Origin of the sequence: Sulfitobacter pacificus (genome assembly GCF_030159975.1) — a bacterium.
Taxonomy (GTDB): Bacteria; Pseudomonadota; Alphaproteobacteria; order Rhodobacterales; family Rhodobacteraceae; genus Sulfitobacter; species Sulfitobacter pacificus.
In genome coordinates this window covers 2,710,097-2,766,362 of the sequence record NZ_BSNL01000001.1, presented here as the reverse complement: position 1 = coordinate 2,766,362, position 56,266 = coordinate 2,710,097, and the positions used below count along the sequence as shown (strand labels likewise).

Here is a 56,266-nt window from a genome sequence, read left to right as displayed (position 1 = left end):
ACAGGATACGGACGCAAACGCCATATGACCCGCGCAAGAATGCCAACATGAGCCAAAGCAACAATATCCCCCTTGGCATTGGTCTGATGATCGCCACCACATTCGTTTTTGCTGTGCAGGATGGGCTGTCACGCCATCTGGCAGGGGAGTACAATGTGCTGATGGTGGTGATGATCCGCTACTGGTTCTTTGCGGCTTTTGTTATCGCCCTTGCGCGGCGCAATGCGGGCAGCATTCGGGCGGCGGCGCAGACGTCGCAACCGATGTTACAGGCCCTTCGTGGCCTCCTGCTGGCGGCCGAGATTTGCGTGATGGTTGCGGCCTTTACCATTCTGGGGCTGGTTGAAAGTCACGCGGTCTTTACCTGCTACCCCCTGCTTGTGGCGGCCCTGTCAGGGCCGGTACTGGGTGAAAAAGTGGGCTGGCGGCGGTGGATGGCGATTGGTGTTGGTTTCATCGGCGTCCTTGTCATTCTACAGCCGGGGATAGGTGTGTTTGAACCGGCCGCAGCGATACCGCTGTTGGCGGCGGCAATGTTTGCGGTCTATGGGCTGCTTACTCGATTTGTCAGCCGGCAAGACACCACCGCCACCAGCTTTTTCTGGACCGGCACGGCGGGGGCGGTTGCGATGACGCTGGTGGGGCTATGGTTCTGGGAACCGATGAGCGGGACAGATTGGATCTATATGGCCTGTCTCTGTGTCACCGGTGTGACCGGTCACTGGTTGCTGATCCGTTGTTACGAGGTGGCTGAGGCCAGCGCGGTGCAGCCCTTCGCCTATTTCCAGCTGGCATTCGGGGCGATCATCGGCATCAGCATTTTCAGCGAAGTGATCCGCACCAATGTTGCCATCGGTGCGGCGATCATCATAGCGGCGGGGCTATTCACCTTCTGGCGCGAGCGGCTTCAAAGTCGCGCCGATTAACTCCTGAGAGAACGGTATGGGCAGCGGGTCTTTGCTCAGCCGCGCGCGATAAACCGGCAGGCTTTCCGTCACCCGCATGATGTAATTTTGCGTTTCGCGGAAGGGCACCATTTCCACCCAATCGACGATGTCGATGTCACCTTTACGCGGATCACCGTAATCGGCCATCCAGCGCGGGGGGCGTGCGGGACCGGCGTTATAGGCGGCTGATACCATTACCACATTGCCGTCAAACCGGGCGGCCATCTGTGACAGGTATTCCGCGCCCAGCCGCGCGTTATACACCGGATCGGCGGTCAGGCGGTCGGTTGTGTGTAAATCACTGACGCCCAGATCGCGGGCCACATCGCGGGCGGTGGCTGGCATGATCTGCATCAGACCGCGCGCGCCTACACCGGATTGCACCACAGGGTCGAATTCGCTTTCGCGTCGGGCAATCGCAAGGGTCATTTCCGGCACCATCGGCAGGTCCATCTGCGTCAACGGGTGCAGAGCGTAATAGGGCGCGGCAATCGTCAGCCCCCGGCGCGCGGCACGTTTGCCGATCATCACCGCCAGATGCGGCTGGCCCGCGTCAATCGCGGCCTGTCCCAGCAGGGCAAGGTCCTCGGGCACCAGCTGATCCGCAAGATGGGTCCAGAACCGTTCGGCAAGATTCAATTCGCCAGAGGCCTGTAGCAGCATGCCGGCCTCAAACAGGGGTGCCCCCGCCAGCGGGGAAGTACGCCAGTATTGCGCGGGTGCCTCTCCTGCCAGACGGGCATCAAAGGGCAGGCCAGCCCGCTCCGCCGCAAGCAGACCATAGAACGACGTCTGGTATTCTGCGCCCATCTCATAGGCCAGCTGCGCCTCTTCGCGTTTGCCCATCGCCTCCAATGCACGGCCCTGCCAATATCCGGCGCGGCCCTGTGAAATGGGGGATTGTACCACGCTGTCGTGGTTCAGAAAGTGCTGCAAGGCGGCTGTGGGATCCTTGAGGAACCGCAGGGCAATATAGCCGGACAACCATTCCAGATCGGCATAATGCGACCCGCCTTCCAGAAAATGTTGTGATGCCAGGGCATAGGCGCGTTTGGGATCACCCGAGCGCATTTCACCCCGCGCCAGCGCGCGCCGCCGGTTGGCCCATGCCTCGGGGCGGCCCAAAGCCTCCGCACTGGTTGATTGCGCCAGCAGCAATGCCTTGGCGCTGTCCACCAGCCCCTTGCGGATGCGCCATTCAAACCGGTCTGCCTGAAGCCCTGCATCGGCGGCCTGTGTGGCAGGCAGGGCATCAATCAGCTCGTTCACATTGCCGGCCCGCTTTTGCAGGGCAATGCGGGTCTCGGCCAGGGCGATGTCGTCTTTATCCACCAGATCAAATATCTGCCGCGCCTCGGCATGCTCTCTTTGCCAAAGCATCGCATCAAGACGCGCCTTGTGATGCGGTTTGAGCAACCCCTCATGTGCGGCCAGAAACAGGGCCTGTGATGTCGGGTTCATCGCCATGGTGCGCCAGGCAAGTACAAGATTCGCCTCTGCCTCGCCCTGCTGATCCGCACGGGCCAAGGCGGCGGCATGGGCCAATACGCCGCGCGGGGTCTGCGCCGGCATTGCAGCAAAGAACGACAGGATGGCGGGGTCGTCCTGTTCAATCACCACCTCTTCGGCCTGTTTGCGCAGATAGGCCTCGCCGGGCCAGTCGGGGCGGCGGTTCAAAAAGGTTGTGACCTCACCGTAGGTGCCGCGCCCTGCCCGCAGGCGCTGCCATTCAATGACATCTGCCGCAACCTGTCCGTCACGTGCCGCCAATTGGCCCGCAACCTGCCAATTGCCATTGCGCATGGCTTCCATTGCCCAACCCAAGGGGCGGGGGCGTTCGGCCGACACGCTAAAGGCAGTGAGGAAAACAAGCAGCACTGCGGTTAGAATCCGTGTCATCACTTGCATTTCCTGTGGGCAAAGGGCTAGAGCCTTGCATCATATCTAATAGGCCGGCGCAATCAAATCACAACGCCGGTATTGTCCCCGTCAGGCGAATGCCTGCCAGCACAACAAAAGGAGCGTGCACATGTTTAAAGGCTCACTGCCTGCCCTCGTCACGCCGTTTCGCAACGGCGCGCTGGATTTGGAGACACTGAAGAAACTCGTGGAATGGCATATCGGTGAAGGGTCGAACGGGTTGGTCCCTGTTGGCACCACCGGCGAATCGCCCACCCTGACACACCGTGAACATGAAACGGTTGTTGAAGAGGTGGTAAAAGCCGCCGCAGGCCGCATTCCGGTGATTGCCGGTGCAGGGTCCAACAACACGGTTGAATCGATCCGTCTGGCCCAACACGCCGAAAAAGTTGGTGCGGATGCGATTCTGGTTGTCACCCCCTATTACAACAAGCCGACGCAACGCGGGTTGATTGCGCATTTCACCGCGATCCATGATGCCTGCGCTCTGCCGATCATCATCTACAACATTCCGCCGCGTTCCGTCATCGACATGACGCCGGATACGATGGGGCAACTGGCCAAGCTGCCGCGCATTGTCGGGGTCAAGGACGCCACCGGCGATCTGGCGCGCGTCAGCATGCAGCGGATTACCTGCGGGGTGGATTTCTGCCAGCTGTCGGGTGAAGACCCTACCGCGCATGGGTTCAACGCACAGGGTGGTGTCGGCTGTATTTCGGTCACGGCCAATGTGGCACCACGGTTGTGCAGCCTGTTACAGGCGGCCTGTGCCAAAGGTGACTATGCTGCCGCGCTGGAAGTTCAGGACCGGTTGATGCCGCTGCACAAGGCGATCTTTACAGAGCCGGGTCTGGTCGGGGTGAAATACGCCATGTCGCAGCTGGATCTTTGTTCTGATGAGGTGCGCCTGCCGCTGACCAGCCTGTCGGATGAGACAAAGGCGCTGGTCGATGCAGCCTTGCGCCATGCGGGCTTGTTGAACTGACCCTCAAATGAAGTAAGGCGGGGATACCCCCGCCCTACATCACGATGCACTTTAGGGTGGGCTACTCCCGCCGCCCGTGCCTTATCGTTTGCCGTAATACAGACCGACCACATGTTCGGCCTGTGCAAAGAACAGCCAGCGGGCGGCCAGAACACCAGCGACATGGGCCAGCACGGCAAGTGCGGCCAAGAAGTGGTTGAACGGCAAAAGCAGCAGCAGAACCGGCAGGGCAGCCATCAGCACCAAGGCAATGATCCGCAGCTTCGTTGCATGTTTGCGCCCGATCACATGCACAAATTCACGCAGCAGATAATTGGTGCCGGTGTGGGGCGGTTCGAACGCGCGCACGCTACCGATCCCGCCAAGCTGGGTTGCCGATGCCATGTCGCTGCCGCTTTGCGCCAGACGTTTGTCACCGATCAGCCAGGTGGCAATCTGAATGCCCCCGGCGATTGCGATCAACAAGATTGCGCCCTGAACCTGTCCCGCCAGCAAGGCACCGCCTGCGACGGAGAGTGACAGAAAATTCAGCGGTGTCAGCGGCATATGCCAGCGCGGTACAGTTTTAAGCTGGGCATAGATCATTGAGGTGGTGAACACCGTTGCCATCGAAAAGAGCGCCCCCAAGATACCCAGAAGCGTCCAGCGGGCATCAAAGAACACCAATCCAAGCCCGTAAAACCCCATCAGGACAAGGGCCGCCACGGCGCACCATGCCTCGCGGCTAAGCCAGCTGGAGCGCCATTGCGTAAACGCCTTCAGCGCGCGTTCAGGATGGCCAAGGTGAAAGGTAGAGGAAATCAGCCCGCCAACCGCCAATAGATAAGCGATGGCGAAAAAGGCAAAAGCTGATCCGCCGGTCACCGCAGGAACACCAAGGCCAAGCCAGACCAGCAGGCCGAAACCAAGGCCGGAAAACACAGAGAAGAAGATGACAGAAGGTGCCGGATGCATCAGATTTTCTCCAGTGCTTTATCAAGCCAACCGAGGAAGCCTTTGGGCTCCGCAATCACGGGGTCGAGGAAAGGGGCCAGTACATCAAATTCCGGCAAGGCATCCTTGGGCCGGGGCGGCAGGTATTTGTTTACCGGCTTGGTGCCTTGTTCGGGCATCAGATCCACGCCACCGCGTTCCAGCACCAGCTGGCTGACATCGCTGTCGGGGTCACCCAGATCGCCAAAGTGGCGGGCACCGGCAGGGCAGGTGCGCACGCAGCTGGGCACACGGTCCACCTCTGGCAGGTTTTCGTTATAGATACGGTCGACGCAGAGGGTGCATTTCTTCATCACCTTCTCTTCCTGATCCATCTCGCGCGCACCGTATGGGCAGGCCCATGCGCATAGGCCGCAGCCGATACAGTCGCTTTCATTGACCAGAACGATGCCATCCTCGACACGTTTATAGCTGGCACCGGTGGGGCAGACAGTGACGCAGGGCGCGTCCTCGCAATGCAGGCAGGATTTGGGGAAGTGGATCAGCTGCGCGGCCCCCTGTTCCGGCTGCACCTCATAGGAATGCACGCGGTTCAGAAAGGTGCCGGAGGGGTCTGCGCCGTAAGGGTCCTGGTCCGATAGGGGGGCACCGTAGTTTTCAGTGTTCCAGCCTTTGCAGGAGATCACACAGGCATGACAGCCGACACAGGTGTCCAGATCGATGACAAGACCGAGCTTTTTGTCGGTGGATTGGGGCAGGGTCGTCATGGGTGGCGCTCCTTGCTGGTGTGGGGCCGGGGGCCAGCCCCCAAACTCCCGGAGGTTAATTTGCAAGATGAAGAGGTGCTCATTTGCCGACCTTCCATGCCAATGTGTCGGGGCCTTGGCCGACAGGGGATTTTATTGGTGGATATTCGGGGCGGGATTCTTTGGGTGCGACGGTTTTTTCGATCCGTACCTTGAGGTCGAACCAGGCCGCCTGTCCGGTGATCGGATCAGAATTGGCCCATCGCATGCCATCCGCCTTGGGTGGGAGCAATTCATGGATCAGATGGTTGAGCAGGAAGCCTTTGGTCGCTTCCGGTGCATCTTTGTCCAGCGCCCATGCGCCTTTGCGTTTGCCGATGGCATTCCACGTCCAGACGGTATTTTCGTTCAGCGCGGCCATCTCCATCACCGGCACAGTGATTTCGCCGTGCGGAGAGGAAACCCGCGCCCAGTCGCCATCTGTCAGGTCGTTCCGGCGCATCAGCTTGGTTGGCAGGTAGAGCGGGTTGTGCCCGTGCAATTGCCGCAGCCAAGCGTTTTGCGATCCCCATGAGTGGTACATCGCCATTGGGCGCTGGGTCAGCGCGTTGATGGTGAAACCCTCGTTGCCTTGCTGATCGGTTTCATACCAGATGGGCAGGGGCGACATGGTGTCTTTGATCCGCTGGCGCAGGTGTTCGGGGGGCTGTCTCTCGCCGTGGCCTTCGGCGGCGAGCTGGAACTTGCGCATTGGTTCGACGTAAAGCGAAAACAGATAGGGTTGTGGGCTGTCGAACAGCCCCATGCCCACGGCCCATGCCTGATAGTCCATGTTCCACGGCTTATAATAATTTGCACCATCGGGGATGTGCTCGACAAAGAAACCGCCGTTTTCAATGTAATTGTCGATCTGGCTGGCGTTCACGCCGCCGCGCCCGGATTGCAGGCCTTTCTCACCCATGCGCCAGCCGGCCAGGGGGCCGATGCCGGGGCGGCGTTCGTGGTTGGTGATGTAGTCCGCATAGTCGGCGTATTTCTGGCTGCCATCGTCGTTCACAAAACCGGGCAGGCCCAGTTTCGCCCCAAGATCACATAGCGCGGATTGGAAGCCTTTGACATTGCGGTCTGGTTCGACCACGGGCCAGCGGATGGCGTCGGCGGCGGCATCCGCTTCACAGATCGGACGGTCCAGCAGCGAGATGCAATCGTGCCGTTCAAGGTACGTCGTGTCGGGCAGGATCAGGTCGGAGTAGGCAACCATTTCCGAAGAATAGGCATCGGAGTAGATGATATGCGGGATGACGTAGTCGCCGTTCTCGTCCTTATCCGTCAGCATCTCCATCACGCCGCCGGTGTTCATCGAGGAGTTCCACGACATATTCGCCATATACATGAACAGCGTGTCGATCTTATAGGGATCGCCGGCATGGGCGTTGGAGATCACCATATGCATCAACCCGTGGCTGGACATCGGGTTTTCCCATGTGAACGCCTTGTCGATGCGGGCGGGCGTGCCATCTTCCTTGAGGGCCAGATCGTCAGGCCCGTGCACAAACCCAAGGTGTGGACCGTTCAGCGGCGCGCCGGGGGTCATGCCGATATGGGGCTTGGGATGCGCGGTTGCAGGTTTCGGATAGGGCGGTTTGAATCGGAAGCCGCCGGGCACCTCGACGGTGCCAAGGATGATCTGCAAGACATGCAGAGCGCGACAGGTCTGGAAACCATTGGCATGGGCCGAAATCCCGCGCATGGCGTGAAAGGACACCGGGCGGCCTGTCATCTTGGTGTGTTTCTCACCACGGAAATCGGTCCATGCGTGATCCAGCTCAAACGCCTCGTCAAAGGCGACACGGGCCAGTTCGGCGGCGATGGCGCGGATGCGGTTTGCGGGCAGACCGCAGCGTTCGGCAACCGCTTCGGGGGCGTATTCATCGCTGAGATACATATCAGCCATCTGGTGGAACACGGGGCGATGGGTCACCCCCTTGGCGCGGTGGGTGGCAGAGAGATCCGGTTTGACGCCGGGTTTGTCATAGGCAGCCAGCTTGCCCGTCACCCGGTCCACAACCAGCTGTTTGCCATTCTCGTCCCGCAGGTACAGACCGAATTCGGGTGATTTTTCATCGCCGTTCACAAGCACCGGCGCGTCAGTGTATTGTGCCAGATAATGCAGGTCGATCTTGCCTGCCTTCATCAGGCAATGGACCATCGACAGGATGAATAGCCCGTCGGTTCCAGGCGTGATCCCGACCCAGTCATCGGCCACTGCGTTATAACCGGTGCGGATCGGGTTGACGCCAATCACCCTTGCGCCGCGGCCCTTAATCTTGCCGATGCCCATTTTGATCGGGTTGCTGTCGTGATCCTCTGCCACACCGAACAACATGAACAGTTTGGTGTGGTCCCAATCAGGCTGGCCGAATTCCCAGAACGCACCGCCCATGGTGTAGATCCCGGCAGCGGCCATGTTCACCGAACAGAAACCACCATGGGCAGCATAGTTTGGCGTGCCAAAGGCCTGCGCCCAGAGTGAGGTGAATGATTGTGACTGGTCACGCCCTGTGAAGAATGCCAGCTTTTCAGGGTTATCCTTGCGGATCGGCTCAAGCCAGTCTGCGGCGATCTGATAGGCTTCGTCCCAGCTGATTTCCTCGAACTCGCCTGATCCACGCGGGCCGACCCGTTTCAACGGGGATTTTAGCCGCGAGGGCGCATTGTGCTGCATGATGCCTGCCGATCCTTTGGCGCATAGCACACCCTTGTTCACCGGATGGTCGCGGTTGCCTTCGATATAGGCAACTTTACCCTCTTTCAGATGCACATTGATGCCACAGCGGCAGGCGCACATGTAGCAGGTCGTCTTGCGAATTTCGTCTGATACCTTGGGACTCAGGTCGATGACAGGCTGGTTCATATGCGTTCCTTCAAATGGCGCTGCGCACAAGAGAGACGACGCCAAGGCCGATCAACAAGGTCAGGCAAACACTGCGATAGTAGGGTTGGAATTTCGGCGTGAAAAGCTTTTGTCCCAGAAAGACACCGATCAGGCAGGGGATGAGGAAAAATAGTCCGCGCGTGGCGGCGGTGGTGTTCATCGTGCCGTAGTAAAGATGCGTCAAAAGCGAGGTCAGCGAGCCAAACAGCAGGAAGGCGACTAAGGTGGCGCGCATCACCCGCGGTTCGGCGTCGCGGGCCAGAACATATAGGGCCACAACCATGCCTCCGACCCCGGCCAGCCCGGTCACAATGCCCGCGATGATGCCGGTTGTGGCGGTGCCGGTGGTGCTGTCCAAGGCACGGATGCGCACCTTGCTCAACTGCAAGGCCGCCAGGGCGATCAGGATCACCAATGCGATCTGTTTGGAGGCGGCGGGATCCAGTGCCACGGTCAGGCCAACCCCGGCAAATACACCAAGGGCGCTGCCGGCGGTCAGGATGGCGGCGGCGCGCAGGTCGGCCCCGTCCCAGCCGGCGCGGATCATCATCAGCGATGCGCCAATCTCCAACCACCACATAACAGGGATCAATTCAACCGGCGGCAGGATCAGGACAGCAAGGGCCAGACCAAAGGCCGAAAGTGCAAAGCCGGTAAAGCCGCGCACCAGCCCCGCCGCCACAAAGATTGCAGCCAAAGCAACCGCTTGGCCAGGTGTCAGGGAAAGGGTGTTCCAAAGGATGTCGATCATGCTGGCTGCCCTTTATGGGACTGAAGGACTGTCACCGCGATCATATTGGTTACATCCTCACTTGTGCAGCCACGGGACAGATCATTGGCCGGTTTGGCAAGCCCTTGCAGCACCGGACCGATTGCACTGCACCCGCCGATGCGTTGGGCAATTTTATAGCCGATGTTGCCAGCATCGAGATTGGGAAAGATCATGACATTGGCATGGCCCGCAACCGGTGATCCGGGAGCCTTGGTTGCGCCGATGTCAGGTGTAAAGGCCGCATCGAATTGTAACTCACCATCTGCATCAAGGGTTGGATGTTGTTCTTTCAGGATTGTAGCCGCCTCTGTCACCTTGGTCACATTGGGATGTTTTGCGCTGCCCATGGTGGAAAAGCTAAGTAAGGCAACCTTGGGCGGCTCGCCCAGCAATTGTTGGTGTGATGCCGCTGAGGCGACGGCGATCGCGGCGAGTTCTTCGGCATCGGGATCAATCACCAGCCCGCAATCCCCAAAGGTCATTGCGGTGCGGCCGGAGGGGTGATTTTCGGGCAGTGCCATCAGGAAAAAGCTGGATACCAGAGGCGCATCTTTGGCCTTTCCTATCACCTGCAACGCGGCGCGCACAGTATCGGAGGTGGTGGCAACCGCGCCCCCGACGGTGCCATCCGCATGGCCGTTGCGCACCATCATTGCGGCAAAGACCAGCGGGTCATGGAGCTGTTCGGCGGCGTAGTCCTGGCGGATGTTTTTGTGTTTGCGCAAGTCAAAGTAGCTTTGGACAAGGTCGCCGGTCAGATCAGATCTGGCCGGGTCCTGAATGACAATTTCATCGCTGTCGCTGGCCCCTGCCTTTGCCAAAAGTGCCCGAACTTCGGCCTGCGGACCGATCAGGGTCACCCGTGCAATACCGGCACGTGTTGCCTCAAGCGCGCCGGCCACGATCCGGGGATCGTGGCCTTCGCTGAGAACAATATGGGCAGGCTGGGATGCTGCGCGGATGCGAAGCTCTTGCAGCATTGTCATGGCCTGTCCTTTTGTCGTGTTTGCCTGTTCGGGCGTTGCTTAGGTATGCACCTGCGGGCGCATGTCGTCTTTGCTGATGCCTGCCACTGATACAGGCTTTCTCATCGCATCGCGGCGGAAGGGTTCGCCCAGTTCCTGATTGAGAACCACTTCGATGAAGGTGGTGACACCATCGTTCATCTGTTCCTTCACGGCAGTGTTCAGCGCAGTTGTCAGCTCTTCCATGCCGGTGACCTGCACACCCTTCAGGCCACAGCCATCGGCGATTTTGGCATAGTTCACATCAAGGTTCAGTTCAGTGCCAACGAAGTTGTCATCGAACCACAGGGTGGTGTTACGCTTTTCTGCGCCCCACTGGTAGTTGCGGAAGATTACCATGGTTATCGCAGGCCAGTCGCCGCGGCCACAGGCGGTCATTTCGTTCATGGAAATGCCGAATGCACCGTCACCGGCAAAGCCAATCACCGGCACATCAGGGCAACCGATTTTCGCGCCAAGGATCGCAGGCAGGCCGTAACCACAGGGGCCGAATAGGCCTGGGGCCAGATATTTGCGGCCCTTGTCAAAAGACGGGTAGGCGTTGCCGATGGCGCAGTTGTTGCCGATGTCAGAACTGATGATTGCATCCTTTGGCATTGCCGACATGATCGCACGCCATGCCTGACGGGGGGCCATATGGTCGGGCTGGCGGTTGCGGGCGCGTTCGTTCCAGTCGATGCCTTCGTCTGTGTCGTCCTCGTGATCCATTGAAGACAGTTCCTGCGCCCAACGGGATTTCGTCAGTGCAACCAGATCCCTACGCTCCTGACGGCCCTTGTCACCGGCCCCGGCCCCAAGGTTTTCCAGCAGCTGTTCGGCAACCCGTTTTGCATCGCCCTGAATTGCCACATCGACCTTTTTGGTCAGCCCGATACGGTCAGAGTTGATGTCGACCTGAATGACCTTCGCTTCCGTCGGCCAGTAGTTCATGCCGTAGCCGGGCAGGGTGGAAAACGGGTTCAAACGGTTGCCAAGGGCCAGAACAACATCGGCTTTCTGGATGATCTCCATTGCGGCCTTGGACCCGTTATAGCCCAGCGGACCAACCGCCAGCGGGTGGCTGCCGGGGAAGGCGTCGTTGTGCTGGTAGTTGCAGGCCACCGGCGCATCCAGCGCCTCGGCCAGTTTGGCGCTTGCGTCGATGCCGCCGGACAGGATCACACCGGCACCGTTCAGGATGACGGGGAATTCCGCTTCGGAGAGCAGCTTGGCAGCATCCTTTACCGCTTGCTCGCCACCCTGTGGGCGCTCAAGGCGGATGATCTGGGGCAGTTCGATGTCGATGACTTGCGTCCAGAAATCACGCGGCACGTTGATCTGGGCGGGGGCGGACCCGCGCCATGCTTTTTCGATCACGCGGTTCAGAACTTCGGCCATGCGTGAGGGGTCGCGGACCTCTTCCTGATAGCAGACCATATCCTCGAACAGTTTCATCTGTTCGATTTCCTGAAAGCCGCCCTGACCGATTGTCTTGTTCGCCGCCTGTGGTGTGACCAGCAACATCGGTGTGTGGTTCCAATAGGCGGTTTTGATCGGGGTGACGAAGTTGGTGATGCCGGGGCCGTTCTGCGCGATGGCCATGGACATTTTGCCGGACGCGCGTGTGTAGCCGTCTGCGATCATGCCACCGGAGGTTTCATGCGCACAGTCCCAGAATTTAATGCCCGCCGCAGGGAACAGATCAGAGATCGGCATCATGGCAGAACCAATGATCCCGAACGCATTGTCGATGCCGTGCATTTGGAGGACTTTGACGAAGGCCTCTTCGGTGGTCATTTTCATAGCTGCTAGTCCTTAACATTTTATAGGGGGTGCGATTCTGGGGCAAATTAGGCCTATGAAGGCGGGGGCGTTAGGACCACATGGGGATAGCCAATATGTCCAAGTTACCTCATCTCCTCAATCTCGCGGGCAATCAGATCGACGCCTTCGCGGATGCGGGCCGTGGGGATAGAGGAATAGGCAAGCCGGTAATAGTTGGACGGCTGATGGGTGCCGGCGAAGAAAGCATGGCCGGGTTCGATCAACACGCCTTTGGCGTGCAATCGGCGGGCAAGCTCTACCGTGTTCACGTGATCGGGCGCACGCATCCAGAAGGAAGAGCCGCCAAAATACCCGCGGCCAGAGATGCGCAGATCATGGGCGGCCAGCGCCTCTTCCATGATGCGGCGGCGTTCGTGCAGCGCTGTGCCCGTGCGCCGGATCAGCGCGTCGTAATGGCCCAGAGACAGAAAATAGGCCGCGGTGCGCTGGATATGGCCGGGGGCATGGCGCAGGACCGACGCACGTAGCGCGCGGGCCTCGCGGATAAAGGGTTCAGAGCCGACCAGATAGCCAAGCCGCAAACCCGGAAACAGTGATTTCGAAAAGCTGCCGACATAGATCACGCGGCCATCGGTATCGAGGGATTTCAGCGCCGGTGAGGGTGATTTGAGGAAGGACATCTCGAATTCGTAGTCATCTTCGACGATCAGCGCCTCCATCTCGCGGGCGCGGTCCAACAGGGCGCGGCGGCGCTCCATCGGCATGGTCGCATTGGTCGGGCATTGGTGGCTGGGCGTGGTGAAAACCACATGGGTTTCAGGTGGAATCGCATCAGGCGGCAGCCCGTCCTGATCCACCCGCACAGGGGTTACGTTGCAACGTGACTGGGAAAGAATGTCGCGCAGGGCAGGGTAACAGGGGTCTTCCAGCACCGCACTTCGGCGCTGGGTCAAAAGCACTTGTGTGGTCAGCCAAAGGGCGTTTTGTGCGCCCAGGGTGATCAGGATTTGTTCAGGCCGTGCGGTGATGCCCCGGCGCGGCAGGGTATGGCGTGCGATGAATTCGATCAGCTGTGGATCGTCCTGATCGTAGTAGTCCGTGGTGAGGGCGGTGAAGTCCTTCTGCCCCAAAGCCTGCAATGCGCAGAGCCGCCAATTGGCGTGATCAAACAAGGTTTGATCAGCCTGACCGTAGATGAATGGAAACCGGAATTTCGCCCAATCCTGCGGCTTGGCCAGCCCCGCGCCGCCGCTGAATTTCTGGCCGATGGCGCGGGTCCAATCCACCGCGTCCTGACTTTCCGGGGTGGCGGTAAAAGAGGGGGGAGAAGGCGCGTTTTCAGAAACGAAATAGCCTGAGCGCCCTTTGGACACCAGGTAGTCATTGGCGAGTAGTTCAGTATAGGCGATGGTGACGGTGATCCGGCTGACGCCTAGATGGGTGGCCAGTTTGCGGGTCGAGGGCAGCTTTTCCCCCTGTTGGAAACGGCCTGACAGGATGCCCTGTGCAATCATCTGCTGGATTTGCTGTTGCAGTGTTCCCTGCGCGTCAGGGTGGAGAAAGAAGGTTTCAACAGGGAGGGCCATGATATCACCCTATACTGGACTGAATTGGCATTCAATCTGGTATTATTGGATTGTGATAATGTTCTGTCTGTCTCTGGATTGTAACCTGATTTTCAGGATGCGTAAATCTCTAAAATCGAGACTTTTAGTATCGAAAATATAATTTTCTAGTGAGTTCATTTGGGGGGCAGCCTGCGTGCACCCCCTGTACACCCCCGATGCACCGGGCGGTGCATAGAGTAAAGCGAAAGGGGTTTCACACTAGATCCGGCGCAGGCTGAGGATTGACAGGAGGCTGTGATGAACAAGAAAGATGCGTTTACGCAGATGATGTATGAGTTGGAGGATCTGCAACTGTCCATGCGGGACGCATGGTTGCAGGACAGTCTGCCGTTGGATTGGGACGGGATGGAATATGGGTCACCCAGCCCACGCGCCAAAACACGGGTGACGATCCGCATTGACAGTGACATGCTGCGTTGGTTTCGCAAGATGGGGCCGGGCTATGGCCCGCGTATGAACCAGATTTTGCGGATTTACTGGACGGCGCTGCTGGGCGGTGGGATCAAGGGCTATCCGAATGACAACAATGTGCCGCGCCTGTTGAACAGGGGGCATGCCCGGATGCGCGAAAAATATAAGGATTTTCCGTGAGGGTCTGGTCCGGTTGAGAGTTGCGGTTGAAAAGAAAAGCCCCCGCACAGGATGCGGGGGCTTTGGAACGCGCACTTAGCGCTGGATGTTTATGGGCAGGCTGCGGTGTAGCGCGACCCGTCTGGACGCTGATACACACAGGAACCCGATTGGGTCTGACCGATATAGCTGCCAGCGGCTGCGCCTGCGGCACCACCAACCAGTGCGCCGAGGATTTTGTCGTCATCACCGGAGACGGCTGCACCGGCGGATGCACCCACGGCGGCACCGGCAAGAGTGCTGGTCTGTTGATCGGCACAGGCGGCGAGAGCAGCCATCAGCGGCAGGGAAAGAAGTAGCTTTTTCATGTTATTCTCCGAATATGAGTCTGTAGGGGGAACAGCGTTGGCAGGACATGGTTCCAATGTTTCTGCGCACACCGGCAGAAACCTGCCATTTCAGAAGGCCGAATAGAAAAGGCCCCGCAACTGCAGGGCCTTTGGGAAGAAGTTTTGTTTTTTGATATCAGGTAAATACGCGGCCCAATGCCCCATCGACGGCGTTGATGATCTGATCAATGTCATCTTTGGTCGCAATCAGCGCCGGTGAGAAACACAGGGTGTTATTCTTGCCCGGAACAGAGCGGTTGGTCATGCCGATGATCACCCCCTGTTGCATGCAGTCCCCGACAACAGCGGAAACGAGGGATTCCTTTGCGGCCTCGCGTGTGTTGCGATCTGCGACCAGTTCGGCACCAAGGAACAGGCCCTTGCCACGCACATCACCGATGACCGCATGTTTCTCCGACAGGGCGTGCAGCTGGTCGAGCATGTAGTCACCCATTTGCAGGGTGTTATCGAGCAGGTTCTCTTCCTCGATGATCTTGAGGTTTTCGAGACCAGCAGTCGGGCCTGCGGTGCAGCCGCCAAATGTCGAGATGTCGCGGAAGTAACCCATGTGATCAGAGGCGTCTTCCTTGAACATGTCAAAGACCGCTTCGGTGGTCACAAGGCAGGAGATGGCGGCGTAGCCGGAGGCGACCCCTTTGGCCATGGTTACCATGTCGGGTTTGATGCCGTAGTTCTGGTAGCCGAACCAGGTGCCGGTGCGGCCGACGCCGCAGACAACTTCGTCGATATGCAGCAGGATGTCGTATTTCTTGCAGATTTCCTGCACCCGCTCCCAATAACCATCGGGCGGGGTAATGACGCCACCGCCAGCGGTCACCGGTTCAAGGCAGAGGCCGCCCACAGTGTCGGGGCCTTCGGCAAGGATGACTTTTTCAATCTGGTCGGCGGCCCAGACGCCATAATTTTCCTGCGGCGCGCCCTCCTGTTCGAAGGCGCGGTATTCCATGCAGTGGGGGACACGCACGAAACCCGGTGTGAAGGGGCCGTATTGTGCGCCACGTTCGTCCTGACCACCGGCAGAGAGGGCCGAGATTGTGGTGCCGTGGTAGTCGCGGTCGCGGTAGAGAACCTTGTGTTTCTTGCCGCCGTATTTCTTGTGTGCGATCTGGCGGACCATCTTAAAGCCCTTTTCGTTCGCCTCGCTGCCGGAGTTGGCATAATAGACGCGGCTCATGCCGGGCATTTTCTCGATCAGCTTTTCGGCGAAGTTGGAGCCGGGGATGGAGCCGGCGGACCCTGCGAAGTAATTGAGTTTGATCAGCTGGTCGCGCACGGCATTGGCGATGCGTTCGCGGCCATAACCGACGTTGACGGTCCAGACGCCGCCGGAAACACCATCAAGGTGTTCTTTGCCCTTTTGGTCCCAGACACGCATGCCTTTGCCCTCGACGATGATGCGGGGGTCGACCTGTTTGCTGGCATCGTCGTTCATGTATTGTTTGTGCTGGCTGAGGTGGTGCCAGATGTGGGCGCGGTCTGCCTCGACAACGCGGGAGATGTCATTTTCGTTGAAGTTGCCGTCCATGGGTCAGACCTTTCGATGTTTTGGGATGCACGAAATGGGGGTGTGATCCCCCCGCTTTCGTCAATCATTGCTGGTTTATGTCAGAATCAAGTAGGGCCAAAAGTTGTATAACGGTAGGGCCAGTGTTTCGCGGTGTCCAGCGTGGCGCATGGGTGAGGCGTTGTGTGACAGGAAGAGAAGGCGGCGGAGGTCCGGTTTGGCGGGGTTCTGTGGTGGTGGCTCGGGTGGTGAGGGATGTGGAAAAATAGGGATATTTTCCTGGTTAAACCGGCCCGCAGAGGCTGGAAAGGAAATGGATTGTCGTTGACAGCGGTTGTGCCGGGGCGGACTATTCTGCCGTTCATTATGAATTAACCTTACATTAGGAAAATGCTATGATCCCAACGAATTCACCGCTGCTTGCCGCCTTGTCGCCATACGAGCAGTCGGATGTTCACACGACCACAAATGTCACCTTCAGCTTTCTTGGAGCGGGGGAAGAGGTCGATCCGGGGAATGACAGCGGCAATCTAACCACCTCGTTGGCGTGGAGCACAGCGCAGCGTGCATATGTGCAGGATATCTTTGACTATATTTCGACAGTGGTGAACCTGACCTTCGAAGAAGTGCCAGCGAGCGATACTGTGAACCTTGAATTTGTTCATATCGACCAGTTTGACGACCCTTCTACAACCGGGGTTTCTATCCCGCAGGGCCCAGCGATTTCTAAGATTTTTGTACCAACTGAATACATCGATCTGGATGATGTCACGTTGATCCACGAGATCGGCCATTCCCTTGGGCTGAGCCACCCGTTTGACGGGCCGGCCAAATTGCCGGGTGTGGTGACGGATGGCGATCTGGGTGATTTCAACCACAATACCGAATTGGCAACACGGATGTCCTATAACCCGGGGGCGTCGAACCTGCATCCGGGGTTGGACATCACGGGCGAGCCGTCTGCCTTTGGCGCGCTGGATATTGCGGCGCTGCAACTGCTTTACGGGGCGAACACCAGCACAGGTGCGGGTGATACGATTTACGGCGTTGATCCGACACTGATCACCATCTGGGACAATGGCGGCCATGATCGAATTGATTTCTCAAGTGTTAGTGATGACACGGTGATTGATCTGCGCCCGGCCACACTTGGGGCGGATATTGGTGGCGGTGGTTATCTTTCATTTGTCGGATCAAATGGCGGCACGGTTGCCAATGGCGGCTACACGATTGCCTTTGGTGTAGAGATTGAGGACGCGCGCGGCGGTTCAGGTGCAGATACAATCACCGGTAACGCGCTGGCGAACATGCTGACCGGTAATGGCGGTAACGACATGCTGAATGGTGGTGACGGGCTTGATACCGCGATCTATTCCGGCAATCAGGGCAATTATACCCTGACGCTGAATGCCAGTGGCACCACAATTGAAGACCGCCGCGCAGAGGGTGACGGTACCGACACGCTGATGGCAATCGAAGCCTTAACCTTTGGGGACGCTGCGCTTGCGCCGTTTGATTTAACCAAGTTTGCAGGCACGGAGGCGTTAAGCGAAGCGCAGATGGAGAGCTTTGTTGAGCTTTACATCGCCTATTTCAACCGCGCGCCGGATGCGGTGGGGCTGAATTTCTGGGGCACGGCCTTTGCCAATGGCACCACGCTTGAAGAGATGGCGACGCTGTTTATCGATCAGGATGAAACCCGCGCAACCTATGCCAGTGATCTGAGCAATGCGGATTTTGTCACAGCGGTTTATGCCAATGTGCTGGGCCGGGTTGGGGATCAGGCAGGGATTGATTTCTGGCTTGGCCATCTGGACGACGGTACCGTCGGGCGGGACCAGTTTATTCTGGGTGTACTTGCGGGGGCCAAAACGCCCATTGCTGGCGGCACTGCCGAACAGATTGCGCAGCAGGCGGCAGATCAACAGCATCTGAGCATCAAGACCGACATCGGGGCTTATTATTCGGTCACCAAGGGCATGTCGGATGTGGCCAATGCATCGGCTGCGATGGCGCTTTATGATGGTTCTGCGGGCAGTGTCGCCACGGCGCAAGCCGCGATTGACGGCTATCATGCGGCGGCGCTTGAAGCGGACAGCGGCATGTTCCTGATGCCACTGGTTGGCGTGTTGGACGATCCGTTCGCGGTTGCGGGCTGAGCTTAAGAAAAGCGGTTCAGTCCAGATCTTTTGATTTGGGCCGAACTGGACTCATGCGTCTGCCGCAAGTGGCAGTTTATTGTTTGCCGGTTTCAACAGCACTGTTTGAACACGATGCAACGTGGTGTGAATTTTAAGAGTAACTTGTGAATTTGAGTGGAAAGCCAGTCGGATTTGATTGCTCTAACAAGAAAGAAACGACATGGTGTTGCCGGATGATGGCGGATTTTTTACGGAAAATTGAGATATCAGGTTTCATTTTCCTTAAGTCCGCTGTCAGTCAAACCAAGACCGGCAATGATGTCGGCGGAGTAACTAAACCATCGGGCGCCTTGCGCTTGGGTATGTTCACTAGGGAGAACAAGATGATCAAAAAAACGACAACAGGCTTTGTTGCCGCCGCGGTTATGGCCATGACAGGTCAGGCCGCATTTGCAGACGGTCACGGCGAAATCACCGTTGGCTATTTCCTTGAATGGCCGATGCCCTTCCTTGCTGCCAAAGCATCGGGTGCCTATGACGAAGCGCTGGGCATGAAGGTGAACTGGGTTTCATTCGAAACCGGTACAGCCATGTCTGCGGCAATGGCGTCTGGTGACGTGCAGCTGTCAGTTTCACAGGGTGTGCCGCCATTTGTTGTGGCGACTTCCGGTGGGCAAGACATCCAGATTGTGGATGTAGCGGTCTCCTACTCTGACAATGACAACTGCGTTGTGCGTTCGGAGCTGGAAATTGACAAGGATTCTGCCGGTGAGCTGGCGGGCAAGAAAGTTGCCGTGCCTTTGGGTACCGCCGCACATTACGGTTTCCTGCGTCAGATGGATCACTTTGGCGTAGATGTTTCGACTTTGCAGGTTGTTGACATGGCACCACCGGAAGGTGCGGCGGCGCTGTCACAGGGTGCGGTTGATTTCGCCTGTGGTTGGGGCGGCGGTCTGAGCCGGATGAAGGAATACGGCAACATCCTGCTGACCGGTGATGAAAAGACCGAGCTGGGCATTCTGGTGTTTGATGTGACATCCGCACCGGCGTCCTACATTGCCGAGAATGGTGACACGGTTGCCAAGTTCGTGAAAGTCACAGCGGATGCCAATGCCGACTGGAACGCGAACCAGAGCGATGAGATGCTGGCGGTGATTGCAGAGCAGTCCGGTATGGATGTTGATGCGGCAAAGGCGTCAATCTCTGGTTTTGTCTTCCCCTCTATCGAAGAACAGCTGTCTTCGGCATGGTTTGGCGGCAATGCGGCCCCCTTTATGAAGGGTGTGGCGGATGTGTTTGTTGAAGCGGGTTCCATCGACTCCGCGTTGGACAGCTATGCAGGCACAGTGAACACTGGCCCGCTGGAAGCTGCCAAAGGCATGTAAACGACCAAGGTGCGGCCCCGGAATTGGGGCCGCACTGTACCTGCGATCGTCAATTGAACGAAACTGAGGTGGGGAAAACCCTGCCCTTTAACCCTGACAGGGGTGGGACCGCGGATATGACCGGACTTTCCATAGATAAACTTTCGATGCGTTTTGATCTGCCGGATGGCGGGCATGTGCAGGCTTTGCAGGATGTGTCGATTGACCTGAAAGCGGGCGAATTGCTGAGCGTTTTGGGGCCGTCGGGCTGTGGCAAGACCACGCTCTTGAATATTGTTGCGGGGTTTCTGGCCCCGACCAGCGGTGTCATGACCTTGAACGGGCATCAGATCACCGGGCCGGATGCGGAACGTGGCATGGTGTTCCAGCAAGGCGCGCTGTTTGAGTGGATGTCGGTGCGCGAGAATGTCGGTTTCGGCCCGTCGATGAAGGGCATGCCGAAGAACAACAAGAACGAAATTGTGGATCATCTGCTGGATGTGGTGGGATTGCAGGATTTCAAGGAAAAGGCGGTTTATGAGCTGTCTGGCGGGATGCAGCAGCGTGTGGCATTGGCCCGCTGTCTGGCAAACGATCCTGATGTTATCCTGATGGATGAACCGTTGGGCGCGCTGGATGCGTTGACCCGCGAGAAGATGCAGAGCCTTGTGTTGAAGCTGTGGAAAGAGACCGGCAAGACGATCATCCTGATCACCCATTCGGTGGAAGAGGCGCTGTTGCTGGGCGAACGTCTGATTGTGATGGCCCCGCGTCCCGGGCGCATTCACAAGGAATACCGTCTGCCTTTTGCAGAGCTGGGTGTTGGTGCGGATCTGCGTGAGGTGAAGAAACATCCTGATTTCGGGCCCAAACGTGAAGAGATCCTGAACATGATCTGGGACATGGAAGAAGAGATTATGGGCACCAAGGAGGATGCGGCATGATTCCTCTGATCATCTATGTGCTGATATTTATTGCTGCGTTTTTCATCGTCACCAAAGTGGCACAGGGGCGGGGGGTAAAGGATTATACCTCGTTGAAAACGGTGACCTTTGGGGATGAAAGCGCGGTAAGGCCCAACCGTGCGGCGGGGATCATCTCGATCCTGACGATTTTCCTGATGTGGGGCATGTTCACCGGATCAAGCCTTTTGCCCGGTTTCCTGCATGCGCCTGCGCCGTTTCTGGGCACGACAAGTTTTACCTATACGGCACAGGTAGAGGGGCAGACACCGGATGATGCGACGGTGACCGTTGTGGTCTACCCGCGCGGTGACGCGGTTGACGCACCGGAGGTCGAACCCGGTGACGGTTTTGCCAAGAATGACAGCGTGGCCATTGCACAATGGCGCACCGGATTGGTTGCCGTGGATAAAAACGATGAACTGACCAAGAAGGACGGCGCACGGGTCATTGCGATTGATGGCAAGAAGATTGCACCGGGCGAGACAGTAAAGACGGAAAACGGGGCGGTCACCCTGTCTGACAAGGGCACTCCGAATTTTGAGCCCTCCAAAGGCTGGCAGATGCAGCCGTTGTATCTGCCCTCCCCCGAAGAGGTCTGGACCCGGACCGTGCAGATCGCGTCCGAAGGGTTTCGTAACTTTACACTGCTGGAGCACTTGGGCTTCTCGTTGTTTCGGGTGATCTTTGGTTTCCTGTTTGGTGCGATTGTCGGTATTCCGCTGGGCTATGCCATGGGGTTGAGCAATTGGTTCCGTGGCTGGTTTGATCCGATTGTGGAATTCATGCGCCCGGTGCCACCTTTGGCGCTGATCCCGCTGGTGATTATCTGGTTTGGCATCGGTGAAGGCGGCAAGATTATCCTGCTGTTCCTTGCGGCGCTCTGGATCATGGCGATTGCGGCACGTTCTGGTGTGTCGGGTGTGAAAATTTCCAAGGTGCATGCGGCTTATTCACTGGGGGCCAGCAAGTGGCAGATCATGCGCTATGTGATCATCCCCAATTCCCTGCCCGAGATATTCACCGGCGCGCGGGTTGCCATGGGGGTCTGTTGGGGCACGGTTGTGGCGGCGGAGCTGGTCGCGGCGGAACAGGGGGCGGGTATGATGATCATGACCGCGTCCAAGTTCCAGAACACGGATATCGTGATTATGGGAATTATCCTGATTGGTGTGATCGGTTTCGGCATCGATATGATGATGCGCGCTGCCGAGAAGTTTCTGGTGCCTTGGAAGGGTAAGGGGTGATCCTGCCCTGAGTTAAGATGCCGATGTGATACGCAAAAGAAGAACGCCGAAGAGAATCTTCGGCGTTTTTTGTTTGTGCTGGGTGGTCACGCTTTCTTTCAAAGAAAGCGGTCGGAAACTTTGAAAGTTTCCGGTCCTTGTGGCCGCTGTTACTTGCCCCGGCGCGGGGTGGTGGCACCGCCTTTGCCTTTGGGTTTTCCGCCCTGCTTGCCGATCTTGTTGGGCGGGGTAAAGCGTTTGGATGGATCTGTGGCGCGTTTATAGGTTTTCGCGCCGCCGCTGCTTTCCTCGCGGGCTTTGAAGGGTTTGCCGCCTTTGGGTTTTGCACCGCGTGGACCGTCCGCCTTGGGGCCGTCCTTTTTCCAGACCGCTTTGGCCTTTGGTTTTGCAGGCGCGTCCCCGTTTGCCTTTGGCCTTGGGGTAGCACCGGGTTTCATCGGGCTGCGCTCTGTCTTGTGAGACTTGGGCGGGCGTTCGCCTTTGGGTTTATCCGCATGTTTGTGTTTTGGTTTGTCGAATTTCGGCTTTTCCGCACGTGCCTCGCCCGCTGGGGCGTTTGCAGGGGCAGGGCGCGGTTTACGCGGGGCCGCTGCGGCATCGGGATCATAGCTGGACTTGCGATGTGGCGGTTTTGGGCCTCTGTCGGGGCGGGGGCCGCGATCAGGGCGGGGCCCACGGTCCGGGCGACCACGGGGCAGATCGGGGGCCTTGTCGAGTTTGGTGACAATGGCGCCAGCTTCGACCACACGATCCGGGCCGAGGGCGTTCATGAATTTATCCGCTGAGGACGCGAGGATTTCGACAAAGCTGTGATCCTGCTGCACACGGATCGCGCCGACGTCATCCTTGGTCAGGTCGCCCTTGTTGCAGAGCATCGGCAAGAGGGTGCGCGGTTCGGCCCCATCGGTGCGGCCGGTTGAGACCGAGAACCAGACCGAAGGTCCAAAGCTGGGGCGCGAGCGGTCGTCCTTGGTGCCCGGATCGGTCAAATCCTCGGGGGCGGAAGCGCGCGCGCGGTAAAGGTTGACGAAAGCGGTGGCCAGTTGTTCGGCGCTGAATTTCTCGATCAGGGAGGCAACAAAACCGGCGGCATCTTCTGGTGCGGAGGTGGACCATGCCTCATCCGACAGCAGGCGCTCTTCATCCGCAGCGTTTACTTCTTCGGCAGAGGGGGCAGGGCCCCATGTCGCCGTGAGCTTAGCCCAGCCCAACAGGCGGCTGGCCTTGGTTTTCATTTTGGCGGGTACGATCAGGGCAGAGACCCCTTTGCGTCCGGCGCGTCCGGTACGGCCCGAGCGGTGCAGCAGTGTGTCTGCATTGCTTGGCAGATCGGCGTGGATCACCAGTTCGAGGTTGGGCAGGTCGATGCCACGGGCGGCAACATCAGTGGCGATACAGACGCGGGCGCGACCATCGCGCAGGGCCTGCAACGCATTGGTGCGTTCGGATTGCGACAATTCACCGGAGAGGGCCACAACCGAGAAACCTCGGTTGGTGAATTTGGTCGTCAGCCGGGCAACTGCGGCACGGGTGTTGCAAAAGACGATGGCGTTTTTGGCCTCGTAAAAGCGCAGCACATTGATGATGGCGTTTTCGGTATCACGCGGATGCACCTGCATAGCGCGGTATTCGATGTCGGCATGTTGTTTGGTTTCGCCCACGGTTGCGATCCGCTGGGCATCTTTTTGGTAGGATTTCGCCAGCTTTGCGATTGCGGCGGGCACAGTGGCGGAGAACAACAGGGTGCGGCGGTCTTCGGGGGCTTCGGAGAGGATGAACTCCAGCTCTTCGCGAAAGCCCATGTCGAGCATTTCGTCCGCCTCGTCCAGAATCACGGCGCGCAACGCGCTGAGGTCGATATTGCCGCGTTTGATGTGGTCACAGAGGCGCCCCGGTGTGGCCACAACGACATGGGCCCCACGATCAAGGGCGCGGCGTTCGGTGCGTTGGTCCATGCCGCCGACACAGGTCGTCACGATGGCCCCGGCCTTGGCGTAGAGCCAGCTAAGTTCGCGGGCGACCTGCATGGCAAGTTCGCGGGTGGGCGCGATCACTAATGCAAGGGGTGAGGAGGCTGGCCCGAAACGGGATTCGTCCTGCAAGAGGGTCGGTGCGATGGCGAGGCCAAAGGCAACTGTTTTGCCCGAGCCGGTTTGCGCCGAGACCAACAGGTCCTTGTCGTTCAGCGCCTCGTCGGTGACAGCTTGTTGAACGGCTGTTAAGGTCTCATAGCCTTGCGCTTCAAGCGCATCTGCGATTGTCTGGATCACGTGTGTCGTCCTGTTCTGAGGGGGGCCGTGCAAGGGGCGCGGCAGCCTCAGGCGTCTGGCCGAGGCATGTGTTTTGCCCGCCTGTAAGGGGTTCGGGCAGGAATGTACATGGGTTTGTTGAGTTCGTGTTACCCGGGGTGCGGTTTGTCGGGATGCATAGTGGACATATGCAACTAAGTCTTATAACCGGCGTATCGGGAGAATACTATGGCCGATAATTTTCACGTTTCCTTTGACGCTGGGGAGCTGCGCAAACACCCGGAAGTGCAGACCGTTGAGGATGTCATCACGTTTCGATTGCAGCGTTTGGTGGCGATCGGGGAACGGGCGGGCCAGGATTGGTCCCAGCGGATGTTCGATCTGAGTTTGAATGAATGGCGGTTGTTGGCGCTGGTCAAAGGGCGGGCACCGGCAAGGGCCGGCGGGTTGGCGGATGTCTTGTTGATGGATAAAAGTCAGACCAGCCGGGTGACGAAATCCTTATTGAACAAGGGGTTGATCCGCAGTTTTCCTGATCCTGACGACGGGCGGGCGATTGCGCTGGAACCCACTGAAGAGGGTGTTGTTCTGTATCGCCGGGTATTTGCCGAAGTCATGCGCAGCAATGAACGTATTCTCGACGTGTTGAGTATTGATGAGGTGCAGGCGCTTGATGTGATCCTGCGCAAAATGACCGAGCACAGCAGTGATCTGCTTGAGGCACGGTTGGGGCGGCCACTGATCCGCTAGCATGTTGGCGGGTTGCAGTGGCGACCCGATCACATCGGGTTTGACGCGCCTTGTGGTGATCTGTCTGCCAGGGCAGTTGTCGGTTACCCGTCGAAACTTTTGAATGTGTAGTCTTGATAATATGTAGCGTTGATACTGGGCGGGTTGTCGATCGGTCGCGGGATTTTCATTGGCCGGGTGATTGGGATAGCTGTTACGCAAAGGAGCGGGCAAGCCCGCATTCGATTTGACTATTGGAGGCTCTGCCTCCAAACCTCCGCAGGATATAGGGCCAAAAAGAGAATGAAACTGTGTTGAATACTGTGCCCTATACGCGGGATCTGGTGTTGGTCGGGGGCGGGCATGCTCATGCTTTGGTGTTGCGGGCCTGGGGGATGGACCGGCTGGCCGGGGCAAGGGTGACGGTGATCAATCCGGGGTCGACGGCACCTTATACCGGGATGTTGCCGGGGCATGTGGCGGGGCATTACGGGCGGGATGATCTGGAGATTGATTTGGTACGCCTGTGCCGGCATGCGGGGGCACGGCTGATTTTGGACAAGGCGGTTGGTATTGACCGGGATCGGCGCGAGGTGCTGTTGGAAGGGCGCGAGCCGGTGGCATATGATGTGGCCTCGATTGATGTGGGGATCACGGCGGAAATGGATCTGCCGGGGTTTGCGGCACATGGGATCGGGGCCAAACCGCTGGATAAATATGCGGCGCGGTGGCGCGGGTTTCTGGCGCGTGCGGTGGCGGGAGAGGTTGCGCCGGATGTGGCGGTGATTGGCGGCGGTGTGGCGGGCTGTGAATTGGCGATGGCGATGGCATATGCTCTGCGTGAGGCCGGTGTGGCACCACATGTGACGGTGATTGAAGCGGGGCCGCAGATTTCTGGCATGGGGGCAGCGGCGCGGCGCAAGATACTGGCGGCGATGGCAGAGCTGGGAATCGAGCTGAGGCTTGAGGCGCGGGTCATGGAGGTGACGGCGGATTGCGTTGTTCTGGCGGATCAGCCGGCGGTGCCAGCCGCGCTTTGTGTGGGGGCGGCGGGGGCATTTCCGCATGACTGGATTGCGCAGACGGATTTGCCGCAGCGTGATGGGTTCATTGAGGTGGGGCCGGACCTGAGGGTGAGCGGGGATGCGGCGTTGTTTGCGGTGGGCGATTGCGCGGTAATGCCCCATGCGCCAAGGCCCAAAGCAGGGGTGTTTGCGGTGCGCGCGGCCCCGGTGTTGCATCACAATCTGCGCGCGGCCCTGAGCGGGGGCAGGCGCAAGACGTGGCAGCCGCAAAAATACTATCTGAAGCTGATTTCATTGGGCAGCAAATCCGCAATGGCTGAAAATTTCGGGGTGAGTGTGAAGGCACCCTTGCTATGGCGCTGGAAAGACCGGATTGACCGGAAGTTCATGGACCGGCTGGGGGACTTGCCGGCGATGGCAAGGCCGGCTGTGACCGGGGAGATGGCGACAGGGGTGCGCGACATGCTGGCGGCCAAGCCGCTTTGTGGTGGTTGTGGTGCAAAGGTCGGGCGTGGTGTCCTGTCCGGGGCGGTGAAAGGGATCGCCGCGGCGCAGGGTGATGTTGTGACCGGTGCGGGGGATGATGCGGCGGTATTGCGCCAGCCCGGTGGTGGGTTTCAGGTGATCAGCGCCGATCATTTGCGGGCATTGGTTGAGGATCCCGCGCAGATGGCGCGGATTGCGGCGGTGCATGCGCTGGGCGATATCTGGGCGATGGGGGCGCAGCCGCAGGTGGCGCTGGCGCAGATTGTGTTGCCGCAGATGTCTGCCTCCTTGCAAGAACGCAGTCTGGCCGAGGTGACACGTGCAGCCGAAGCGGTGATGCAGGCCGCCGGGGCGCAGCTGGTTGGCGGGCATACGACGATGGGGGCGGAACTGACCATCGGGTTTACGGTGACAGGCACGCGGGCTCAGATGCCGCTGACTGTGTCCGGAGCGCAGGAGGGAGATGTGTTGATCCTGACCCGGCCCATCGGCTCGGGGGTGATACTGGCGGCAGATATGGCAGGGCAGGCCGACGGGCGTGATATGGCGGCAGCATTGGCGGTGATGGGCCAGCCCCAGCATCGCGAGGCGTTGGTGTTGGCAGAAGTGGCCAATGCGATGACGGATGTGACCGGATTTGGTCTGGCAGGGCATGTGCAGGCGATCTGTGCCGCCTCGGGGATGGATGCGGTTTTGTGGCGCGATGCGGTGCCGGTTTACGCGGGCGCACGGGGGCTGTCGGATGCGGGGGTGTCGTCAAGTTTGATGCCATCGAACCGCGCTGATGCGCCGGTTCTGGGAGGGGATGATCCGCTGTTGTTTGATCCGCAGACGGCGGGCGGATTATTGGCAGCGGTGCCTGAGGGGCAAGTTGAAGCGGTTTTGGCGCAATTGGCTGCGCAGGGCTGTGAAGGCCACAAGATAGGGCAGTTGTCGCGGGGCAGCGGGAATTTAACCCTTAGGTAAACCGCGCGATCAGGTCTTTGGCGGTTTGGGCCAGCGTTTCGTCCTCAAGATTAGGCATGTCGATTTGCGCAATAGGGGCATCTTTGGCGGCGGCGGATCTGATATAGCGCGGGTCGTAATGTTCGCCGATCAGGCTGGCGGCGAGGGATTGCCACTCCGCCGCCTCTGCCTGAGTCTGCCATTGGGCGATCTGGCTGGCGGCGTGATAGGGGCGCAAGAGGTCAATCACACTGCCAAGTTGCTCTGTGTTCTGGGTCAGGTCGGTATAGGCGCGGCACAGGAATTGGGCGCGGGCGGTGAGCGGGGCGTTGATCTGGAGGCGGGGTGCAGCGCCCATGCGGGTCCAGAGGGATGGCGGGATGATGCGCTGGCCGATCTTGCTGCTTTCCGCCTCGATAAAGGTGAGCTTGTCAGGGTCCAGCGGGGTGAGTGCGCGGGCGACGCGGCTTTCGAACATGCGCTGGGCGGGTTGTGGTGTTGTGATGGCCCCGAACAGCGAACCGCGGTGGTCGGCCATTGCCTCAAGATCCAGCACCTGCGCGCCAAGCTGTGAGAGCTGGTGCAGAAGCGCGGTTTTGGCGGTGCCGGTGCCCCCTTCGATCAGCATCAGCCGGTGGGGCAGGGGCGCGTCATAAAGGATCTGCACCACTGCGCGGCGGTAGCTGCGATAGCCGCCCTGAAGCAATTGCACCCGCCAGCCGACTTGACTGAGGATTGTTGCAAATGCCCCTGAGCGTTGCCCGCCACGCCAGCAATAGACCAGCGGCTGCCAGCCGCCGTCCTTATCCGCCAGCGCGTTTCGCAAATGGGCGGCGGTGTTTTGCGCCACCAATGCGCCGCCGATCTTGCGGGCGTTGAACGGGCTTTCCTGTGCGTAGATTGTGCCGACGGTAGCGCGTTCGGTATCATTCAGGACGGGCAGGTTGATGGCACCGGGGATATGATCCTGCGCAAATTCTGTGGGCGCGCGCACGTCGATGATGGTATCCGCCTTCAGCGTTTGCAGGTCCGTCAGGTCCGTCAGGGTGAAGGGGGTCATGGGATGCCTTTGTACAGATACCTGCCTTATGTATCTGGTCTGTGGGCAAGGTCCAGCGTTCAGCCTCCGATCAGCAAGAGTGCCGCGCAGAGAAGCCAGACGGTCCAATGGGGCAGGCGCAGCAGGGAGGCGGAGGCGCGGTTAAGCCAGCGCAGCTGGATCACCCATGCCACAGCCCATGCAAGATAGAGCAGGCCAAAACCGGTGATAAATGTAGCCTCATGCGGGCCCATATCCCATAGGGCGATGGCGAAGAGGGCAAGAGATACCGCCAGCAGGTCAACCGTTAACATCTGAAAGGCGCACATGGCCTGCACCCAATGTGGGGTGCGGGTGGTATCATCCGAAGGCGGGACAAGGCTGGCAGTTTCGCGGGTGCCGCCGACGACGTGGGCAATGGTGGCAAGCAGGGTGATTGAGGCCACGATCAGGACGGGGATGTTCATGGGATATCCTTTGACGCCATTGGGTCCGTGCAGTCAGGGTAACATCGCGGTGGGCGTTCAGGTACAGGTATTGAGCTGCTGCGTCAGTCGGTCGCGATCAAGAGAGGGAGTGCTGGAACGGTTGCGCTTCCGGCTTCCGGGCGAGAGCGAAAATGTCGACCTATGCGAGCTGTTGGCTTGTCGCGTTTGTTGGTTTTCCCTACACCTTCGAAAGAGCCCTAAGGGGAATGTACTGCTTGTCGTATTCAGCGATGGGTGCGTGTCTAACAATGCGCCAGCGCTGTTGGTATCTGTTTGAAAAGGGTGAAGCGGTGTTAAAGTGGTCGCAGTTGATCAATGGGCGGACCGTCCGGGTATCTGTACCTAGAGTATCGGTCGCTTCGCTTATCCGTGATCTTGTAGCGACGCGTCGGGTTTCCAGAATGTTTTTGTGAGTCCCTGTCGCGCCGCATTGGCCTATTGGTCGTAATGTAGGCGGACGGTGACATTACCCGGCATAACAGAAGCCCCCATGAAATCCGGTTCATCGTTGCGGTTCGGTGCGCCAGTGGCACCAATCCCTTCGAGTAATCGACCACCTTTGGTGTTGAGATCATCATCGCCGTTTTCGTCATGAAACAGGAAGATCGCATAGGGACCTTCGTTCAATTGGCCAAAGGTATAACGCACACTGCCAGATTGAGCTTTGATCTCGGCTATATCTACCACGGTTTCATAGTTCAGGGTTTCAAAACCTGCAGCATTGTCAAAAACCAGAACCAGAATATTGCGGTGCTCATTGCGCACGCCCTCGACGATCAGATTTATCCCTGATTCAGCGCTGGCCCTGTCTGCAAAAGTTCCAATGCAAAGTGACAGCACCGCGAGTTGAAGGGAGTTTCGTAACATGGTCGGATCCAATCCTTGGAGTTGAGTCGATAGCGCGTGAGAAAAAATGTAACGCCAGCGCTATTTGGCTGAATTGATCCTCTTGGTGATCTCGGACAGTCGCGACCACCCCTGTAAGGTGACCGGAAGGGCGAGCGCTGATTCAACAAACTCCCATGAATAGCTGACGATGGAGAAGATTGTGCCGGAGGTGATTGGTAGGCTCGTGGTCGCGTACCACAGGTTGAAAACGACAAGACCCAAAAGAACCACGAAAATTGCACCATAAAGGATGGATTCTGTATCGGACAGGCGCACTTCGACACTGCGTAGCCGCGACAGATGCAACAACAGTCTTTGCGGCTTGCGCGTTTCAAGAATACCGACCTGCCGCTCGGCCTGTTGGTTCAGGTGGCCGTTCAGGCGATAGAACTGACGGTGAAACAGCGCATATATCAATAGCATCGTAACCACGGCCCCTGCTCCGGCCAGGGCAAGTACGCTATCAAATGCAAACAGCACGATGATCGAGATAATGAGCTGGACCAGTGCGGCCATCACCAGTGGTAAATCATTTTCCAGAAAATCCACCATCTCGCGCCCCATGGCCAACCGGGCGTTCAGTTTCGAGACAGGCAGATCCGGTATGCGAGCGGCCTGCGCCTTGCCCACCTCAACGCGAACCGTTCCGAACACGCGGGTGTCGTAGGCGCGGCGGATAACGCTGATTGCAATCAAGACCGCCATCGCGGCGACCAGTTGGAACAAAGCGGTCGTGTCTTTTGTCAGTAAGCCGTCGATTGCAAACCCGATAAAAAGTGGAATCAAGGCAATGAGGGCCGTTTCGCAGAACGTCAGCACCCATGTGAGCCCGATGCGCCAAAGGAAGGCCGCGAGCAAGGCGGGAATGGTGATTGGAACATCTTTCAGCATTGGTGCGGCTCCGACTGCTGTCTTGCAAAATTGACGCGGTGGGCGGGCCAGAATACCGCTCTCGCATCTTCAACAATGGCGACCAGAACCGGCACGAGGATCAGCATCAGCGCGGTTCCAAAAATCTCGCCGTAAGCCAGCGATGCGGCTGCGGGGATCAGATATTGTGCCTGCTCGGAGGTTTCTGAAAGCAGCGGAAGCAGGCCGATAACGGTGGTTGCTGTGGTCAGGAAAATCGCCTGAAACCGGCCCTTACCTGCATCATGTAATGCCGCGTTCACCGCCATACCTATTTCGCGGTTTTGATTATACCGCGTGATCAGAACGAGACTGTCGTTAACCACCACACCTGTCAGCGCCAGCATCCCGAAAAAGGAAAACAACGACAAGGACAACCCCATGATCAGATGCCCGATCGCTGCGCCGACAAAGCTGAACGGCACAATGGCGAGAATAATGAATGGCTGCACATAGGATTTGAGCGGCACGGCCATCAGGACGTAGATCAGCACCGCCGACAGCATTAGCGCGCGCTTCAGACCGCCGCTGATCTCGCCCATCTCTGCCAATTCACCGCCCGGCGACACTTTCACTGACGGAAATTCCAGGGCCAGTTGCGGCACCAATTGTTCCTGCACCGCCTGCCAAACTTCGGCGGGCACTGCTAATGTGCGGTCGATTGTGGCTGAGACGGTGTTGACGGTTTGCCCGTTCAGCCGGTTGATCGCCCCCGAAACATAGCTACCAGACACCTCGGCCACGGTCAGCAGTGGCACCCAAGCGCCCGTATCGCTGCGCAATTGCGTGCGTAATAGGTCGTCGATGGTATCACGCGCCGCATCGGTATTCTGGACCCGCACACGTAGTTCGGTATTCCCACGGCGCACGCGCTGCACTTCGGCACCGCCGTAAGCATTGCCGATCTGGGTGGCCAGCGTTTCAGCGCTAAAGCCCAGACTGCGCGCTTCGGGTCGGATGCGCAGGCGTAACTCCGGCTGCCCGCCCGCTAAAGTGCTGCGGATGTTTGTAAGTCCCTCGATGCCCGTCAGAAAGGCGCGCAACATCTCGCTGGCACCGGCAAGCTGATCCGCGTCACGCGAGAGTACCCGCACCTGAAAGCCGCCACCAACTTCTTCCGATCCTGAGAAATGTAACTTGGTCGCGCCTTCAAGCTGGCCGGTTCTGTCGCGCCACTGTGCCACAATATCCTGAACGCCGACCGTTGGGCGCGCGGCAACTGGTGACAGCTCTGCAAATATCTGCGCGCTCTGGGCGTTTGAGATGAGGACGAACATGGTGCGGATTGGCGGCTCGTCCAGCCCGTTCTGTGCCTGCAAGTCAGCGTTCAGGCCATTACCCAATTCCTCGATCCATTGCACGTTGTCGCGTGTCAGTGAAAACGGCGCACGGGCGTCCATCTCCAAATTCACAGTGACGATCTGCCCCGGCACATCGGGGAAAAAGGCAACCGCAATCTTGCCTTTGGCGATCAGGCCCACACCCAAAAGTCCGGCTGCACAGAACACGATCAGAACCGCATAGCGGTGCCGCAGTGAAAAACCGAGTGTTGGCAAATATAGGCAGTCGCGCACCCATCCCAAAGCAGTGCGTGCCACGCGCTGCACCTGTGCCCAGCCACGGGTCAGCAGATACTTCGGAGTTTCGTCCAGCGATATATGCGCGAGATGCGCCGGCAGGATGAATTTGCTTTCGATAAGTGAGAAGATCAGTGCGAGAATGACAATCCCTGAAAACCCCGCCAGCACCTTGCCCAGCGGGTTGTCGATCAGCAGCATCGGAAAGAATGCGGCGATGGTTGTAAGCACGCCAAACACTGTGGCAACAGCGACTTTGTTCACGCCTTCTTCGGTGCCTTGTATAGGGTCGTTCGTTTTGCGGCGTTCCTCAAAAACGCTCTCTCCGACCACGACCGCATCGTCCACAAGAATGCCAAGCGCGATGATCAGCCCGAACGTGGTTACGTCGTTCAATGAATAGTCGACCCATTTGGTGCCCGCCGCCGCGAGCGCGCCCATGACAGAAATAGGAATCCCCATCGCCACCCAAAAGGCGAGGCGTACATTGAGAAAGATGGCGAGAATCAGCGTGACCAGCAGCAATCCCTGCACCCCATTCGAGCGGAGCAGCGCCAAGCGATCCGAGATATAGCTGGAACTGTCGCCCCAGACCGTTACCTGAATGTCGGGTGGCAATTGCGTGGCAAACTCGGTGACAACGCGGTTTACCACTTGCGAGATTTCCAGCAGGTTTTCCTTTTGCCCAACCAACACTTCCATCCCGACGGTTGCATCGCCGTTCAAGCGAAACAGGAAATCGCCCTCCAGAAATGTGTCCTTAATGGTGGCGATATCGCCCAGTGGTACAGTCGAACCGCCAGAACGCGTGATCACCGGCAGTGCGGCATAATCGGGTGCATAGCGCGCGGTATCATCGGCGCGCAGAAAGATATTACCCCCCGTTGTGCGTAGGCTTCCAGCCTGAGAGTTCAAGGAATTTGCCTGAACCGCAGCGACCACATCAGCCACGGTCAAGTTCAGCTGGCGCAGGCGGTCCGGGTTTACTTCAATGCGCACTTCACGCGGGATCAGCCCCCAAACGGTGAGACGCGACAACTCCGGCTGCGACAACAGCTCTTCCTTTAGTCTTTGCGCGAGAGTCTGAAGTGTTGTTGGATCAGTGCCGCCATGCAGGTTCAGATATAGCGCTGGAAAGTCGAACCCGGCGGCGTCAATCATAGGGCGGGGCACATTTGCAGGCAGACCCGTCACAGCGTCGATGCGGAGCCGTACGGCATCGAGTAGCTTTTGCAGATCCTGCCCGCCCGCACGGCGTACCGCTACGGTGGAAACCCCATTGCTAGACTTGGCTGTGACACTGTGAACCCCTTGCAACCCCTCAAGGGCCTGCTCGATCTTGCGGGTGACCAATTCGTCCACCTGCCCTGCAGGTGCGTCATTGTATGTGGTCGTGATCCGAATGTTTTCAGGCGGAATATGGGGAAAACCTTCAATTCTGATCGAGAGCACTGTCATCACGCCCAGAAACAGGATCAGCGCCATCAACAGATTGGCGGCAACGGGATTGCGGATGAACCATCCGGTCAAAACATGCATTCACCCATCCCCTGCGATTCGTGGCGCAACCAGTTGTCCCGGCAGAAAGGAAGCCAGCGGTGTGACGGCCAAGCGCCAGGGCGCATCGCCATTCGGTGCATGGATCACGATATGGTCTGCGCGGCGGAATATGATGTCAGGCGACAGGCGTACCAGACGGTTATCTGGATCAATGAACCACATATGCCCCTCGCGGGTCAGTGCCGTTTCGGGGACGTTGAGCGTGTTGGGAAACATGCGGCCAGAAAGGACAACACGGACAAAATCGCCTGATAAGATCGCTTGGTTTTCGCCTCCGGCGACCTCCAGAAAGATGCGGTATTGGCGGGTCTGCGGGTCCAGAAATCCGCCGCCCTCGCGGACGGTGGCAGTCCCCAGCAGGTTACCTGCCATATCTTCAATCCGTGTGGTCTGGCCTGAAATCGGATGATCCAGCAGCGCCCAGTTTTCGCGGGATACCTCTAGCGTCAATTCAAACATCGTTCCGTCAACCAGCGTCACCATGGGCTCCCCTGCTGCAACTGTTTGACCAAGGCTGATCATCCTATTGGTGACAAAGCCGGAAAAGGGGGCGGTGACGGTGGTTTCATCAAGCTGCCGCACTGCCGCGCGCAGTTGTGCTTCGGCGGATGCAACTCCGCTTTCAGCAATCCGCAATTCGGGGAGATGCAGCGCGAGCTCATTTGGCGGTTCAATTCCATCACGCTCGAACCGTTTTTGCGCAAGCGTCGTTTTGTTCTGCGCACGGAGCAAGGCCAGCTGCGCTTCTGAAAGCGCAAGCTCTCCTGTTGCCACGGCTGTCTCGTAATGAATCCGCTCGATCTGAAACAGGGTTGTTCCGGTATCGACACGCTGACCGGCAAGAGCTGCATTGCTTACCTCGATCACATGTCCCCCTACGGTGGCACGAATTTCAGCCGACCAGCGCGGGCGCACTTCGGCCCAAACCTCGATCGAGGCCTCAGTATCTGCAACGTTCACTACGCGTGCCGATACAGGCTGCAATGGAGTTGCTGTCTTACTTCTGGCCACATCTGCCGTGTCCTCGACCTTGGACAAGAGCACGACTACGGCCGCCAACAGACCGAACGCCAGCACAATCCAGAGCCACATTGTTGCCTTGGCGCGCTGTTCGGTTGTTTCTCTTATCATGACCTTTTTACCTGTTAAGCCTGCGGAGAGGTAGTTATCGCGGCAGCAATAAATGAGTGAACGTTCGTTCATATTTAGGCGTATGGATTTGTTTACGCAAGACCTTCGTTGAGATAAGAATTTCTAGTTTTTGTGCGTGGCCGTTGAAACTTCGACAATCCAGTCTGTCGCGGTTTTCAGAACACCATCCGCATAGGCATTGCGACCCGACAAAAGGAATCTTGCCTGTGTCGTGAAGGGCCATTGATCGAGGCGTTGATAGTTGTACCGTCTTGCCGAGAGCAGCGAATGGGTGGCGTCCGGCACAATGTGGAACCTGCTCTGCGTATGCACCCCGTTCAGCAGAGACCTGTAGGCTGAGACCGTCTCCTGCGGATCTGCGTTCAGGTCATCGGCCCCGGACAACACCAGCACTGGCAGGGTGAGTCCAGCAATATCGCTGCGGGCATCCTCGTGATGGTTCAGTCGGGCAAAGAGGAATCTGTCTTTGGATAGAGTGCTGTCCTCCCGCTGACCGGCGGAGCGTTCTGCTGCCAGATATTCATCATATGTCGCGTCGTCCCCGAACCAGACACGGTGCGCTTTCGCCTGCCGTGTCAGCTCTGTCGCAATTTCGGCTGGCGTCTTGCCTTCTCGTTCCAGTCGGATGGTTGCGTAGTAGCGGCCTTGAGACTGCCAGTTAATCGCGCCGCCCATCAGGAGTAAAAACGATACATCATCTGTCAGCGCTGGCACGTGCGGCAAGACCCAGCCTGCTTGTGAAAATCCCAGCAGGCCGATGGGCCGCTGACCGGCCCCCTGCAATTGCCGGAGCGCTTCGATCGCCGCGAGAGTTTCGTCCGCGCGGTCGTTCATGGATTGGTGCAGCCAGTTGCCCGTGGACGTGCCAACGCCGGGTTTGTCCCAGCTGAATACTGAAATCCCCGCATCCAGCAGAGTGTTAACGAGCGGCAGATAGCCACCGCTGGACCAACGGTCTTGCGGCCCGTCGCCATGGACCAGCAGCACGACAGGGCCATCGCCCGACGCGGTGATCAGCGTGCCTTCCAATGTGTTGCCGCCCTGAGAGAACGCCACGGTCTGCTGGTTGTCCTGCGGTAGCTCGAAGTCCCCGAGCCGTGAAAATGTGAAGATCAGCCCGACACCGAACAGGACCAGCATAACAAGTCCGGCGACGATGACAGCCACGCGGCGCATTTCAGTCGTCGTGGCGCGGCAACGTACTGCGCACGAACGACAGCAGCGCCTCGACATCCCGCTTGCGCGGCTTCTTTCCAGCCAGCCCGACACGCAGAGCAAAGCCCTCTATGGTATCGAGGACCAGACCGGATGTTTCAGTGGCGCGGGTTTTTTCCAGTCCGCACCCGGAGATGGTCCTTGCCAGGGTGTCTACCAACATTGCCCGATTGCCGCTGAACAGATTTTCAATCGCAGGGTTGCGCAGGGCCTCCGATGTGATCTCGACCGTCAAGACCGCCGAAACAGGGTCGGCGCAGTAGACAAAGTAGTTTTTGACGAAGGTATCAACGGCATTCTGTGCGGTGTCGCATTCTGCGACCTGTGCCACCACGCCGGCCAGATCTGCCGCGTCCATCTTTGCGATTTCCGCGATCAGATCATCACGCCCCGGAAAGTGGTTGTAGAGATTGCCGATGCTGACCCCGGCCTTTCCTGCGATGTCGCGCATGCTGGTCCGGGAGATCCCGCTTTCGACAAAACAGGTGATTGCCGCTTCCATCAGAAGCTTCCGCCGCGCGTCGGAAGCCATTTCCCGCTTGCCTTTCTCTTTGCTCATCTTGACCTGTCCGCAAAATGTTTCAGATACGAACGAACGTTCGCTCATCGTTTAGTATCATAGCCATTTTGTAGAGGAAACCCTGAATGGCAATCGAAACCATATGGTGCATGATACGAAGGCGAAACAGACGGTGATGAAGATGCATTTGTGATCGAGCCGCACTGACATCCGTACCTTACTGTCGCGGAGCAGCACGTAGTTGGTTGTTTTCTTGTGCTACCTAGTCGGCATTCAACGGCCCTTCGCAATGCTTCGGTGGCAGCATGCTTTGCTGACACTCGCTGTGTTGATTTGAAACCATGGAAGGCAGCGCCGTCTTTTGGGCGCAGTTTTTGTCCAATCCTATAGGTCCGGGCGACTATTGAAAGGTCGCAACCAAAGTCAGTCCCACCACCACTGTAAATGGTGGCCACTTAGGATTGAGGACAAATGAAACATGAATCGACGTAAATTTAATTCTGTTGGATTGGCAACGATCTTGGCACACTTGCCGCGTTTGACGTTGGCCGAAACTGCGGTTTCCCAGCGCCACGGCTACCAAGTTGCCGCGATCAATAATGGGCTTCTAACCGCGCGGCATAACGGTATGGCGCACAGTCAAAGCGCAGTTGATGACGAGACGCTGTTTCAGGTGGGCTCGTGCTCGAAGACGGCGACCGCCCTTGCAGTCATGACCCTCGTGCGCGACGGACGTGTCGATCTTGATATGCCAGTCAATCGGTATTTGACGCGCTGGCAATTGCCAGGGCCAAGAGGTGCCGTTGCGACGATTGCTGAACTGATGTCGCATACGGCGGGAACGACGGTTCACGGGTTTGCGGGCTATGGCCCGACAGGCAAGCTCCCGACATTGAACGATATTTTGACCGGGCGTGGCGTTGCAAACTCTGATCCGATCTTGGCGCAACGCAGAATATTCGGACGTTTTAGATACAGCGGAGGTGGTACGATGGTCCTGCAGTCCCTGATCGAAGACATAACAGGCACGGATTTCGCAACCTACACCACGAATGAGGTGCTCAGACCTGTCGGGGCTTCTCATGCGACATTTGCCATCACTCCGACCCGGCCCTTTGCGTATGGATCTTATGAGAACGGTCAGGCGGTCGAAGGTGGTTACATGAGACACCCGGAAAGTGCTGCAGCTGGGCTTTGGGCGACGGCCTCGGACCTTGCGAACCTCTTTCACGGGGTTCTGCAAGCGCTGGCTGGTACCCGTCATGCCATCATCCCCATGGCGTTGGCCGAACGCATGGTGACGCCTGTATGCCGCAAGGTTGGCCTAGGCGTCTTTGTCTCCGCCGGCCCAACGATCTCACATGAAGGGCGCAACTTTGGCTTTGACTCGATTGTGGCCGCCGACCTTAACACTGGTCAGGTCCGCGCGGCGGTCACAAACCGAAATGGCGCGATCGAGAGCTACACAGAGCAACTCTTGGCCCATTAGTCTCGAAGATCCTGTGCATGCCTATCCTGCAATCATTGCGGTCTGGTGTCTTTGACGTCTTTGAGAGAGATTACAGAATGGATGATATCATCATTGAATTGGCTGCGACCGGCACGTTCGCAATCGCGGTTTTTGGTGCTGTATTTTGCTTGATGCAGTCGAGAGAGTTCCGCGTGAGCGCAAGCTTTGCCGCGTTCCTCGCAACGGTGGCCATCAACAATATTCCTGATGCCTTCAGGCGGTTGATTGAGGCAGAGCCAAGCTCGTTGGACGCAATGATCGATGTCGCGGTCTGGCCGAGCTCATTCTTCCTCGCGCCACTCTTTTGGATCTATGTGTTCACGCTGACATCTTCGTCACAACAACAGCCGCAAAACCGTCTTCGACATTTCGTATTGCCGGGCCTTGCGGTGGTTCTGACCGTGTTGGTGTTACTATCTCCACCAGATGTCCAAGCCATCCTGAGTGCAGATGAACCAAAGATGGACACGGGCTGGAGCATGGCTGTTGTGCTTGGCTTTGGCTTGCTTCAACTCGCTGTGTATCCTCAGATTGCGGTTTACCTTTTCCTGATCTGGCGGCGGTTGATGGCGTTCCGTCAAAGGCTGCGCGACGTCTATGCCAGCACCGAAGAACACGAACTACGCTGGATCTATGTGATTTGCGGGTTTTATGCGTTGTTCTGGCTGGCTCAAACTGTTCTGCTCCTCGTGGTGATTGACGCTGCGGACACGGCGGTGCCGCCTGTCTTCATCAACATTGCGAGCCTCGCGGGTCTGACTGTTGTTGCGGCTACAGTGCTCTGGGGATTGCGGCAACGCCCGCCCTTGGTCCCTGATGATGATCAGAATACACCTGAACCGACCAAGGGTCAGTCACCCAGCAAATACGAAAAGTCAGCGCTGAGTGCTGAGGCATCACATCGACTTGGTCGTAAGCTCCGGGCGTCCATGGAGGTTGACCATCTGCACAGGGATCCAAACCTGTCGCTTTGGGCCTTGGCCCGGCATATCGGCGCATCACCAAACTACGTCTCTCAGACGCTCAACGAAGAGATAGGGGAGAGCTTTTTTGACTTTGTGAATGGGTACCGCATCGCAGAGGCCAAAAATCTGCTAACGACAACCGACCAATCAATTTTGACGATCACCTATGACGTGGGCTTCAACGCACGTTCTTCATTTTATAATGCTTTCAAGCGCATAACTGGCCAAACCCCATCATATTTCAGAAAGAATATGTCTCGGCCTGCCGGTTTGGACGACATAAGCGCCTGATTGAGGGACATCAGATCCACGACAACGGATCAAGGACGCCCACGCCAAACCACCACTTACAAACACGCAAACCGGACAGGAGCGACACGCGCGATTTTATCGCGCGCGGCACTTCATTTGGCATTGGGACACTTGATGTCGTGCAGAACATGAAAACCAGAAAAGGAACTGATATGAAACGATACCTTCTACTCGTGGCACTTGGACTGAGCGCCTGCGATTCACCAACCGAGATTGCGGCCAGCCAGCGATTGGATGAGGCGTGTTTGCAAGGCAACATTCACGCCTGTGCCGCGGTTCAGCAAAGGGTCGATGCGCGAAATCAGGCGCTTGCAACGACTGCGGCAGGGTTCTGAAGGATAGGCCTCACGGATTAAGCAAATATCCGACAACCAAGAAAGCTTTACCCGTTCCCAAGTTTGGAACGATTTCCACCGATCCAGGTCTCACCTGGGTCGGTTCCCGGAAATTTGCTCCTTTCATACCCCTGCTCTCAAACGTGCAGCAATGCGCGCGCAAGAGCGCGGCAGAAATCAGGATTATTTATGATGAAAAGGAAGCTCGCGAGCGGCGCGTTTGTTGGGGCAACAATCGGAGCCACCTTTGGCTATCTCCTGTTCAACAGTATCCCGGGCGCGCTTGGCCTTGGGTGTTCGATGACAGCTTGTATCTGGGGTGCCCAATTTGGGTTTGCGCCTGATCAAGACGACGAATAACGCTGAAGAGGATTCAATGAAACGACGGATTTCGTATCCTTAACCCAGTAAGATTTCGGATACTGACCCGGAAGCAGTCATTTGAAAGCAATGTTGCATTCCTATGGGCAAAAAGGCCGAAAATGGCGAAGGACGCCGTCGTTCACTTTTCGTGCTGTCGGTCAAGGTCATCCTGCGTTGACGATCAGCGCCACCCCTGCAACCGCGCAGACCCAAGGCCTTGGTGGAGTGTAGCGGGATCGAACCGCTATCTCAACCTGGCTGCGTAGCAGACGGGCGTCAGTCAGTGGAGTACAGGCGATGTTCTGGATGTTTCGGAGGCTGGAAATAGTGGCCATTCCTCGTTCCTGAAGAACGTTTTCCGGCGCGGCGGCTTTCCTATGGAAAGCCTTGGTGGAGCATAGCGGGATCGAACCGCTGACCTCCTGCATGCCATGCAGGCGCTCTCCCAGCTGAGCTAATGCCCCATTTGACCATTGGCCTAGGGTCGTGGCGCGTGACTAGAGCCAAGCGCGGGCGGGATCAAGAGGAAAATCCGTCCTGATCCCGCCTTTTGTACATTTAGTCGTCGTCAGGTGCTGCAACGTCGGCAAGATCTTCCAACGGGACGGTATCATCATCGTCGTCATCATCGTCCAGGATATCGTCGTCGAGATCCACATCAACGTCGTCATCATCGTCGAGTACGACATCCTCGTCTACGTCGTCCTCCATCTTCTTGGCCTTGGCTGTCACGGCATCCTCGGCATCGGCTGCGATCATCCGCGATTTGGCCGCGTCGATCTCAAGCACTTCGCTGGTGTACGGGCTGACGATAGGATCTTTGTTCAGGTCGTAGAACCGCTTGCCCGAGGTTGGGCAAAGACGTTTGGTTCCCCATTCTTCCTTGGGCATGAAACACCCCTTCTTGGTAAATTGCGTTTGCGTGGTGATGTTGGTCTAGCTGATTCAGGCCAAGTGCCATATGAGGGGGGGATAGTCAAAGGCTTTAGCCCCAAGTTGCGATGTGAGACGCCCCGTTGAGCGATATCTTTCTGCCCGGCACCCCTCCGATCCCTCTGGTTTTGCGTCGATCTGCGCGGGCGCGACGGATCACCCTGCGTATTTCGCAACTTGACGGGCGGGTGACGTTGACCATTCCCAAACGGCTGGCCGAACATGAAGCGATGGCCTTTGCGCAATCCAAAGAGATATGGATTCGGCAACATCTTGAGGCGCGTGGCGAGGATATTGCCGTTGGTCTGGGTGTGGCCCTGCCGGTTGGCGGGCAGATGGTGCAGGTTGTGGCAGGTACCGGGCGGTCGGTGCAGATTGGTGCGGATGAAATCGCCGTGCCGGGGGCGGCGGATCGTGTGGGTGCACGATTGGGGGCCTATCTGAAGCAGGTGGCGCGGGACCGTCTGGCGGGGGCCTGTGATGATTATGCCGCGCGACTGGGCCGGCGTTATTCACGTATCACCATGCGTGACACGCGGTCGCGCTGGGGCTCCTGCACCAGCGATGGCGGCCTGATGTTTTCGTGGCGGTTGATCATGGCCCCGCCCGAGGTGCTGGATTATGTGGCCGCCCATGAGGTTGCGCATCTGGCGGAGATGAATCATTCTCCCGCTTTCTGGGCAGGGGTCGAACGGATCTATGGCCCCTATAAGGCCCCGCGCGGCTGGCTGCGCACAGAAGGCAACCAGCTGCACCGCTACAAGTTTTAGGCCAGTTTCAGGGCGGCAATACCCGCCACGATTAGGGCAATGCCCGCGATCCGTATGGGCGTTGCGGCATCGCCGAACATCACCATTCCCATGATAGCGGCACCCACCGCGCCGATTCCCACCCAAACCGCATAGGCTGTGCCAAGCGGCAGGTCCTTCATCGCAGCGGCAAGCAACCAGAAGCTGGCGAATGCCGCAATGCCGGTCAGGATGCTGGGCCCGATTCTCGTAAAGCCGTCAGAGGCCTTCATCGACGTTGCCCAGACCACTTCGAGCAGTGCAGCGACAAAAAGCAAGATCCAGGGTGATGTCATGTGATGTCCTTTTCGGGGATTTCAGGTGGTAGCTCAAATATATCGTGCAGGCTGACACCTAAATGCTGCGCGAGCTTCAGCCCCAGCAGGGTCGACGGAATAAACACGCGGTTCTCAATGGTATTTATGGTTTTGCGCGACACGCCAATGGCTTCTGCCAGCTGTGCTTGCGTTAACCCGGCTGCACGGCGATGTGCCGCCAGATGGTTGATCAGTCTCAATTCCAGCCTCTGAGGTCCAACGTGACCTGACTGATAAAGAACACGGCTGAGGCGCTGGTGAGTGTGATTGCCAGTTGTAAATGTCCGCCGATGTCCAACACCCAAAGCGCCGTTCCAGTACCAAGTGCGGTCCAGAACCCGAGACCGGAAGCGGTACTGATGTCGCTTTGGTAGCTTTCATCCAATGCGGCCTTGGTGTTGCGTTTGCCGGCGCTTAGGGAGGCGAAAAAGATCACCACAAAGATGCAGGCAGCGGTGAATGGCGGCAGCCAATGTGGAAGTTTATCCGGGGTGGCTACGGCAAGCGCGGCAAGTGCATAGCTGGCGCAGACGAGACCGCCAAATGCGAAGGCGAGTGTCCTGATAATTGTTAAAGCTTGGGCGGAAATCATTTGTGCACTCCATTTGGTTAGTCAGTTGTAACCTAAAGGTGACTTCTTTCAACTTAAAAGCAACGCAAAGGTTACATATCTTTAGCGTATTGACCGATTGAAATTTTGTGATCACAAGGGCGCATGGCCCTTACTGCCCGCCCATCCGACGCGACGACTGTCGCCCATGACCGCGTTTTTCGGCATTTGCGCAGCCGGATTATGCATGGTGATCTGCTGCCCGGTCAGGCGCTGACCATACGGGGGATTGGCAAGGAATATGAGGTCTCCATGACACCGGCACGCGAAGCGGCACGGCGGTTGGTGGCCGAGGGTGCGTTGACCATGTCGAATTCGGGCCGAATCGCCACCCCTGAGCTGAGCAATGACCGGATTGAGGAGCTGGCGGCCCTGCGGGCACTGTTGGAGGTTGAGCTTGCCAGCCGCGCCTTGCCACGTGCGCATATGGCGCTGATCGAACGGATGCAGACGATCAATGCGGTGATTGCGGATGCGGTGCAGCGTGGCGATGCCGTGGCCTATATCCGCACCAACCTTGAGTTTCACCGGACCCTCTATCTGCGCGCGCAGGCTCCGGCGATGCTGGCGATGGCTGAAACAGTGTGGTTGCAGATGGGGCCGACCATGCGTTTGCTGTATGGGCGGCTGCGCCGCACCGAACCGCCGCAGTTTCACCGCTTGATCATTGCAGCGTTAAAGGCGGGGGATGAACCCGGGCTGCGCTTGGCGGTGCGTTCGGATGTGACGCAGGGATTGCGGATGCTGGCCGGCTAGCTGGGGAACCCTGTTCTACGAAACGGGGGTATCTGAATGGCTGGCGGGTTGACCTGTGGCGGTGTCTTTGCCTAGATGCGGCCATGAGTATGATTAAAAATACCCGTTATTACCGCCGCTTCTCCTGAACGCGGCCCTTTTTCCTATTGTAGAGAGACCAGCCGCCACTTGCGCGGTTTTTCGTTTGTGGCGTCCGGTTTGGAGACCTCAAATGACAGAGTTATCGATCAGAAATGTTGAAGATGCGGATTTGCCATCGGTGTTGGAGATGGTGCGGGCACTGGCCGCGCATCACGGTGACGCGGCGCAGATCAGCCTGACGGAGCTAGAGCGTGATTGTCTTGGTGCGGTTCCATGGCTGCGGGTTTTGGTGGCAGTGCGGGGGGCAGACATTCTGGGCTATGCGGCGCTTTGCCCGCTTGCGCAGATGCAGTTCGGCGTGCGGGGAATGGACATGCATCATCTGTTTGTCTGCGCCGATGCGCGGGGGCAGGGTGTGGGGCGTGCGTTGATTGACGCCTCTATTGCGCTGACAAAATTGCTGGGCTGTCGGTATATGACTGTCGGCACACATCCTGACAATAGTGAAGCCGCGATGGTCTATCAGGCGGCAGGGTTTGACAGTCTGCCACCCCCCGGTCCGCGGTTCAGGATCAAGATTTAAGTGCTGACACTTAGGCCGCCAGACCTTTGCCGCCGATGTCGAGATATTTGCGGCGACGGTCGGCGATCAGGGTTTTGGCGTCCTTGCCGCTGAGGTCTTTCAACATGTCGACAATCGCGCTGCGCACGGCATCAATTGCGGCCTTGGGGTCACGATGCGCCCCGCCTTTGGGTTCGGGGATGATCTGGTCGGTAACGCCCAGTTTGCGCAGATCGCTTGCGGTCAGGCGCATGGCTTCGGCGGCCTCGCGCATTTTTTCACTGTCTTTCCACAGGATGGAGGCACAGCCTTCCGGTGTGATCACGGAATAGACCGAATGTTCCATCATCGCGACACGGTTGGCCGTGGCGAATGCCACAGCGCCGCCAGAGCCGCCTTCGCCGATGATTACGCTGATCAGGGGGACGCCGATTTGCAGGCATTTCTCGGTTGAACGGGCAATCGCCTCGGATTGGCCGCGTTCCTCGGCACCTTTGCCGGGATAGGCACCGGGGGTATCGACAAGGGTGATCACTGGCAGGTTAAATTTGCCGGCAAGCTCCATCAGGCGCACGGCCTTGCGGTAGCCTTCGGGGCGGGCCATGCCAAAATTGCGTTCGATGCGGGATTTGGTGTCATTGCCCTTTTCGTGGCCGATCACCACAACAGGCTGATCGTTGAACCGCGCCAACCCGCCCATGACGGCCAGATCGTCGGCAAAATTGCGATCACCGGCAAGCGGGGTATATTCGGTGAACAGCGCATCAATGTAGTCTTTGCAATGCGGGCGGTTGGGGTGGCGGGCCACCTGGCATTTGCGCCATGGGGTCAGCGAGCCGTAAAGATCATCAAGGATTTTTGCGGCTTTGGCGTCCAGCGCCTTTGCCTCATCGGTGATGTCCATGTCTTCGTTTGCGCGGGCCAGGGCGCGGAGTTCTTCCGCTTTGCCTTCGATTTCGGCCAGGGGTTTTTCAAAATCGAGATACTGGGTCATTGCTTACTCCGCCTTTGCGCTGCCCTTATATGGCGACTGTCCGGGTGGTTTGCAATCAATAGCGCGGCACCCGTGACGCCTATCAGCCCATTTGCAGCAAAGGATAAAGCGATGCAATCAACAGCGCGGCCATTGTCCAGTTGAACAGGCGCAAACGTCCGGGATTGGTCAGGAAACGTGCCATTTGCTGGCCCATGACGGTCCAGAAGGACACAGAAGGCAGGTTTACCATGGCAAAACACAGCGCCCCGATAAGCAACATCCATGCGCCATTGTCGGCGACATAGACTGTGATGGCCGTCAGGGCCATCGCCCAGGCCTTGGGGTTGACCCATTGAAAACTGGCAGCTTGAAGGAATGTCATTGGGCGGCTGTCGATGCTGCGGGCCCGGATCGGGGCGGCATTTGCGATTTTCCACGCCAGATACAGCATATAGGCGACACTGGCGATTTTCAGCAGGGTGTATGAGATGGGAAAGCGCTCAAAGACCTGCGCAAGGCCCATGCCCGTCAGCAGCATCATGACCGCAAAACCCACAGAGATCCCCAACATATGCGGCACGGTGCGCCGGAAACCGTAGTTCGCGCCCGAGGCCATGAGCATCAGGTTATTCGGCCCCGGTGTGGCGGAACTGACAAAAGCGAAGAGCGCAAGCGCAGGGAGGATATCGAAATTCATGCACAATATTTGACATGTATCCGGCGATGGGTGATTGTGAATATGCAGGGAATTCGGAAAATTTTGCAATAAATGATGGGTTTGGATCAAATTTCGGAGAATATATTGCGTGAGCTGAGCCGCGACGGCCGGATCAGCAATATCGAGCTGGCGGATCGCGTGGGCCTGTCGCCCTCTGCCTGTTTGCGCCGTGTGCAGGAGCTGGAGCGGCGCGGCGTGATCACCGGCTATCGTGCGGTGCTGGACCGCGCGGCGATGGGGGCGGGGTTTGTTGCCTATATCGGAGTGGGGTTAAATGACCACTCAAAGGCCAGTCAGGAGGCATTTGAAAAGGCGATTTCAACGGCCCCCGAGGTGCGGGAGTGTCACAATATCACGGGAACAATCGAATATCTGCTGCGTGTCGAATGTGCCGACCTCAAAGCCTACAAGCATTTTCACACCGATATGCTGGGGGCCTTGCCGCAGGTGAATGGAATCACCTCTTACGTGGTTATGGGGTCCCCCAAGGACGAGCGGGCATGAGCCCGCCGTCTGGACTGGATCAGCCGGCCAGCATTTCGGACTGGTGCACGATCACTTCGGCCTGTTTGATGCTGGCGATGTCCACCAGACGGCCTTTGTAAACGGTTGCGCCTTCGCCATTGGCTTTGGCCGCTTCCATCGCGGCGAGGATCTCGCGGGCTTCTGCCACGGCTTCATCGGATGGGGTGAATACCTCGTTTGCCAATGCAATCTGCTTGGGGTGGATCGCCCATTTGCCAACCATGCCAAGGGTGGCAGAGCGGCGGGATTGTGCGCGGTAGCCTTCATCATCAGAGAAGTCGCCAAAGGGACCATCCACTGGCAGGACGCCATGGGTGCGGCAGGCGGCAACGATGGCGGCCTGTGCCCAGTGCCATGGGTCGGACCAATGCTGTGTACCGTCGCGCAGCATGTAATAGTTCTCCTGCGTGCCGCCGATGCCGGTGGTCTGCATCCCCATGGAGGCGGCAAAATCGGCGGCACCGAGGCTCATCGCCTCAAGGCGGGGGGAGGAGGCGGCGATTTCTTCGACGTGGGCGATGCCAGCAGCGGATTCGATGATCACCTCGAAAGAGATGCGTTTCTTGCGACCTTTGGCGGCCTCAATCGCAGTGACAAGCGCGTCGACGGCGTAAACATCTGCAGCGCAGCCCACCTTGGGGATCATGATCTGGTCGAGCCGGTCACCCGCCTGTTCCATCAGGTCCACAACGTCCTTGTACCAGTAAGGTGTGTCCAGGCCGTTGATGCGCACGGATAGGGTTTTGTTCCCCCAATCAACTGTGTTCACCGCTTCGATGACATTGGCTCGGGCGGTATCTTTATCAGTGGGCGCAACAGAATCCTCAAGGTCGAGGTTGATCACATCCGCTGCAGAGGCCGCCATTTTTGCGAACAACTTGGTGTTGGAACCGGGGCCAAAAAGCTGGCAGCGGTTCGGACGGGCAGGTGCGGCGGGTTGAAGGCGGAATGACATGAGTTGATCCTTGGCGAAACATTGTTGCGGGATATTGCTGTATTGTGGGTATTAAATTGCGCGAGGCGCTGCAAGAGTCATTTCGCAAGCGCAGCATTTGATGTGAAGGTTTGCTGGGAGAAATTTGCGAAAAGTGTATAACTGACGCAAGAATTTTGCATAGGTCTGGCGGAAGCCTGCAATGTTGCAACCGAATTGCGCTGTAGATTGCTCAATATGAGGCGAAATCCTCTGTCGGAGTATATGCAATGATCCAAACACCTTATCTGCTTTTTCTGGGCGACGCGCCTGACCAGTTGTCCGCCAAGGTGGCGCAGGGCATCAAGGATTGGCGTCCTGACAATGCCGTTGGCCAGTTCCGTATGGAAGGGTGTAAGGCCGATGTCGGGCTGACCGATCTGACATTGCAAGAGGCGAAAGATGCCGGTGCCAAGACGCTGGTGATTGGTGTGGCCAACCGGGGCGGGGTGATTTCGCAGGCGTGGAAAGAGGTGCTGATCGAAGCGCTGGGCATGGGGTTTGATCTGGCGTCGGGCCTGCATAACCTGCTGGCGGAAGAAGGCGATCTGGTGGCGGCGTCCCAAGTGAGCGGCCAGACCCTGCATGATGTGCGGGTTCCGAATGTGCAGTATCCGATTGCAGATGGCACCAAACGGTCGGGCAAGCGGGTATTGGCGGTGGGCACGGATTGTTCCGTGGGCAAGATGTATACCGCCTTGGCGCTGGATGAGGCGATGCGTGAGAAAGGCATGAAAAGCACCTTCCGCGCCACGGGCCAGACCGGCATTCTGATCACCGGTTCCGGTGTGCCGTTGGATGCGGTGATTGCGGATTTCATGGCAGGTGCGGTGGAGTATCTGACACCGGACAATGATGCGGATCACTGGGACATCATCGAAGGACAGGGCAGCCTGTTTCACGTCAGCTATTCAGGTGTGACCATGGCGCTGATCCATGGTGGCCAACCGGATGCCCTGATCATTTGTCACGAGCCGACCCGCGCGCATATGCGTGGCCTGCCCGGCTATAAACTGCCCAGCATGCAGGCGGTGAGCGATATGGCTCTGACGCTTGCACGGGTGGCGAATGCGGGCTGTCAGGTGGTTGGCATTTCGGTGAATACACAGCATATGTCCGAGGAAGAGGCGACTGAGTATTTGGCGAAGGTCGAGGCAGAGATGGGCCTGCCTGCGGTTGATCCTTTCCGTCAGGGTGCGGCGCGTTTGGCAGATGCTATTGCGGCCCTTTGACACCTGCGCGGGTTGAGGGTGCGGACAGTATATAAGGCCAAAAAGAGGGGCAAGAGATGCGTATTGAAGTGACGTCGGATGTGTTCAAGCTGGCGGAAGTATTCACCATCAGTCGCGGATCACGTACCGAGGCCAAAGTGCTGACCGTGCGGATAACTGAGGGCGGTGTGACGGGCTGGGGCGAATGCGTGCCCTATGCCCGTTATGGTGAGACGCTGGAATCGGTTACGGCGCAGATTGAAGGGTTGCAGGGGAATGTGACCCGTAAGGCGCTTTATGACCTGCTGCCAGCGGGCGCGGCGCGTAATGCGGTGGACTGTGCCCTATGGGATTTGCAGGCCAAACAGGCAGGCAAACGGGTTTGGCAACTGGCCGGGCTGGCCGCGCCGGGGCCGGAGATCACCGCCTTTACCCTGTCACTGGCAGAGCCTGCGCAGATGCAGGCGCAGGCGGCGAAACATGCGCATCGACCATTGCTGAAGATCAAGTTGGGCACGCCCGATGACATGCCACGGCTTGAAGCGGTGCGGGCAGGGGCCCCGAAGTCGACAATTATCATCGACGCCAATGAGGGCTGGTCGGCGGATGTCTATGCTGATCTGGCACCGCATCTGCTGCGCCTTGGGGTGGCTTTGGTTGAGCAGCCTTTGCCCGCCGGTGAGGATGATGCATTGATCGGGATGGCGCGGCCCGTGCCGGTTTGCGCAGATGAATCTGCGCATGATTGCAGCACCTTGTCCAAATTGCGCGGCAAATATGATGTGGTGAACATCAAGCTGGACAAGACTGGCGGATTGACCGAGGCGTTGAAGTTGCGGGCGGCAGCACTGGCTGAGGGTTATGAGGTGATGGTCGGCTGCATGGTGGGTTCGTCGCTGGCGATGGCACCGGCGACCTTGGTGGCGCAGGGCGCAAAGGTGGTTGATCTGGATGGTCCGCTTTTGCTAGGCGAAGATCGTGAAGATGCATTGAAATTCGACGCGGAGGGGGTACATCCGCCTGCCGCTGCGCTTTGGGGATAAAAGATGAGAACAGTCTATGTGAACGGCGCTTACCTGCCAGAGAATGAAGCGCAGATTTCGATCTTTGACCGTGGGTTTTTGATGGCGGACGGAGTTTACGAGGTGACCTCTGTGTTGGATGGCAAGTTGATTGATTTTGACGGCCATGCGGTGCGGCTGGCGCGGTCCTTGTCAGAGTTGGAGATGCGCAACCCGATCAGCAAGGAAGACCTGTTGGAGGTGCATCGCGAATTGGTGCGGGCGAACGAGATCGACGAGGGGTTGATCTATCTTCAGATCACACGCGGTTCTGATGGCGACCGCGATTTTGCCTTTCCTGATCCTGAGACGACGGAACCGACAGTTGTGCTGTTCACCCAGAACAAGCCCGGCCTGGCGGATAGCCCGGCGGCCAAGAAGGGTGCCAAGATCATCAGCATTGAGGATATTCGCTGGGGGCGGCGTGACATCAAGACGGTGCAATTGCTGTACCCCTCGATGGGCAAGATGATGGCCAAGAAAGCCGGGTGCGACGATGCATGGATGGTCGAGGACGGTTTTGTCACCGAAGGCACGTCAAACAATGCTTACATCGTGAAAGGCAATAAGATCATCACGCGGGCGCTGTCTAATGAAATTCTGCACGGGATCACCCGGGCCGCGGTATTGCGGTTTGCCCGCGAGGCGCAGATGGAAGTGGAAGAGCGCAACTTTACCATTGATGAGGCGAAGGAGGCGGATGAGGCCTTTACCACCTCGGCCAGTGCTTTTGTGATGCCGGTTGTAGAGATCGACGGCGTTGCGTTGGGTGATGGCACGCCGGGACGTGTGGCCCCGCGTCTGCGCGAAATTTACCTTGATGAGATGCGCAAGGTTGCAGTCTGAGGCTCTGGTTCCGGGGTCAGCAGGCTGGCTCACTGCCTGAGAAAAGGATAAATGCGTCCCGACCTTAGGCGGACAGGAGTTCCGGCAGGGTGGTCACATAGGTCTGGATGAACGGTATGTCGGTTGGGGTAAGCCCGTATAGGGTGGCCACCTCTTGCTCTTCGACAAAGGCGTGCATCAGTTTGGTTTCTGCGTCAAATTCGAACCGTACAGTGGGATCGGCGGGGGAACCGTCGAGAAACACAAGGCTGAACAGATCATCGCGGAAATCGAAATCCGTGATAACCGCCGGGGCACCGGGGGCGGTTGATGCGGTTGCCACGACAAAATTATCATCGCCCTCGCCGCCGGTCATGACGTCGCCGTCATCCCCTACCAGTGTGTCATTGCCATAACCTGCGTGGATGGTATCAGCTGTGCCGGTATCGGTGTCGCTGACGCTGCCATCCGGGTTCAGGCCGTCGATTGCGATGATCGTGTCATGGCCTAGATCGCCGTGGATCAGGTTATGTCCCTGTGCATCGACCAGCATGTCATGCCCGTCGCCACCGCGGATGAAATCATCACCTGCGTCTTGAGCGACGCCAGCAGAGTCCAAAGTGGTGTCATCGCCATCGCCGAGGAAAATCTTGTCGTTGCCTTCACCGCCCAGACCCACATCATCGCCGGCGCTGGTGAAGAGACGGTCGTCGCCGGTGCCCCCTTGCAGGGTGTCATCCCCGTCGTGGCCACCCAGAAGGTCATCACCCGCGCCGCCGGACATAAGATTGTCCAGCGCGTTGCCTTGCACATGTTCCTTGGCGTCGGTGCCCTCAAAATCGGCAATATCCTCCGCCAGTGTGATGTCGATCGGCAAATCGTCGTCGTCGGAAGACTCCTTGGCCGGGCTAAGCAGTTCGATCGCGAGGCCAAGGCCCAGCAGGGAGGGGAGAAGGATAAGCTCTAACACGGGTACGCCACCTTAAGAAATGGTTAACGTTCCTTTATGTGCTGAGGATTGTGGCAGAAGCGTTGACAGAATTGGGCGATTGTGGGGTTGGCCGCCGGGGTTTACCCTTTTTCGACGTTTTGGGCAAAGGTCACTTTGAAGGCTTCCTGTTGTTCTGGTTTAGCCTCTGTCTGGTAGTTGGCTTTCCATTCGTCCATCGTCATCCCGTAGAATAATTCACGGGCTTCTGTCTTGCCGATGTCGATGCCCCGTTCGGCGGCGGCTTCCTGATACCAGCGTGACAGGCAATTGCGACAAAACCCGGCGAGGTTCATCATATCGATGTTCTGCACATCCGTGCGGTCTTGCATCAGGTGTTGCTGTAGGCGGCGAAAAGCGGCGGCTTGAAGTTCGATTTCCTGTTGGGTCGGTGCCTGAGTGCTGGACATTGTGGTCTCCTGTTTTGAGTATTGCTGGGCCGCGGCGGCCTTGGTGTCAAGTTTCTGTGGCACAATCATCTGTGGAAGAGCCGTCATATTTGTGAAATCTTTGACAGACATGCTGTTGACGTGTACTCGAAACCCGAATGGTGCGTTATCGCTAACGGTGCGCCTAAATAGTGACTTCAGACCAAAGGACACAGCCCATGAGACGCCTGCGCAATGTAAAGATCGTCGCGACCCTTGGTCCGGCATCTGACAATTACGAGATGATTGAGGCGCTGCATAAAGCGGGAGCAGATGTGTTCCGGTTGAATATGAGTCATGGCAGCCACGCGGAAATTCGTGAAAAACACCGGATCATCCGCGAGGTAGAGAGCAACCTGAACAGTACCATTGGCATTCTGGCGGATCTGCAGGGACCGAAGCTGCGGGTTGGTGTGTTTTCTGGTGATAGTGAACAATTGGTTGTGGGCGCTGCCTTCCGTCTGGATCTGGATCCTGAAGAAGGGGATGCCTCCCGTGTCTGCCTGCCCCACCCGGAGATTTTTGCCGCGCTGAAGCCGGGGGCCAGCCTGTTGGTCAATGATGGCAAGATTCGCCTCAAGGTCATTGAGTGTGGTGCGGATTTTGCCAATTGCGAAGTGGTCATCGGCGGGGTGATTTCGAATCGCAAGGGTGTGAACGTGCCGGATGTGGTGCTGCCATTGGCGGCCCTGTCCGAGAAAGATCGCGCGGATCTGGAGTTTGTTTGCGAATTGGGTGTCGATTGGCTGGCGCTTTCCTTTGTGCAGCGGCCCGAAGATGTGACAGAGGCGCGCGAACTGGCTAAGGGCCGCGCGGCCTTGCTGTCGAAAATCGAAAAACCATCTGCGGTTGATCGCTTTGAGGATATCCTTGAAGTGAGCGATGGCATCATGGTGGCGCGTGGTGATCTGGGTGTGGAGCTGCCGGTGCAGAACGTGCCGCCGATCCAGAAGCGTCTGGTGCGCAAGTGCCGCGCGGCTGCCAAGCCAGTTATTGTCGCGACGCAGATGCTGGAATCAATGATTGAAAGCCCGATGCCGACCCGCGCCGAAGTGTCTGATGTGGCTACGGCGATTTATGAAGGTGCGGACGCGGTGATGTTGAGTGCGGAATCTGCTGCTGGTGATTTTCCGATCGAGGCTGTCACCACAATGGACAACGTCGCCCGCGAGGTTGAGGTTGATCCGACCTATACGGAGATTATCGAATCCTCACGTAAGGCGGACCGTATGACCGTAGCGGATGGCATCGTTGCCGCTGCTCGTGAAATTGCGGAGACCACGGATATCAAGGCGATCTGCTGTTTTACGCAGAGCGGCACAACCGCATTGCTGACCGCGCGGGAACGCCCACGGGTGCCGGTGATTGCGCTGACGCCTTTAGTGAACACAGCGCGGCGGCTCGCGCTGAGCTGGGGCACGAATTGTGTGATCACCGGGGATGTGGACCGCTTCAAAAAGGCGGTTGTCAGTGCCGTGCGCGCCGCTCGCGAAGAAGGGTTCGCCGAGGAAGAGGATCACGTGGTGATTACCGCCGGTGTGCCGTTCAACGTTCCAGGCAGCACAAACATCCTGCGTGTCGCCCCTTGTGACGAACGTTTGATTTTTCCCGCCGATCCAGAGTAATATCCCACAGGTTGTAGTGGGAGAGCAAAAATGGACCCTGATTTGGCATTGTCCCTTGGTATGGTGATTGCCGCCTTTTCCGTGCCGTCCATTTTATCAGCTTTGACCGACCGGCGTGCGCCACGGGCATCAGCGTTGACCATACTTATGGGCGGTGCGCTGATTCTTTATGCGATGCAGAACAAGCCGGGCGGCTATACTTTTGAGCAGGTGCCGGATGTTTTTGTCAGCGTGCTGGCGCGTTATATGCCCTGATCCGCCTAGGACGGTGCTGCGGGGGTGTCCTGGCTAAAGATATTGATCCAGCCATCTGCTGCCCTTTGCCAAACGGAGCTGACGTACATGGTTTCGTGCTGTGATGCGGCTTCCCTTTGGAAATTGGCGCGATAGCTGAGCAGAGCGTGCTCTGCGCCTAGCAAAAGCAGCTGTATCTCCTGCATCTCATAGCTGTGGATGGTCGGCCCGTGATCCAATTGCCCGCAGTGATCCTGTTTGCCGGCGAATCCATCCGGATATACCCCAAGAAACCGGTCGCTGAGCAGCGCATCATCTGCGGCGCGGTCCCCGGAAACCAACGCCTCCCAGACTTTTTTCTCATGAACAGTGATGATGCCCATCAGGGCGTTGGGGTCGTGATCTGACATTGTTTCCTCGGGGTTAAATTGCTATCTGGGGCGTAGCAGGCTGGGCCAGATTGGGGCAGGGCCCCGCACAAGGCAAGGATGGGCCGGCATTTCGCCCATAGCCCTTGCCAAGGAAGATTTTCCCCCCTATAGGCACAGCTTCAACCCGCACGTCCGGCCCATGTGGCATGCCGAGTCGTGCGTAAACCGAACCTAAATATACGGAGACGGAAATGCCTAAGATGAAGACGAAATCGAGCGCCAAAAAGCGCTTTAAGATCTCGGCGACCGGCAAGGTCATCGCGGGTCAGGCTGGTAAACAGCATGGCATGATCAAACGGACCAAAAAGTTCATCCGTAACGCACGCGGCACGACAGCATTGTCTGCGCCTGATGCAAAGATCATCAAGGGCTTCATGCCCTACGACCGCTAAGATAGGAGACCTAGCATGGCACGAGTAAAAGGTGGGACAGTTACCCACGCCCGTCACAAGAAGATCGTCAAAGCCGCCAAGGGGTATTACGGTCGTCGCAAAAATGTCTTTAAGGTCGCCACACAGGCGGTCGATAAGGCCAACCAATATGCAACCCGTGACCGCAAGAATCGCAAGCGCAACTTCCGCGCGCTGTGGATTCAGCGGATCAACGCTGCTGTTCGTTCGCATGACGAAGCGCTGACATACAGCCGTTTCATCAATGGTCTGAACCTCGCCGGCATCGAAGTGGACCGTAAGGTTCTGGCCGATCTGGCAGTGAATGAGCCTGATGCCTTTGGTGCGATTGTGAAAACAGCACAGGATGCGCTGGCAGCCTAAGCGCTGACAGACAGAGATTTTGGGAAAGCCCTGCGCAGATCGCGCGGGGCTTTTTCCGTTTCTGGCCGCGGGGCCGGAGAGGTATTTCCGCGCTGATTGTAAGCGGTCATTGGGGCTGAATTGGGTGCAGTTCACAGCTGGATTACCGCGAACAAGCAGGTTTCTTTTCGACATTGAAATTAAACTGATGTCAGGGTGATTTTTCTCCTTGTGGTCCCAATCTCTTGCTCGTATACGGTCCGAACTTGGCGCGGGATGGAGCAGCCCGGTAGCTCGTCAGGCTCATAACCTGAAGGTCGTAGGTTCAAATCCTACTCCCGCAACCAAAGTAACTGACTTGGCCCGTGCAATCTGCGCGGGTTTTGTCGTTTTAGCCTCTCCCGATGCCAAGATACCTCCGAGAGCCGAAATGCGGGGCAAAACGCCAGCAAGTTCTATGCGATGCGCGTTCGGGGTTTTCTGTCAGGTGCAGGTGTTTTTGTTATGCGCAACCGAACAGCCAGAACATCTATAGTCGCTTTGCAAAACCTCAGTAGCGCGGTCGGAATGCGCATGCTTCCGCGCAGTCTGATGCGAAATGAGGAGGAATTTAAGGTACATCAGCCAATTTTCTGAGTTCGTTACACTATAACACTTTCCGGTTGCTCCTAGTTAAGTAACTAAATAAGTTGCGTGATGATGTTGCAAGCAAGGGACCCGTTTTGTCCTCACAGATCGCAAGCCATCCACCCACGCCGCGACTTATGAACATCAGAAAAACGTAAAAGGAGAGAACATGAACAACCCCGGACTTGCTGCCGCCCTACTTGGCGCATTTACGGCTATCGCCGCACCTGCCTGGGCAGAGGACGAAGCGACAGCATGGCGTATTTTTGTAGCAGATCACAGTGCGCCGACGATCACAGCCATTGACCTTAATGCGCCGGATCAGCGGTGGACGTTTGAGGTTGCCGGACCGGCAAAGCTTTATCCATCAGCAGGCGAGGCGCTGATTGTTGCTGTGCAATCCGGCAATGCGCAGGTCGACTTCCTGAACAGCGGACTTTCCCTTGACGCTCATGGTGACCACGCAGACATCGAGGTATCCGAGCCGTCCCATATCGGCAAAATTGAAGGGCCCAGCCCGTTCCACGTCGTCAACCACAGCGGCACGGTTGCGGTGACTTTTGACAAGGGCGGGTACGCATCCATCCTTGGTGAAAAGGCCATCTTAAATGGTGAGCTGACACCGCAGAATGTTCCAATGAATGTCGCGCATCATGGTTTCGTGGCGGATATGGGAGGATATTTCGTGAGCTCTGTTGCCGCAGAAGCACCGAAGGAAGAAGGCA

General features: G+C 57.8%; 54 protein-coding genes and 2 tRNA genes (2 of these 56 cut by a window edge). 26 read left to right on the top strand and 30 right to left on the bottom strand.

From position 1 onward, the window contains the following. Both mnmC2 and QQL78_RS13945 read left to right on the top strand, forming a co-directional pair. Positions 1-51, top strand: the final stretch of a protein-coding gene (gene mnmC2 / locus QQL78_RS13950) for a tRNA (5-methylaminomethyl-2-thiouridine)(34)-methyltransferase MnmC2 (protein WP_284374392.1). Its footprint begins 624 nt before the window's first position; the window shows 51 of its 675 coding nt (coding positions 625-675); its start codon lies off the left edge, out of view; the stop codon is at positions 49-51. Continuing rightward, the gene (locus QQL78_RS13945) at positions 48-926 is read left to right on the top strand and encodes a DMT family transporter (protein ID WP_284374391.1); all 879 of its coding nucleotides are present in this window, start codon (positions 48-50) and stop codon (positions 924-926) included. Before mnmC2 ends, QQL78_RS13945 begins: the two co-directional genes overlap by 4 nt. On the opposite strand, the gene QQL78_RS13940 is transcribed toward QQL78_RS13945, so the two are convergent. Beyond that, on the bottom strand, positions 882-2,855 hold the full coding sequence (locus QQL78_RS13940; protein WP_284374389.1) for a lytic transglycosylase domain-containing protein: 1,974 nt from the start codon (positions 2,853-2,855) through the stop codon (positions 882-884). The genes QQL78_RS13945 and QQL78_RS13940 overlap by 45 nt on opposite strands. Before the next feature lie 121 nt (positions 2,856-2,976). Here QQL78_RS13940 and dapA point away from each other — a divergent pair, with 121 nt between their 5' ends. After that, on the top strand, positions 2,977-3,852 hold the full coding sequence (dapA, locus tag QQL78_RS13935) for a 4-hydroxy-tetrahydrodipicolinate synthase (RefSeq protein WP_284374387.1): 876 nt from the start codon (positions 2,977-2,979) through the stop codon (positions 3,850-3,852). Between the two features lie 81 nt (positions 3,853-3,933). On the opposite strand, the gene QQL78_RS13930 is transcribed toward dapA, so the two are convergent. The 7 genes from QQL78_RS13930 to pdxR form a co-directional block, all read right to left on the bottom strand. Then, the gene (locus QQL78_RS13930) at positions 3,934-4,806 is read right to left on the bottom strand and encodes a dimethyl sulfoxide reductase anchor subunit family protein (protein WP_284374385.1); all 873 of its coding nucleotides are present in this window, start codon (positions 4,804-4,806) and stop codon (positions 3,934-3,936) included. Then, positions 4,806-5,552 (bottom strand): 4Fe-4S dicluster domain-containing protein, encoded by a 747-nt coding sequence (locus QQL78_RS13925; RefSeq protein ID WP_284374383.1) that lies wholly within the window; start codon positions 5,550-5,552, stop codon positions 4,806-4,808. Before QQL78_RS13925 ends, QQL78_RS13930 begins: the two co-directional genes overlap by 1 nt. 79 nt (positions 5,553-5,631) lie before the next feature. After that, on the bottom strand, positions 5,632-8,445 hold the full coding sequence (locus QQL78_RS13920; protein ID WP_284374381.1) for a molybdopterin oxidoreductase family protein: 2,814 nt from the start codon (positions 8,443-8,445) through the stop codon (positions 5,632-5,634). Between the two features lie 10 nt (positions 8,446-8,455). Further along, positions 8,456-9,217 (bottom strand): sulfite exporter TauE/SafE family protein, encoded by a 762-nt coding sequence (locus QQL78_RS13915; RefSeq protein WP_284374379.1) that lies wholly within the window; start codon positions 9,215-9,217, stop codon positions 8,456-8,458. Continuing rightward, positions 9,214-10,224, bottom strand: coding sequence for a phosphate acetyltransferase (gene pta / locus QQL78_RS13910; protein ID WP_284374377.1), 1,011 nt, complete (start codon positions 10,222-10,224; stop codon positions 9,214-9,216). The genes QQL78_RS13915 and pta overlap by 4 nt, the downstream gene beginning before the upstream one ends. Before the next feature lie 39 nt (positions 10,225-10,263). Continuing rightward, positions 10,264-12,045 carry a sulfoacetaldehyde acetyltransferase gene (xsc, locus tag QQL78_RS13905; RefSeq protein ID WP_284374375.1) on the bottom strand — a complete coding sequence of 594 codons (1,782 nt, stop codon included), beginning with the start codon at positions 12,043-12,045 and terminating at the stop codon, positions 10,264-10,266. A gap of 104 nt (positions 12,046-12,149) precedes the next feature. After that, a complete protein-coding gene (gene pdxR / locus QQL78_RS13900) occupies positions 12,150-13,613 on the bottom strand; it encodes a MocR-like pyridoxine biosynthesis transcription factor PdxR (protein ID WP_284374373.1) in 1,464 nt (487 codons plus the stop codon). Between the two features lie 279 nt (positions 13,614-13,892). On the opposite strand from pdxR, the gene QQL78_RS13895 reads away from it, so the two are divergent. Next, a complete protein-coding gene (locus QQL78_RS13895) occupies positions 13,893-14,246 on the top strand; it encodes a BrnA antitoxin family protein (protein WP_284374371.1) in 354 nt (117 codons plus the stop codon). A gap of 89 nt (positions 14,247-14,335) precedes the next feature. Here QQL78_RS13895 and QQL78_RS13890 read toward each other — a convergent pair whose 3' ends face one another. Beyond that, positions 14,336-14,593 (bottom strand): YMGG-like glycine zipper-containing protein, encoded by a 258-nt coding sequence (locus QQL78_RS13890; RefSeq protein ID WP_284374369.1) that lies wholly within the window; start codon positions 14,591-14,593, stop codon positions 14,336-14,338. 157 nt (positions 14,594-14,750) lie between these two features. Beyond that, positions 14,751-16,160, bottom strand: coding sequence for an aminotransferase family protein (locus tag QQL78_RS13885; protein ID WP_284374367.1), 1,410 nt, complete (start codon positions 16,158-16,160; stop codon positions 14,751-14,753). 374 nt (positions 16,161-16,534) lie between these two features. Here QQL78_RS13885 and QQL78_RS13880 point away from each other — a divergent pair, with 374 nt between their 5' ends. The 4 genes from QQL78_RS13880 to QQL78_RS13865 all read left to right on the top strand — a co-directional run bounded on the left by QQL78_RS13880 (position 16,535) and on the right by QQL78_RS13865 (position 21,853). Next, positions 16,535-18,298, top strand: coding sequence for a DUF4214 domain-containing protein (locus QQL78_RS13880; protein ID WP_284374364.1), 1,764 nt, complete (start codon positions 16,535-16,537; stop codon positions 18,296-18,298). A 365-nt stretch (positions 18,299-18,663) separates the two neighbouring features. After that, positions 18,664-19,665 (top strand): taurine ABC transporter substrate-binding protein, encoded by a 1,002-nt coding sequence (locus QQL78_RS13875; RefSeq protein ID WP_284374361.1) that lies wholly within the window; start codon positions 18,664-18,666, stop codon positions 19,663-19,665. Positions 19,666-19,781: 116 nt separating this feature from the next. Next, a complete protein-coding gene (locus QQL78_RS13870) occupies positions 19,782-20,588 on the top strand; it encodes a taurine ABC transporter ATP-binding protein (RefSeq protein WP_284374359.1) in 807 nt (268 codons plus the stop codon). After that, entirely contained in the window at positions 20,585-21,853 is a 1,269-nt protein-coding gene (locus tag QQL78_RS13865) for an ABC transporter permease (RefSeq protein WP_284374357.1), read from the top strand. The genes QQL78_RS13870 and QQL78_RS13865 overlap by 4 nt, the downstream gene beginning before the upstream one ends. Before the next feature lie 149 nt (positions 21,854-22,002). Here the strand turns inward: QQL78_RS13865 and QQL78_RS13860 are convergent, their stop codons facing one another. Further along, positions 22,003-24,123 (bottom strand): DEAD/DEAH box helicase, encoded by a 2,121-nt coding sequence (locus QQL78_RS13860; protein WP_284374355.1) that lies wholly within the window; start codon positions 24,121-24,123, stop codon positions 22,003-22,005. Positions 24,124-24,330: 207 nt separating this feature from the next. On the opposite strand from QQL78_RS13860, the gene QQL78_RS13855 reads away from it, so the two are divergent. Both QQL78_RS13855 and selD read left to right on the top strand, forming a co-directional pair. After that, complete coding sequence (locus QQL78_RS13855; protein WP_284374353.1) at positions 24,331-24,852, top strand: MarR family winged helix-turn-helix transcriptional regulator; 522 nt, start codon at positions 24,331-24,333, stop codon at positions 24,850-24,852. 290 nt (positions 24,853-25,142) lie between these two features. Further along, complete coding sequence (selD, locus tag QQL78_RS13850) at positions 25,143-27,308, top strand: selenide, water dikinase SelD (protein WP_284374351.1); 2,166 nt, start codon at positions 25,143-25,145, stop codon at positions 27,306-27,308. Here the strand turns inward: selD and mnmH are convergent. From mnmH to QQL78_RS13810, 8 genes are all read right to left on the bottom strand, one after another. Further along, positions 27,301-28,347 carry a tRNA 2-selenouridine(34) synthase MnmH gene (gene mnmH / locus QQL78_RS13845; RefSeq protein ID WP_284374350.1) on the bottom strand — a complete coding sequence of 349 codons (1,047 nt, stop codon included), beginning with the start codon at positions 28,345-28,347 and terminating at the stop codon, positions 27,301-27,303. The two genes, selD and mnmH, sit on opposite strands and share 8 nt — an antisense overlap. 59 nt (positions 28,348-28,406) lie before the next feature. Then, a complete protein-coding gene (locus QQL78_RS13840) occupies positions 28,407-28,793 on the bottom strand; it encodes a hypothetical protein (protein WP_284374348.1) in 387 nt (128 codons plus the stop codon). Between the two features lie 456 nt (positions 28,794-29,249). Next, the gene (locus tag QQL78_RS13835) at positions 29,250-29,681 is read right to left on the bottom strand and encodes a DUF2141 domain-containing protein (RefSeq protein ID WP_284374346.1); all 432 of its coding nucleotides are present in this window, start codon (positions 29,679-29,681) and stop codon (positions 29,250-29,252) included. Between the two features lie 60 nt (positions 29,682-29,741). Continuing rightward, complete coding sequence (locus QQL78_RS13830; protein WP_284374344.1) at positions 29,742-30,593, bottom strand: ABC transporter six-transmembrane domain-containing protein; 852 nt, start codon at positions 30,591-30,593, stop codon at positions 29,742-29,744. Then, positions 30,587-33,727 (bottom strand): efflux RND transporter permease subunit, encoded by a 3,141-nt coding sequence (locus tag QQL78_RS13825; RefSeq protein WP_284374342.1) that lies wholly within the window; start codon positions 33,725-33,727, stop codon positions 30,587-30,589. The genes QQL78_RS13830 and QQL78_RS13825 overlap by 7 nt, the downstream gene beginning before the upstream one ends. Continuing rightward, complete coding sequence (locus QQL78_RS13820; protein ID WP_284374341.1) at positions 33,728-34,879, bottom strand: efflux RND transporter periplasmic adaptor subunit; 1,152 nt, start codon at positions 34,877-34,879, stop codon at positions 33,728-33,730. Positions 34,880-35,002: 123 nt separating this feature from the next. Beyond that, positions 35,003-36,040, bottom strand: coding sequence for an alpha/beta hydrolase family protein (locus tag QQL78_RS13815; RefSeq protein WP_284374339.1), 1,038 nt, complete (start codon positions 36,038-36,040; stop codon positions 35,003-35,005). Positions 36,041-36,077: 37 nt separating this feature from the next. Then, positions 36,078-36,674 carry a TetR/AcrR family transcriptional regulator gene (locus QQL78_RS13810; RefSeq protein ID WP_284374337.1) on the bottom strand — a complete coding sequence of 199 codons (597 nt, stop codon included), beginning with the start codon at positions 36,672-36,674 and terminating at the stop codon, positions 36,078-36,080. Between the two features lie 439 nt (positions 36,675-37,113). Here QQL78_RS13810 and QQL78_RS13805 point away from each other — a divergent pair, with 439 nt between their 5' ends. The 3 genes from QQL78_RS13805 (at position 37,114) to QQL78_RS13795 (ending at position 39,757) form a co-directional block, all read left to right on the top strand. Then, positions 37,114-38,124 carry a serine hydrolase domain-containing protein gene (locus QQL78_RS13805; protein ID WP_284374335.1) on the top strand — a complete coding sequence of 337 codons (1,011 nt, stop codon included), beginning with the start codon at positions 37,114-37,116 and terminating at the stop codon, positions 38,122-38,124. A 77-nt stretch (positions 38,125-38,201) separates the two neighbouring features. Then, a complete protein-coding gene (locus QQL78_RS13800; RefSeq protein ID WP_284374333.1) occupies positions 38,202-39,401 on the top strand; it encodes a helix-turn-helix domain-containing protein in 1,200 nt (399 codons plus the stop codon). Positions 39,402-39,574: 173 nt separating this feature from the next. Further along, on the top strand, positions 39,575-39,757 hold the full coding sequence (locus QQL78_RS13795) for a hypothetical protein (RefSeq protein WP_284374332.1): 183 nt from the start codon (positions 39,575-39,577) through the stop codon (positions 39,755-39,757). 751 nt (positions 39,758-40,508) lie between these two features. On the opposite strand, the gene QQL78_RS13790 is transcribed toward QQL78_RS13795, so the two are convergent. Together QQL78_RS13790 and QQL78_RS13785 are read right to left on the bottom strand one after the other, a co-directional pair. Then, positions 40,509-40,584: transfer RNA gene (locus tag QQL78_RS13790), tRNA-Ala, on the bottom strand. A gap of 94 nt (positions 40,585-40,678) precedes the next feature. After that, the gene (locus QQL78_RS13785) at positions 40,679-41,011 is read right to left on the bottom strand and encodes a TIGR02300 family protein (RefSeq protein ID WP_284374330.1); all 333 of its coding nucleotides are present in this window, start codon (positions 41,009-41,011) and stop codon (positions 40,679-40,681) included. Between the two features lie 125 nt (positions 41,012-41,136). Between QQL78_RS13785 and QQL78_RS13780 the strand changes: the two genes are divergently transcribed. Beyond that, positions 41,137-41,823: a M48 family metallopeptidase gene (locus tag QQL78_RS13780; RefSeq protein WP_284374328.1), complete on the top strand. Its 687-nt coding sequence runs from the start codon at positions 41,137-41,139 to the stop codon at positions 41,821-41,823. On the opposite strand, the gene QQL78_RS13775 is transcribed toward QQL78_RS13780, so the two are convergent. The 3 genes from QQL78_RS13775 to QQL78_RS13765 are packed head-to-tail and all read right to left on the bottom strand — an operon-like array spanning position 41,820 to position 42,750. After that, the gene (locus tag QQL78_RS13775; protein ID WP_284374326.1) at positions 41,820-42,137 is read right to left on the bottom strand and encodes a DMT family transporter; all 318 of its coding nucleotides are present in this window, start codon (positions 42,135-42,137) and stop codon (positions 41,820-41,822) included. The two genes, QQL78_RS13780 and QQL78_RS13775, sit on opposite strands and share 4 nt — an antisense overlap. After that, the gene (locus tag QQL78_RS13770; RefSeq protein WP_284374324.1) at positions 42,134-42,358 is read right to left on the bottom strand and encodes a helix-turn-helix transcriptional regulator; all 225 of its coding nucleotides are present in this window, start codon (positions 42,356-42,358) and stop codon (positions 42,134-42,136) included. The genes QQL78_RS13775 and QQL78_RS13770 overlap by 4 nt, the downstream gene beginning before the upstream one ends. Continuing rightward, the gene (locus QQL78_RS13765; RefSeq protein ID WP_284374323.1) at positions 42,355-42,750 is read right to left on the bottom strand and encodes a hypothetical protein; all 396 of its coding nucleotides are present in this window, start codon (positions 42,748-42,750) and stop codon (positions 42,355-42,357) included. The genes QQL78_RS13770 and QQL78_RS13765 overlap by 4 nt, the downstream gene beginning before the upstream one ends. A gap of 123 nt (positions 42,751-42,873) precedes the next feature. On the opposite strand from QQL78_RS13765, the gene QQL78_RS13760 reads away from it, so the two are divergent. Continuing rightward, the gene (locus QQL78_RS13760; protein WP_284374320.1) at positions 42,874-43,524 is read left to right on the top strand and encodes a GntR family transcriptional regulator; all 651 of its coding nucleotides are present in this window, start codon (positions 42,874-42,876) and stop codon (positions 43,522-43,524) included. A 211-nt stretch (positions 43,525-43,735) separates the two neighbouring features. Continuing rightward, entirely contained in the window at positions 43,736-44,188 is a 453-nt protein-coding gene (locus QQL78_RS13755; protein ID WP_284374318.1) for a GNAT family N-acetyltransferase, read from the top strand. 10 nt (positions 44,189-44,198) lie between these two features. On the opposite strand, the gene QQL78_RS13750 is transcribed toward QQL78_RS13755, so the two are convergent. Next, entirely contained in the window at positions 44,199-45,161 is a 963-nt protein-coding gene (locus QQL78_RS13750; RefSeq protein WP_284374316.1) for an acetyl-CoA carboxylase carboxyltransferase subunit alpha, read from the bottom strand. Positions 45,162-45,243: 82 nt separating this feature from the next. Next, positions 45,244-45,840 (bottom strand): LysE family translocator, encoded by a 597-nt coding sequence (locus QQL78_RS13745; protein ID WP_284374314.1) that lies wholly within the window; start codon positions 45,838-45,840, stop codon positions 45,244-45,246. 72 nt (positions 45,841-45,912) lie between these two features. On the opposite strand from QQL78_RS13745, the gene QQL78_RS13740 reads away from it, so the two are divergent. Then, positions 45,913-46,365, top strand: coding sequence for an Lrp/AsnC family transcriptional regulator (locus QQL78_RS13740; protein ID WP_284374312.1), 453 nt, complete (start codon positions 45,913-45,915; stop codon positions 46,363-46,365). 19 nt (positions 46,366-46,384) lie between these two features. On the opposite strand, the gene QQL78_RS13735 is transcribed toward QQL78_RS13740, so the two are convergent. Continuing rightward, on the bottom strand, positions 46,385-47,341 hold the full coding sequence (locus tag QQL78_RS13735) for an L-malyl-CoA/beta-methylmalyl-CoA lyase (protein ID WP_284374310.1): 957 nt from the start codon (positions 47,339-47,341) through the stop codon (positions 46,385-46,387). A 248-nt stretch (positions 47,342-47,589) separates the two neighbouring features. Here QQL78_RS13735 and dgcN point away from each other — a divergent pair, with 248 nt between their 5' ends. Genes dgcN through QQL78_RS13720 form a run of 3 tightly spaced genes read left to right on the top strand, consistent with a single transcriptional unit; the run spans position 47,590 to position 50,477 of the window. Beyond that, a complete protein-coding gene (dgcN, locus tag QQL78_RS13730) occupies positions 47,590-48,591 on the top strand; it encodes an N-acetyltransferase DgcN (protein WP_284374308.1) in 1,002 nt (333 codons plus the stop codon). Between the two features lie 56 nt (positions 48,592-48,647). Further along, positions 48,648-49,613 carry an N-acetyl-D-Glu racemase DgcA gene (gene dgcA / locus QQL78_RS13725; protein WP_284374307.1) on the top strand — a complete coding sequence of 322 codons (966 nt, stop codon included), beginning with the start codon at positions 48,648-48,650 and terminating at the stop codon, positions 49,611-49,613. Between the two features lie 3 nt (positions 49,614-49,616). Beyond that, on the top strand, positions 49,617-50,477 hold the full coding sequence (locus tag QQL78_RS13720; RefSeq protein WP_284374305.1) for a D-amino-acid transaminase: 861 nt from the start codon (positions 49,617-49,619) through the stop codon (positions 50,475-50,477). Positions 50,478-50,541: 64 nt separating this feature from the next. Here QQL78_RS13720 and QQL78_RS13715 read toward each other — a convergent pair whose 3' ends face one another. Beyond that, complete coding sequence (locus QQL78_RS13715; RefSeq protein WP_284374303.1) at positions 50,542-51,426, bottom strand: calcium-binding protein; 885 nt, start codon at positions 51,424-51,426, stop codon at positions 50,542-50,544. Between the two features lie 101 nt (positions 51,427-51,527). Beyond that, the gene (locus QQL78_RS13710; RefSeq protein WP_284375596.1) at positions 51,528-51,854 is read right to left on the bottom strand and encodes a DUF1244 domain-containing protein; all 327 of its coding nucleotides are present in this window, start codon (positions 51,852-51,854) and stop codon (positions 51,528-51,530) included. 197 nt (positions 51,855-52,051) lie between these two features. On the opposite strand from QQL78_RS13710, the gene pyk reads away from it, so the two are divergent. Together pyk and QQL78_RS13700 are read left to right on the top strand one after the other, a co-directional pair. Then, positions 52,052-53,497, top strand: coding sequence for a pyruvate kinase (gene pyk, locus QQL78_RS13705; RefSeq protein ID WP_284374301.1), 1,446 nt, complete (start codon positions 52,052-52,054; stop codon positions 53,495-53,497). A 30-nt stretch (positions 53,498-53,527) separates the two neighbouring features. Continuing rightward, on the top strand, positions 53,528-53,752 hold the full coding sequence (locus QQL78_RS13700; protein ID WP_284374300.1) for a hypothetical protein: 225 nt from the start codon (positions 53,528-53,530) through the stop codon (positions 53,750-53,752). 5 nt (positions 53,753-53,757) lie between these two features. Here the strand turns inward: QQL78_RS13700 and QQL78_RS13695 are convergent, their stop codons facing one another. After that, positions 53,758-54,141, bottom strand: a complete 384-nt coding sequence (locus QQL78_RS13695; RefSeq protein ID WP_284374298.1) for a nuclear transport factor 2 family protein — start codon at positions 54,139-54,141, stop codon at positions 53,758-53,760. Positions 54,142-54,353: 212 nt separating this feature from the next. Here QQL78_RS13695 and rpmI point away from each other — a divergent pair, with 212 nt between their 5' ends. The 4 genes from rpmI to QQL78_RS13675 all read left to right on the top strand — a co-directional run. Then, positions 54,354-54,554, top strand: coding sequence for a 50S ribosomal protein L35 (gene rpmI / locus QQL78_RS13690; protein WP_064224949.1), 201 nt, complete (start codon positions 54,354-54,356; stop codon positions 54,552-54,554). A gap of 15 nt (positions 54,555-54,569) precedes the next feature. Beyond that, the gene (gene rplT / locus QQL78_RS13685) at positions 54,570-54,935 is read left to right on the top strand and encodes a 50S ribosomal protein L20 (protein ID WP_025046027.1); all 366 of its coding nucleotides are present in this window, start codon (positions 54,570-54,572) and stop codon (positions 54,933-54,935) included. Between the two features lie 249 nt (positions 54,936-55,184). Beyond that, positions 55,185-55,261, top strand: a tRNA-Met gene (locus QQL78_RS13680). Between the two features lie 449 nt (positions 55,262-55,710). Further along, a protein-coding gene (locus QQL78_RS13675) for a hypothetical protein (RefSeq protein ID WP_284374294.1) crosses the window boundary here: on the top strand, positions 55,711-56,266 show its 5' end (the start). It continues 653 nt past the right edge of the window; 556 of the gene's 1,209 nt are visible here — the first part of the coding sequence; it begins with the start codon at positions 55,711-55,713; its stop codon lies off the right edge, out of view.

Bases quoted from the DNA above. Each gene is read 5' to 3' on its own strand.
- QQL78_RS13945 (WP_284374391.1), top strand. From the start codon at position 48: ATGAGCCAAAGCAACAATATCCCCCTTGGCATTGGTCTGATGATCGCC.
- QQL78_RS13940 (WP_284374389.1), bottom strand. From the start codon at position 2,855: ATGCAAGTGATGACACGGATTCTAACCGCAGTGCTGCTTGTTTTCCTC.
- dapA (WP_284374387.1), top strand. From the start codon at position 2,977: ATGTTTAAAGGCTCACTGCCTGCCCTCGTCACGCCGTTTCGCAACGGC.
- QQL78_RS13930 (WP_284374385.1), bottom strand. From the start codon at position 4,806: ATGCATCCGGCACCTTCTGTCATCTTCTTCTCTGTGTTTTCCGGCCTT.
- QQL78_RS13925 (WP_284374383.1), bottom strand. From the start codon at position 5,552: ATGACGACCCTGCCCCAATCCACCGACAAAAAGCTCGGTCTTGTCATC.
- QQL78_RS13920 (WP_284374381.1), bottom strand. From the start codon at position 8,445: ATGAACCAGCCTGTCATCGACCTGAGTCCCAAGGTATCAGACGAAATT.
- QQL78_RS13915 (WP_284374379.1), bottom strand. From the start codon at position 9,217: ATGATCGACATCCTTTGGAACACCCTTTCCCTGACACCTGGCCAAGCG.
- pta (WP_284374377.1), bottom strand. From the start codon at position 10,224: ATGACAATGCTGCAAGAGCTTCGCATCCGCGCAGCATCCCAGCCTGCC.
- xsc (WP_284374375.1), bottom strand. From the start codon at position 12,045: ATGAAAATGACCACCGAAGAGGCCTTCGTCAAAGTCCTCCAAATGCAC.
- pdxR (WP_284374373.1), bottom strand. From the start codon at position 13,613: ATGGCCCTCCCTGTTGAAACCTTCTTTCTCCACCCTGACGCGCAGGGA.
- QQL78_RS13895 (WP_284374371.1), top strand. From the start codon at position 13,893: ATGAACAAGAAAGATGCGTTTACGCAGATGATGTATGAGTTGGAGGAT.
- QQL78_RS13890 (WP_284374369.1), bottom strand. From the start codon at position 14,593: ATGAAAAAGCTACTTCTTTCCCTGCCGCTGATGGCTGCTCTCGCCGCC.
- QQL78_RS13885 (WP_284374367.1), bottom strand. From the start codon at position 16,160: ATGGACGGCAACTTCAACGAAAATGACATCTCCCGCGTTGTCGAGGCA.
- QQL78_RS13880 (WP_284374364.1), top strand. From the start codon at position 16,535: ATGATCCCAACGAATTCACCGCTGCTTGCCGCCTTGTCGCCATACGAG.
- QQL78_RS13875 (WP_284374361.1), top strand. From the start codon at position 18,664: ATGATCAAAAAAACGACAACAGGCTTTGTTGCCGCCGCGGTTATGGCC.
- QQL78_RS13870 (WP_284374359.1), top strand. From the start codon at position 19,782: ATGACCGGACTTTCCATAGATAAACTTTCGATGCGTTTTGATCTGCCG.
- QQL78_RS13865 (WP_284374357.1), top strand. From the start codon at position 20,585: ATGATTCCTCTGATCATCTATGTGCTGATATTTATTGCTGCGTTTTTC.
- QQL78_RS13855 (WP_284374353.1), top strand. From the start codon at position 24,331: ATGGCCGATAATTTTCACGTTTCCTTTGACGCTGGGGAGCTGCGCAAA.
- mnmH (WP_284374350.1), bottom strand. From the start codon at position 28,347: ATGACCCCCTTCACCCTGACGGACCTGACGGACCTGCAAACGCTGAAG.
- QQL78_RS13840 (WP_284374348.1), bottom strand. From the start codon at position 28,793: ATGAACATCCCCGTCCTGATCGTGGCCTCAATCACCCTGCTTGCCACC.
- QQL78_RS13835 (WP_284374346.1), bottom strand. From the start codon at position 29,681: ATGTTACGAAACTCCCTTCAACTCGCGGTGCTGTCACTTTGCATTGGA.
- QQL78_RS13830 (WP_284374344.1), bottom strand. From the start codon at position 30,593: ATGCTGAAAGATGTTCCAATCACCATTCCCGCCTTGCTCGCGGCCTTC.
- QQL78_RS13825 (WP_284374342.1), bottom strand. From the start codon at position 33,727: ATGCATGTTTTGACCGGATGGTTCATCCGCAATCCCGTTGCCGCCAAT.
- QQL78_RS13820 (WP_284374341.1), bottom strand. From the start codon at position 34,879: ATGATAAGAGAAACAACCGAACAGCGCGCCAAGGCAACAATGTGGCTC.
- QQL78_RS13815 (WP_284374339.1), bottom strand. From the start codon at position 36,040: ATGCTGGTCCTGTTCGGTGTCGGGCTGATCTTCACATTTTCACGGCTC.
- QQL78_RS13810 (WP_284374337.1), bottom strand. From the start codon at position 36,674: ATGAGCAAAGAGAAAGGCAAGCGGGAAATGGCTTCCGACGCGCGGCGG.
- QQL78_RS13805 (WP_284374335.1), top strand. From the start codon at position 37,114: ATGAATCGACGTAAATTTAATTCTGTTGGATTGGCAACGATCTTGGCA.
- QQL78_RS13800 (WP_284374333.1), top strand. From the start codon at position 38,202: ATGGATGATATCATCATTGAATTGGCTGCGACCGGCACGTTCGCAATC.
- QQL78_RS13795 (WP_284374332.1), top strand. From the start codon at position 39,575: ATGAAACGATACCTTCTACTCGTGGCACTTGGACTGAGCGCCTGCGAT.
- QQL78_RS13785 (WP_284374330.1), bottom strand. From the start codon at position 41,011: ATGCCCAAGGAAGAATGGGGAACCAAACGTCTTTGCCCAACCTCGGGC.
- QQL78_RS13775 (WP_284374326.1), bottom strand. From the start codon at position 42,137: ATGACATCACCCTGGATCTTGCTTTTTGTCGCTGCACTGCTCGAAGTG.
- QQL78_RS13765 (WP_284374323.1), bottom strand. From the start codon at position 42,750: ATGATTTCCGCCCAAGCTTTAACAATTATCAGGACACTCGCCTTCGCA.
- QQL78_RS13760 (WP_284374320.1), top strand. From the start codon at position 42,874: ATGGCCCTTACTGCCCGCCCATCCGACGCGACGACTGTCGCCCATGAC.
- QQL78_RS13755 (WP_284374318.1), top strand. From the start codon at position 43,736: ATGACAGAGTTATCGATCAGAAATGTTGAAGATGCGGATTTGCCATCG.
- QQL78_RS13750 (WP_284374316.1), bottom strand. From the start codon at position 45,161: ATGACCCAGTATCTCGATTTTGAAAAACCCCTGGCCGAAATCGAAGGC.
- QQL78_RS13745 (WP_284374314.1), bottom strand. From the start codon at position 45,840: ATGAATTTCGATATCCTCCCTGCGCTTGCGCTCTTCGCTTTTGTCAGT.
- QQL78_RS13740 (WP_284374312.1), top strand. From the start codon at position 45,913: ATGATGGGTTTGGATCAAATTTCGGAGAATATATTGCGTGAGCTGAGC.
- QQL78_RS13735 (WP_284374310.1), bottom strand. From the start codon at position 47,341: ATGTCATTCCGCCTTCAACCCGCCGCACCTGCCCGTCCGAACCGCTGC.
- dgcN (WP_284374308.1), top strand. From the start codon at position 47,590: ATGATCCAAACACCTTATCTGCTTTTTCTGGGCGACGCGCCTGACCAG.
- dgcA (WP_284374307.1), top strand. From the start codon at position 48,648: ATGCGTATTGAAGTGACGTCGGATGTGTTCAAGCTGGCGGAAGTATTC.
- QQL78_RS13720 (WP_284374305.1), top strand. From the start codon at position 49,617: ATGAGAACAGTCTATGTGAACGGCGCTTACCTGCCAGAGAATGAAGCG.
- QQL78_RS13710 (WP_284375596.1), bottom strand. From the start codon at position 51,854: ATGTCCAGCACTCAGGCACCGACCCAACAGGAAATCGAACTTCAAGCC.
- pyk (WP_284374301.1), top strand. From the start codon at position 52,052: ATGAGACGCCTGCGCAATGTAAAGATCGTCGCGACCCTTGGTCCGGCA.
- QQL78_RS13700 (WP_284374300.1), top strand. From the start codon at position 53,528: ATGGACCCTGATTTGGCATTGTCCCTTGGTATGGTGATTGCCGCCTTT.
- QQL78_RS13695 (WP_284374298.1), bottom strand. From the start codon at position 54,141: ATGTCAGATCACGACCCCAACGCCCTGATGGGCATCATCACTGTTCAT.
- rpmI (WP_064224949.1), top strand. From the start codon at position 54,354: ATGCCTAAGATGAAGACGAAATCGAGCGCCAAAAAGCGCTTTAAGATC.
- rplT (WP_025046027.1), top strand. From the start codon at position 54,570: ATGGCACGAGTAAAAGGTGGGACAGTTACCCACGCCCGTCACAAGAAG.